This window comes from Xanthomonas prunicola (genome assembly GCF_002846205.1).
GTDB classification, from domain to species: domain Bacteria; phylum Pseudomonadota; class Gammaproteobacteria; order Xanthomonadales; family Xanthomonadaceae; genus Xanthomonas; species Xanthomonas prunicola.
This window is the reverse complement of sequence record NZ_PHKV01000001.1, coordinates 1,254,885-1,308,514: the sequence shown is the minus strand read 5'-3', so window position 1 is coordinate 1,308,514 and position 53,630 is coordinate 1,254,885. Positions and strand designations below refer to the sequence as shown.

General features: G+C 63.4%; 61 protein-coding genes (2 of these 61 cut by a window edge). 21 read left to right on the top strand and 40 right to left on the bottom strand.

The window, feature by feature from the left end:
* The 3 genes in view from XpruCFBP8353_RS05885 to XpruCFBP8353_RS05875 are tightly spaced (at most 10 nt apart) and all read right to left on the bottom strand, a layout consistent with a single transcriptional unit that may run on beyond the window.
* A protein-coding gene (locus XpruCFBP8353_RS05885; protein WP_101362310.1) for a hypothetical protein crosses the window boundary here: on the bottom strand, window positions 1-167 show its 5' portion. 112 nt of this gene lie to the left of the window's left edge; the window shows 167 of its 279 coding nt (coding positions 1-167); the start codon lies at window positions 165-167; its stop codon lies off the left edge, out of view.
* A gap of 10 nt (window positions 168-177) precedes the next feature.
* Complete coding sequence (locus tag XpruCFBP8353_RS24455; protein WP_015472857.1) at window positions 178-498, bottom strand: ogr/Delta-like zinc finger family protein; 321 nt, start codon at window positions 496-498, stop codon at window positions 178-180.
* Between the two features lie 2 nt (window positions 499-500).
* The gene (locus XpruCFBP8353_RS05875) at window positions 501-761 is read right to left on the bottom strand and encodes a helix-turn-helix domain-containing protein (protein WP_165786134.1); all 261 of its coding nucleotides are present in this window, start codon (window positions 759-761) and stop codon (window positions 501-503) included.
* A 73-nt stretch (window positions 762-834) separates the two neighbouring features.
* On the opposite strand from XpruCFBP8353_RS05875, the gene XpruCFBP8353_RS05870 reads away from it, so the two are divergent.
* The gene (locus XpruCFBP8353_RS05870) at window positions 835-1,266 is read left to right on the top strand and encodes a helix-turn-helix domain-containing protein (protein WP_101362309.1); all 432 of its coding nucleotides are present in this window, start codon (window positions 835-837) and stop codon (window positions 1,264-1,266) included.
* A 735-nt stretch (window positions 1,267-2,001) separates the two neighbouring features.
* Here XpruCFBP8353_RS05870 and XpruCFBP8353_RS23355 read toward each other — a convergent pair.
* From XpruCFBP8353_RS23355 to XpruCFBP8353_RS05745, 26 genes are all read right to left on the bottom strand, one after another.
* The gene (locus tag XpruCFBP8353_RS23355; protein WP_133125624.1) at window positions 2,002-2,940 is read right to left on the bottom strand and encodes a hypothetical protein; all 939 of its coding nucleotides are present in this window, start codon (window positions 2,938-2,940) and stop codon (window positions 2,002-2,004) included.
* Window positions 2,941-3,456: 516 nt separating this feature from the next.
* Window positions 3,457-4,443 carry a phage late control D family protein gene (locus tag XpruCFBP8353_RS05865; protein WP_101362308.1) on the bottom strand — a complete coding sequence of 329 codons (987 nt, stop codon included), beginning with the start codon at window positions 4,441-4,443 and terminating at the stop codon, window positions 3,457-3,459.
* Window positions 4,440-4,841 carry a phage tail protein gene (locus XpruCFBP8353_RS05860; protein WP_101362307.1) on the bottom strand — a complete coding sequence of 134 codons (402 nt, stop codon included), beginning with the start codon at window positions 4,839-4,841 and terminating at the stop codon, window positions 4,440-4,442. The genes XpruCFBP8353_RS05865 and XpruCFBP8353_RS05860 overlap by 4 nt, the downstream gene beginning before the upstream one ends.
* A gap of 12 nt (window positions 4,842-4,853) precedes the next feature.
* Complete coding sequence (locus tag XpruCFBP8353_RS05855) at window positions 4,854-7,724, bottom strand: phage tail tape measure protein (RefSeq protein ID WP_101362306.1); 2,871 nt, start codon at window positions 7,722-7,724, stop codon at window positions 4,854-4,856.
* Between the two features lie 29 nt (window positions 7,725-7,753).
* Entirely contained in the window at window positions 7,754-7,867 is a 114-nt protein-coding gene (locus XpruCFBP8353_RS05850) for a GpE family phage tail protein (RefSeq protein WP_017120157.1), read from the bottom strand.
* A gap of 8 nt (window positions 7,868-7,875) precedes the next feature.
* Window positions 7,876-8,178 carry a phage tail assembly protein gene (locus XpruCFBP8353_RS05845; protein WP_101362305.1) on the bottom strand — a complete coding sequence of 101 codons (303 nt, stop codon included), beginning with the start codon at window positions 8,176-8,178 and terminating at the stop codon, window positions 7,876-7,878.
* Between the two features lie 45 nt (window positions 8,179-8,223).
* Entirely contained in the window at window positions 8,224-8,733 is a 510-nt protein-coding gene (locus XpruCFBP8353_RS05840) for a phage major tail tube protein (protein WP_101362304.1), read from the bottom strand.
* A 29-nt stretch (window positions 8,734-8,762) separates the two neighbouring features.
* Entirely contained in the window at window positions 8,763-9,929 is a 1,167-nt protein-coding gene (locus tag XpruCFBP8353_RS05835) for a phage tail sheath protein (protein WP_101362303.1), read from the bottom strand.
* Window positions 9,930-9,940: 11 nt separating this feature from the next.
* Entirely contained in the window at window positions 9,941-10,300 is a 360-nt protein-coding gene (locus XpruCFBP8353_RS05830) for a GPW/gp25 family protein (RefSeq protein WP_101362302.1), read from the bottom strand.
* Entirely contained in the window at window positions 10,297-10,860 is a 564-nt protein-coding gene (locus XpruCFBP8353_RS05825; RefSeq protein ID WP_101362301.1) for a phage baseplate assembly protein V, read from the bottom strand. The genes XpruCFBP8353_RS05830 and XpruCFBP8353_RS05825 overlap by 4 nt, the downstream gene beginning before the upstream one ends.
* A gap of 60 nt (window positions 10,861-10,920) precedes the next feature.
* Window positions 10,921-11,499 (bottom strand): phage tail protein, encoded by a 579-nt coding sequence (locus tag XpruCFBP8353_RS05820; protein WP_101362300.1) that lies wholly within the window; start codon window positions 11,497-11,499, stop codon window positions 10,921-10,923.
* A gap of 9 nt (window positions 11,500-11,508) precedes the next feature.
* The gene (locus XpruCFBP8353_RS05815; RefSeq protein ID WP_101362299.1) at window positions 11,509-13,014 is read right to left on the bottom strand and encodes a phage tail protein; all 1,506 of its coding nucleotides are present in this window, start codon (window positions 13,012-13,014) and stop codon (window positions 11,509-11,511) included.
* 9 nt (window positions 13,015-13,023) lie between these two features.
* Window positions 13,024-13,569, bottom strand: coding sequence for a phage tail protein I (locus XpruCFBP8353_RS05810; protein ID WP_101362298.1), 546 nt, complete (start codon window positions 13,567-13,569; stop codon window positions 13,024-13,026).
* The gene (locus XpruCFBP8353_RS05805; protein ID WP_101362297.1) at window positions 13,562-14,452 is read right to left on the bottom strand and encodes a baseplate assembly protein; all 891 of its coding nucleotides are present in this window, start codon (window positions 14,450-14,452) and stop codon (window positions 13,562-13,564) included. Before XpruCFBP8353_RS05805 ends, XpruCFBP8353_RS05810 begins: the two co-directional genes overlap by 8 nt.
* Before the next feature lie 228 nt (window positions 14,453-14,680).
* A complete protein-coding gene (locus XpruCFBP8353_RS05800) occupies window positions 14,681-15,100 on the bottom strand; it encodes a hypothetical protein (RefSeq protein ID WP_101362296.1) in 420 nt (139 codons plus the stop codon).
* Between the two features lie 177 nt (window positions 15,101-15,277).
* Window positions 15,278-15,724 (bottom strand): phage virion morphogenesis protein, encoded by a 447-nt coding sequence (locus tag XpruCFBP8353_RS05795; RefSeq protein ID WP_101362295.1) that lies wholly within the window; start codon window positions 15,722-15,724, stop codon window positions 15,278-15,280.
* Complete coding sequence (locus XpruCFBP8353_RS05790; RefSeq protein WP_101362294.1) at window positions 15,712-16,131, bottom strand: phage tail protein; 420 nt, start codon at window positions 16,129-16,131, stop codon at window positions 15,712-15,714. Before XpruCFBP8353_RS05790 ends, XpruCFBP8353_RS05795 begins: the two co-directional genes overlap by 13 nt.
* On the bottom strand, window positions 16,128-16,616 hold the full coding sequence (locus XpruCFBP8353_RS05785) for a hypothetical protein (RefSeq protein WP_101362293.1): 489 nt from the start codon (window positions 16,614-16,616) through the stop codon (window positions 16,128-16,130). Before XpruCFBP8353_RS05785 ends, XpruCFBP8353_RS05790 begins: the two co-directional genes overlap by 4 nt.
* Window positions 16,616-17,254, bottom strand: coding sequence for a glycoside hydrolase family 19 protein (locus XpruCFBP8353_RS05780; RefSeq protein WP_162300951.1), 639 nt, complete (start codon window positions 17,252-17,254; stop codon window positions 16,616-16,618). The genes XpruCFBP8353_RS05785 and XpruCFBP8353_RS05780 overlap by 1 nt, the downstream gene beginning before the upstream one ends.
* Window positions 17,254-17,529 carry a phage holin family protein gene (locus tag XpruCFBP8353_RS05775; protein WP_047127452.1) on the bottom strand — a complete coding sequence of 92 codons (276 nt, stop codon included), beginning with the start codon at window positions 17,527-17,529 and terminating at the stop codon, window positions 17,254-17,256. The genes XpruCFBP8353_RS05780 and XpruCFBP8353_RS05775 overlap by 1 nt, the downstream gene beginning before the upstream one ends.
* The gene (locus XpruCFBP8353_RS05770; protein ID WP_005917737.1) at window positions 17,522-17,878 is read right to left on the bottom strand and encodes a phage holin family protein; all 357 of its coding nucleotides are present in this window, start codon (window positions 17,876-17,878) and stop codon (window positions 17,522-17,524) included. Before XpruCFBP8353_RS05770 ends, XpruCFBP8353_RS05775 begins: the two co-directional genes overlap by 8 nt.
* Before the next feature lie 4 nt (window positions 17,879-17,882).
* Complete coding sequence (locus tag XpruCFBP8353_RS05765; protein WP_005917735.1) at window positions 17,883-18,092, bottom strand: tail protein X; 210 nt, start codon at window positions 18,090-18,092, stop codon at window positions 17,883-17,885.
* Window positions 18,092-18,559: a head completion/stabilization protein gene (locus XpruCFBP8353_RS05760; protein WP_101362291.1), complete on the bottom strand. Its 468-nt coding sequence runs from the start codon at window positions 18,557-18,559 to the stop codon at window positions 18,092-18,094. The genes XpruCFBP8353_RS05765 and XpruCFBP8353_RS05760 overlap by 1 nt, the downstream gene beginning before the upstream one ends.
* 98 nt (window positions 18,560-18,657) lie before the next feature.
* On the bottom strand, window positions 18,658-19,377 hold the full coding sequence (gpM, locus tag XpruCFBP8353_RS05755) for a phage terminase small subunit (RefSeq protein ID WP_101362290.1): 720 nt from the start codon (window positions 19,375-19,377) through the stop codon (window positions 18,658-18,660).
* A gap of 3 nt (window positions 19,378-19,380) precedes the next feature.
* Window positions 19,381-20,397: a phage major capsid protein, P2 family gene (locus tag XpruCFBP8353_RS05750; RefSeq protein ID WP_101362289.1), complete on the bottom strand. Its 1,017-nt coding sequence runs from the start codon at window positions 20,395-20,397 to the stop codon at window positions 19,381-19,383.
* Between the two features lie 59 nt (window positions 20,398-20,456).
* Complete coding sequence (locus tag XpruCFBP8353_RS05745) at window positions 20,457-21,299, bottom strand: GPO family capsid scaffolding protein (RefSeq protein ID WP_101362288.1); 843 nt, start codon at window positions 21,297-21,299, stop codon at window positions 20,457-20,459.
* A gap of 142 nt (window positions 21,300-21,441) precedes the next feature.
* Here XpruCFBP8353_RS05745 and XpruCFBP8353_RS05740 point away from each other — a divergent pair, with 142 nt between their 5' ends.
* From XpruCFBP8353_RS05740 to XpruCFBP8353_RS05725, 4 genes are read left to right on the top strand one after another with little or no spacing between them, the layout of a single operon-like run.
* Window positions 21,442-23,205, top strand: a complete 1,764-nt coding sequence (locus tag XpruCFBP8353_RS05740; RefSeq protein ID WP_207759597.1) for a terminase ATPase subunit family protein — start codon at window positions 21,442-21,444, stop codon at window positions 23,203-23,205.
* Entirely contained in the window at window positions 23,205-24,218 is a 1,014-nt protein-coding gene (locus XpruCFBP8353_RS05735; protein WP_101362286.1) for a phage portal protein, read from the top strand. Before XpruCFBP8353_RS05740 ends, XpruCFBP8353_RS05735 begins: the two co-directional genes overlap by 1 nt.
* 25 nt (window positions 24,219-24,243) lie before the next feature.
* A complete protein-coding gene (locus XpruCFBP8353_RS05730; RefSeq protein ID WP_080766523.1) occupies window positions 24,244-24,489 on the top strand; it encodes a Com family DNA-binding transcriptional regulator in 246 nt (81 codons plus the stop codon).
* Entirely contained in the window at window positions 24,407-25,117 is a 711-nt protein-coding gene (locus tag XpruCFBP8353_RS05725) for a DNA-methyltransferase (RefSeq protein ID WP_101362285.1), read from the top strand. Before XpruCFBP8353_RS05730 ends, XpruCFBP8353_RS05725 begins: the two co-directional genes overlap by 83 nt.
* A gap of 34 nt (window positions 25,118-25,151) precedes the next feature.
* Here XpruCFBP8353_RS05725 and XpruCFBP8353_RS05720 read toward each other — a convergent pair whose 3' ends face one another.
* The 4 genes from XpruCFBP8353_RS05720 to XpruCFBP8353_RS23695 form a co-directional block, all read right to left on the bottom strand.
* Entirely contained in the window at window positions 25,152-25,880 is a 729-nt protein-coding gene (locus XpruCFBP8353_RS05720; RefSeq protein WP_101362284.1) for a hypothetical protein, read from the bottom strand.
* Complete coding sequence (locus tag XpruCFBP8353_RS05715; RefSeq protein ID WP_101362505.1) at window positions 25,828-29,529, bottom strand: hypothetical protein; 3,702 nt, start codon at window positions 29,527-29,529, stop codon at window positions 25,828-25,830. The genes XpruCFBP8353_RS05720 and XpruCFBP8353_RS05715 overlap by 53 nt, the downstream gene beginning before the upstream one ends.
* Before the next feature lie 319 nt (window positions 29,530-29,848).
* Complete coding sequence (locus XpruCFBP8353_RS05705; protein WP_101362282.1) at window positions 29,849-30,505, bottom strand: imm11 family protein; 657 nt, start codon at window positions 30,503-30,505, stop codon at window positions 29,849-29,851.
* Between the two features lie 831 nt (window positions 30,506-31,336).
* Entirely contained in the window at window positions 31,337-31,477 is a 141-nt protein-coding gene (locus XpruCFBP8353_RS23695; RefSeq protein WP_157935117.1) for a hypothetical protein, read from the bottom strand.
* Window positions 31,478-32,313: 836 nt separating this feature from the next.
* Here XpruCFBP8353_RS23695 and XpruCFBP8353_RS05690 point away from each other — a divergent pair.
* The 6 genes from XpruCFBP8353_RS05690 (at window position 32,314) to map (ending at window position 36,247) form a co-directional block, all read left to right on the top strand.
* Window positions 32,314-32,700, top strand: a complete 387-nt coding sequence (locus tag XpruCFBP8353_RS05690; protein WP_101362504.1) for an isochorismatase family protein — start codon at window positions 32,314-32,316, stop codon at window positions 32,698-32,700.
* 214 nt (window positions 32,701-32,914) lie between these two features.
* On the top strand, window positions 32,915-33,343 hold the full coding sequence (locus XpruCFBP8353_RS05685; protein WP_243391060.1) for a DUF2946 family protein: 429 nt from the start codon (window positions 32,915-32,917) through the stop codon (window positions 33,341-33,343).
* A 322-nt stretch (window positions 33,344-33,665) separates the two neighbouring features.
* Window positions 33,666-34,268, top strand: a complete 603-nt coding sequence (locus tag XpruCFBP8353_RS05680; protein ID WP_243391047.1) for an SCO family protein — start codon at window positions 33,666-33,668, stop codon at window positions 34,266-34,268.
* 99 nt (window positions 34,269-34,367) lie between these two features.
* The gene (locus tag XpruCFBP8353_RS05675; RefSeq protein ID WP_101362502.1) at window positions 34,368-34,913 is read left to right on the top strand and encodes a copper chaperone PCu(A)C; all 546 of its coding nucleotides are present in this window, start codon (window positions 34,368-34,370) and stop codon (window positions 34,911-34,913) included.
* A gap of 348 nt (window positions 34,914-35,261) precedes the next feature.
* Complete coding sequence (locus XpruCFBP8353_RS05670) at window positions 35,262-35,474, top strand: ParD-like family protein (RefSeq protein WP_101362280.1); 213 nt, start codon at window positions 35,262-35,264, stop codon at window positions 35,472-35,474.
* Complete coding sequence (map, locus tag XpruCFBP8353_RS05665) at window positions 35,471-36,247, top strand: type I methionyl aminopeptidase (RefSeq protein ID WP_101362279.1); 777 nt, start codon at window positions 35,471-35,473, stop codon at window positions 36,245-36,247. The genes XpruCFBP8353_RS05670 and map overlap by 4 nt, the downstream gene beginning before the upstream one ends.
* 30 nt (window positions 36,248-36,277) lie before the next feature.
* Here map and XpruCFBP8353_RS05660 read toward each other — a convergent pair whose 3' ends face one another.
* Window positions 36,278-36,823 (bottom strand): hypothetical protein, encoded by a 546-nt coding sequence (locus XpruCFBP8353_RS05660; RefSeq protein WP_101362278.1) that lies wholly within the window; start codon window positions 36,821-36,823, stop codon window positions 36,278-36,280.
* Between the two features lie 270 nt (window positions 36,824-37,093).
* On the opposite strand from XpruCFBP8353_RS05660, the gene XpruCFBP8353_RS05655 reads away from it, so the two are divergent.
* The gene (locus XpruCFBP8353_RS05655) at window positions 37,094-38,851 is read left to right on the top strand and encodes a chloride channel protein (protein ID WP_101362501.1); all 1,758 of its coding nucleotides are present in this window, start codon (window positions 37,094-37,096) and stop codon (window positions 38,849-38,851) included.
* A 265-nt stretch (window positions 38,852-39,116) separates the two neighbouring features.
* The gene (locus XpruCFBP8353_RS05650) at window positions 39,117-40,595 is read left to right on the top strand and encodes a SulP family inorganic anion transporter (RefSeq protein ID WP_207759575.1); all 1,479 of its coding nucleotides are present in this window, start codon (window positions 39,117-39,119) and stop codon (window positions 40,593-40,595) included.
* Here XpruCFBP8353_RS05650 and XpruCFBP8353_RS05645 read toward each other — a convergent pair.
* Window positions 40,548-40,793, bottom strand: a complete 246-nt coding sequence (locus XpruCFBP8353_RS05645; protein ID WP_101362276.1) for a hypothetical protein — start codon at window positions 40,791-40,793, stop codon at window positions 40,548-40,550. The genes XpruCFBP8353_RS05650 and XpruCFBP8353_RS05645 overlap by 48 nt on opposite strands.
* A 197-nt stretch (window positions 40,794-40,990) precedes the next feature.
* Here XpruCFBP8353_RS05645 and XpruCFBP8353_RS05640 point away from each other — a divergent pair, with 197 nt between their 5' ends.
* The 3 genes from XpruCFBP8353_RS05640 (at window position 40,991) to XpruCFBP8353_RS05630 (ending at window position 42,085) form a co-directional block, all read left to right on the top strand.
* Window positions 40,991-41,173 (top strand): hypothetical protein, encoded by a 183-nt coding sequence (locus XpruCFBP8353_RS05640; RefSeq protein WP_101362275.1) that lies wholly within the window; start codon window positions 40,991-40,993, stop codon window positions 41,171-41,173.
* Window positions 41,174-41,445: 272 nt separating this feature from the next.
* Window positions 41,446-41,676: a DUF1653 domain-containing protein gene (locus XpruCFBP8353_RS05635; RefSeq protein ID WP_101362274.1), complete on the top strand. Its 231-nt coding sequence runs from the start codon at window positions 41,446-41,448 to the stop codon at window positions 41,674-41,676.
* A 55-nt stretch (window positions 41,677-41,731) separates the two neighbouring features.
* Entirely contained in the window at window positions 41,732-42,085 is a 354-nt protein-coding gene (locus tag XpruCFBP8353_RS05630) for a hypothetical protein (protein WP_101362273.1), read from the top strand.
* A 57-nt stretch (window positions 42,086-42,142) separates the two neighbouring features.
* Here XpruCFBP8353_RS05630 and XpruCFBP8353_RS05625 read toward each other — a convergent pair whose 3' ends face one another.
* On the bottom strand, window positions 42,143-42,880 hold the full coding sequence (locus tag XpruCFBP8353_RS05625) for a DNA/RNA non-specific endonuclease (RefSeq protein WP_101362272.1): 738 nt from the start codon (window positions 42,878-42,880) through the stop codon (window positions 42,143-42,145).
* Window positions 42,881-43,350: 470 nt separating this feature from the next.
* Window positions 43,351-43,752 (bottom strand): Rid family hydrolase, encoded by a 402-nt coding sequence (locus XpruCFBP8353_RS05615; protein WP_101362270.1) that lies wholly within the window; start codon window positions 43,750-43,752, stop codon window positions 43,351-43,353.
* 113 nt (window positions 43,753-43,865) lie between these two features.
* Between XpruCFBP8353_RS05615 and XpruCFBP8353_RS05610 the strand changes: the two genes are divergently transcribed.
* A complete protein-coding gene (locus XpruCFBP8353_RS05610) occupies window positions 43,866-44,804 on the top strand; it encodes a LysR family transcriptional regulator (protein WP_101362269.1) in 939 nt (312 codons plus the stop codon).
* 20 nt (window positions 44,805-44,824) lie between these two features.
* Here the strand turns inward: XpruCFBP8353_RS05610 and XpruCFBP8353_RS05605 are convergent, their stop codons facing one another.
* Complete coding sequence (locus tag XpruCFBP8353_RS05605) at window positions 44,825-46,666, bottom strand: M14 family metallopeptidase (protein WP_101362268.1); 1,842 nt, start codon at window positions 46,664-46,666, stop codon at window positions 44,825-44,827.
* A gap of 263 nt (window positions 46,667-46,929) precedes the next feature.
* Between XpruCFBP8353_RS05605 and XpruCFBP8353_RS05600 the strand changes: the two genes are divergently transcribed.
* From XpruCFBP8353_RS05600 to XpruCFBP8353_RS05585, 4 genes are all read left to right on the top strand, one after another.
* The gene (locus XpruCFBP8353_RS05600; RefSeq protein WP_101362267.1) at window positions 46,930-47,652 is read left to right on the top strand and encodes an ABC transporter ATP-binding protein; all 723 of its coding nucleotides are present in this window, start codon (window positions 46,930-46,932) and stop codon (window positions 47,650-47,652) included.
* Between the two features lie 10 nt (window positions 47,653-47,662).
* On the top strand, window positions 47,663-49,099 hold the full coding sequence (locus XpruCFBP8353_RS05595) for an ABC transporter permease (protein WP_101362500.1): 1,437 nt from the start codon (window positions 47,663-47,665) through the stop codon (window positions 49,097-49,099).
* On the top strand, window positions 49,099-50,367 hold the full coding sequence (locus XpruCFBP8353_RS05590) for a DUF3526 domain-containing protein (RefSeq protein ID WP_101362266.1): 1,269 nt from the start codon (window positions 49,099-49,101) through the stop codon (window positions 50,365-50,367). The genes XpruCFBP8353_RS05595 and XpruCFBP8353_RS05590 overlap by 1 nt, the downstream gene beginning before the upstream one ends.
* 80 nt (window positions 50,368-50,447) lie before the next feature.
* The gene (locus XpruCFBP8353_RS05585) at window positions 50,448-52,589 is read left to right on the top strand and encodes a TonB-dependent siderophore receptor (RefSeq protein WP_101362265.1); all 2,142 of its coding nucleotides are present in this window, start codon (window positions 50,448-50,450) and stop codon (window positions 52,587-52,589) included.
* A gap of 360 nt (window positions 52,590-52,949) precedes the next feature.
* Here XpruCFBP8353_RS05585 and XpruCFBP8353_RS05580 read toward each other — a convergent pair whose 3' ends face one another.
* Together XpruCFBP8353_RS05580 and XpruCFBP8353_RS05575 are read right to left on the bottom strand one after the other, a co-directional pair.
* On the bottom strand, window positions 52,950-53,615 hold the full coding sequence (locus XpruCFBP8353_RS05580; protein WP_101362264.1) for a DUF2894 domain-containing protein: 666 nt from the start codon (window positions 53,613-53,615) through the stop codon (window positions 52,950-52,952).
* Window positions 53,612-53,630, bottom strand: the final stretch of a protein-coding gene (locus tag XpruCFBP8353_RS05575; RefSeq protein ID WP_101362263.1) for an OmpA family protein. Its footprint extends 656 nt past the window's final position; only the last 19 of its 675 coding nucleotides appear in the window; its start codon lies beyond the right edge, outside the window; its stop codon occupies window positions 53,612-53,614. The genes XpruCFBP8353_RS05580 and XpruCFBP8353_RS05575 overlap by 4 nt, the downstream gene beginning before the upstream one ends.

Here is a 53,630-nt window from a genome sequence, read left to right as displayed (position 1 = left end):
ATGAGCGCGGCAACCACAACCGCGCCGAAGCGCTGATCTGTCTCAGGTGCGGCAGTGCGGCCGATGTAGCCGTGCTCGGTCTTCACCAGGCCGTCGTGGATGCGCGCAACGTCCAGGCAAAGCTTCGCCGTGGGCGGCAATGCCGCCCAATCAAGGGTCTTTTGCATTAGGGGTGCCTCAGAGGTGAGGGAAGAACGGCTCGCCGCCGACGGGGAGCAGATCCAGCTGACGGTCGCCGAGCGACTCGCGGTAGGCCTGCAGCGCTTGGGCGCGCTGATACGCCGGTGTGGGTGGAAGCTCGCTGTGTGAGGTCGGCACGCCGCTGGGGCTGGCAATACCGGTCAACTCCGAATGGCCTGTATACGTCGCGCCACACATGGGGTTCTCGCAGACATAGGAGTCATGGCGCAGGAATTTATGTGCGAGAACGCTGGTGCGTTTGATGAGCCTTGCACTGCATGCCTCGCAACGAAAAACGATCTTTTTCCGACCGAACATGCTCACCCCCTAGAGCGCTTGGAAGTTTGGACTTTTGCGGCATAATCTGGTGGTGCTTTGAGGCCAAGAGCGATCGCAGCGGTGTGCGCGTCGCCGTATTTGCCTTGCGAGCGCCCACGGAGTAGGTCGTCGATAACCGTGCGATTCACCCCAAGTTGCCGGGCGAATCCAGAGACCGTGATGCCGTTGGACACCAACCATTCCCGCGCCTCTGCCGGGCTTCGGGGATGGAACTGCTGCTGAGCTTGCACGTTGCGGGGCATCGGTTGCGATTGTCTGCGGTTTTGGAAATTGTTGGTGTTAACACCAATTTTGTCAATATGAGGAAAAACCTGAGTGACTGTAGGGAAACGCCTGAAGGAAGAACGCAAACGCCTGCGCTTGACGCAGCAGGAGATGGCGGACGCATGTGGCATCTCGAAGTGGGCGCAGCTGTACTTCGAGAAGGATCAGAACATGCCGGGTGGAGCCTACTTACTGGCCGCGCATGCTCGCGGGGTTGACGTCATGTACGTGTTGTTGGAACAGAGGGCGGAGTTGGATCCGTCTGAGGCTGCGCTGTTAGCTGCGTTTCGTGCGGCACCGCAAGAGCTTCGCACCGCAATGTTGTCCAACCTTGTATCGCTACGATCGGCTGGCGTGAAAGCTGCGCCTGTTGTGACGCTCAACGACAGCAGCCAGGTGGCGCAAATGCTGACCAATACGGGCGATATCGATCAAAGCAACATGCAGATCAACATGGGCGGCCGTAAAAAAAAGAAGTCGTAATCAAGCTGCAGATAGGACAGCTGGTCCTCGCAAAAGAGAGCGTTATCGGCACTAGACCTAAAACCTGTATGGCGTAGGTTTTACATGTGCTGTTTTTGCGATGCAATTCGCATAAGCTGCGCACTTCGACGGCAAAGTTGTGGCAGCGGATGTTTGCCGGATGCATCGGCTGGCCCCTAAAGTAACTTGCGCTAGCGAGCACTTGGCTCCGCGGGAGGTGGCTTACTGGCGCCGACAGCTGATAGAGGAATGCAGCAAGCCTGCTCTTCGCCGACTTAGCCTCAGGCTTAAATCCATTGGTCGCCAGGCAATCGGCGTTTTGAATGCCTTTTAAGTAAGTCAAATTATTCAGAAAAAGTGGGGCCATTACGGCCCCACTAGTCACACATTAATCATGGTGGCGGCCGCGATGTGCGCGGCTGTGGGGCGCTACATCTTTAAGGTCTTACATCAAAAAGTGCAGCAGCAGCGCAGTGAGTCCGCTGCCTAATGCTAGCAGGCTCATAAACAATAAAAACTTGGCGTAGCTATAATTTACGAAGGGCTTTAGTTTATTCAAAGACTTTAGATAAAAAAGTACGCATGCAGCATACGTGATGACCATGCAGGCATATACCGCGAATTTCTGCCAATCGATCTGGCCGGTTGATTGCCATCCAATCCACGCTAGAACTGTGGCAAACACCAAAAACAGGAGTGATCGAAATAAGGGTGTATTGCCATTAGGAATTGTGCTCATCGTATAAGGGTCTCAATTGTGCATCGAACACCGGAGGGAGTAGATGCACATGCGATTATAAATCCATTGTTGACTGGAACGCCTGGCGGTGTGGTCCAACCCACGTTTAGGCCAGTTAAGTGATCAACCATTTCTCCACCTGCCGCCATCCCCTTTGCGGTGTTTGGGTAAACATAGTTGATCTTTCCCGTAGCGCCCCCTCCCGCGTCATTAGTGGTCTCAGGTATCAAGTTGCCCGCGGCATCAGTGGCAAATCCCTTCACGTACCTGTATTGCCTGGTCTGGTAATCCCAGCTGACCATAAAAGAGGATCCATCAGGAAACTGAATGGTATTGGATAATGTAAAGGGGGTTTTTATGAGGGTTATCGACGCAAAGTTGGTGAAGGTGGCCAGGGCAACGCGTGTTCTATCCTGTAGCCAGTAAAAAGGCCCCAAGTTATTTTGATTGAAGACCAAGTCGATAACCGATTTCTGATAAACTGGTGTGTTTACCATGTCAAATGCGGTGGCTTGGTGAGTCGTGGCAGCAGTCATCACGAATTTCGCTTGCGCTGCGTTCGCAGGAATGGTGTAGTCGGTTTGGAAAGTGTTAGTTATTCGAGTGGTTCCGGTTGAATCGTAAAGATCCAGCCCGTAGCTAAAAAGTTGCATTTCGTCAGATGTCAACGGTATTAGCTGAATTGACCCTCTGTCCGAGGCGGCTCTGTCTGCCTTGAAACTGGCGGGCGGGATAGTTTGTCCCTGTGTGAGGTAGTGCGTCAGCCGGCGGGTGGTGAAGTCCCAAAAATAGTGATGTCCATTGCCCAAGTCACGCGCCCTGAATCTCATAGCTTGGTCGGCGCATGCGTTACAAACAGTGACAGTGTCATCTGCGCTGGCTTTAAAGGAGAGGGCGATGAGTAATAAAGCTGCACATCCAAGTGATCTATTCATTAAGTTTCCTTATTTCCCTAATGGTTTTTTGGTTGGTTTTCGGTGTACCCAGGCTCGCGCTCATAGACTAGCTTCCGCCGACATTAGGCTAGTTGCGCTTCATCCGCAGCGTCAACATTTTCTTATTGAAGGATGAGTGCATGCATTTTTACTTGCGTAAAGAAATGCTGCATCCTAATCGAGGCGCCCGTGGTCCGGGGTGGAAAGGTTATTAATCATTACCTTTATATTTTTTGAGATAAATTCTCTTTTTGAGACTTGCATCTGACTCGCGAGCGTAGCCGCGTTGAAGTGGTGCGGACTATCTTTAACGCTTCTGGTTAGCGTCCTATATCTGTGCTTCATATCAACGGATGCCAGCCACCTTCGCCTCTAACTCGCATCACAAAAAAAGCGTACATGCGGGCCGAGTCGAGTTATACATCGCCGACTGCACGCGGCACTGCAATGGTTGTGCTCGGGTTGATCGATGCTGGGCAGGGCGGCTTAAACGACTGTACAAAGCGGCAACAGTACTTATGTCGTGGTCTCCAGTTCGAGTGCGGTGGTGAAGCCGCTGGAGCCGTTGATCGTATGGGTGACTTTTGCAATCAGCCAAGATTGCCCGTCAATCTCGGGTTTGAAGCCACTCATCGTGAGGCGTTGTTCTGGAAACAGGTCAGCCCGTCCGATGGCTAAGGTGTAGCCGAGCTTCGCCAGGCCGCGCTTGATCCGCTCCAGCTCCGCATGCGCATGCTGGCGTGCCGTTGCCGCATCGGCATACGACTCGCGCAGGCGCTTGGCATTGTCGTCTGTGCCGACCAGCACCGACTGCCGCCGCGCTTTGCCTTTGTCCACCCAGTACGCGCGCACGCCGGTATAGGCATCGCGGTCGGCCACGGAGTAACGGTGTTGGTCGCCATCGCGCCGCGTCAGGGTGACGGTCGGCAGTGGTTTGCCGGTTGCTGTGGTGCCCGCACCGATCGGCGCAAACACCAACGCACCTGCCTTCACCGTTGCAATCGCATCGAAGCGCTGCCCCAGGCGGGTGAGCAGATTCATGTTGCTCTCGTTGGCCTGGTCGAGATGGGGCAGCTTGGTGCGTGCCAGCGCCTCGGCCACGCGCGGCGTCAGTCCATGCTCGCCGGCGAGCGCGTTGAGCACGTCACCCAGCGTGGTGTTGTGCCAGCTGCGTTCGCGCCGCGTGCGCATGTCTGTAGTCAGATCCGCACTTCGCGCGCGCACGGTGATGATGTCCGGCGCACCGCTGTATTCCACCTCGTCCACGATGAAGGTGCCTTTGTCGACCAGGCCGGTGGCTTTCCAGCCCAGTGCAACGGCCAGGCGCACCCCACGTTTGGGTAGCGCTATCTTGCCGTCATGGTCGTGGATACTCAGGTCTAGTTGGTCGGCATCGCCGCCCCGGCACTCGGTGAGGGTGAGATCGCGCAGGCGCGGCGCGATGCGCTCGGTGAGGTCGGTGCCATCGAGCAGCACGCGCCACTGGGGAATCGGGTAGCTCATGCGGCGGTCGCCTCGGGCGCCACGTCGTCGGTGCGGCGCAGGCTCAGTTGGAACTCGACGCGGCGCGGTGTGCCATCGGGAAAGAACAGCGAGGCCGTCTCGTTGATCGCCAGCAGCAGATACGGCCCATAGACCACGCCGGCGCCGTCGACCAACGGCAACGGCTCACCATCAGCTGCGAGTTCGCGCAGCGTGTCCAGCGAGGCGCGTGTGCCGGTGAGCTCGGGAGCGATCAGGCCAGAGAGGTCGATGGTGTCATCGCCTGGGCCCAGGAACTGGCTGGCTGCTCGCGCACCGACGCGCTCGCTGGTGGGGTGGCGCCAACTCATCTGCCGCTGCATCTGCAGATACGCGGCGCTATCGAGGGCAAACACAAACGTGCCGTAGGACATCATCATCGGGGTGGATCCTCAGTCGTCGCGCAGGCTGGAACGGCGGGTGGCCGCCGTGCGCCGTTCGCGCTCATCGATCTGGCGGGCGACTTCGCGCGCCAGTGCAGTCGCATCCATGCCCGGTGCGGCATGGACGTGGATGACGTAGCTGTTACCGCCTGCAGGCGCGCTGGCGGCGCGCGCAGGGGCCGACAGCGGCGCACGGCTGTCGATTGCCGCCACAGGCGCTGTGGCCGTCGCCAGGGCCAGGCCTGCGCCCACGGCACGCATCCGGTTGCCAAGCGCCATGACGGCCTGCACAGGCGCGCCCTGGCCGCGCTGCAAGCCCACGGTGAGGCCTTGCATGGTGAAGTCGCCCAGCTGGGCGAAGACGCGCGAGGGGCTGTGGATACCCAGCAGGCCCTTAAAGCGATCGACCACGCCAGTGCCGACGCTGGCGATCGCATCGCCGGCCGCGCCGAGCTTGGAACGGATGCCCTGGACAAGGCCGCTGATCATGTCGGCGCCGGCCTGCAGCATCCGTGCCGGCCAGTTGGCCAGCTGCAAGTTGATACCGGCCCACAGCTGCAGCAGCCCTTGGCGGATGCGATCGCCATTGCCGGTGAACACGCCCACGATCAGCGACCAGGTGCCCTGGACGGTTTGCCACACGCTGCCGAGGATCTGCTTGATCACCGGCAGCACGAACACAAACGCCTGCACCAGCCAGCCGATCGCCTTGAGCGCCAGCTGCAACTGGGTGACCAGCACCGCGCCCAGAATCTGCCCGAAGCCGCGACCGGCCTGCGTTGCACCATGCAACTGCGCGGTGGTGGCCTCGAACGGTGTCAGCAGCTGCTTGACCCACGCCCAGGCCTGGCCCATCGCAGCGGCCACGGTGTCCCACACCGGCCCCAGCGGCGCGAGCGCGGCCTGCAGCTCGGCCAGCACCGGTGCGGCCACATCGACGATGCCTTGCCACACGCCGATGGCGAAGGCCTTGATCGGCCCCCAGTACTTCCACACCAGCAGCGCCACCGCCGCGACGGCTGCACCGATTGCCAGCACCGGCAGGCTGACGCCGCCGAGCAGCGGCAGCAGCAGGCGGGCGCCATTGGCGAGCATCGGCAGCACGCGGCCGCCGAACGCCAGCCCCTGCCGCAGCAGCGCACCGAAGCCGCCACCGCCCGACAGCAGGGCCACGGCGCCGTGGATCTGCGAAAACGCCATCGCGGCCACGCCGCCGGCCACCAGCAGCCCGCCCAGGACGGTGAGCAACGCCGCGCCACCGATTGCGACCTTGGCGATCGCACCCACCAGCGCAGGATTGGCGCGGATCCAGGTCGTGACCTGGCCGACCACCGCAGCCGTGCGCTCGGTCAGTTGCTTGAACTGCGGCAGCAGGGTTTGGCCGATCGATTGCGAGACCACCACGGCGGTGTTCTTGAGCAGCTGCAGCGAGTTGGCCGAGGTGGCCACCCGCGATGCGTACTCGGCCGACATCGAGCCGCCGTAGCGCTGCGCATCGGCGACCTTGGCGAAGTTGCCCTGCAGCAGCTCCAGATTGGTCAGCAGTGGCGCGATTGCACCGATCGACTCGCGGCCGAACAGCTGCGTCATGGTCGCTGCCTGCTCGGCCTTGGGCAGTGCGCGCAGCTTCTGCAGCACCGACATGATCGCCCCGCCTGCATCCTTCTGCATGACCTCGGCCATGGCGCTGGCCTTGATGCCCAGCTTGTCGAAGGCCTCGCGCTGGCTCTTGGTGGCCGACTCGCCCGAGGCCAGGGTAAGCAGCATGTTCTTGATGCCGGTGGCCGAGACTTCCGACTCGATGCCCATGCCGGCGACAGTGGCACCCAGCGCTGCCAGTGGTCCGCTCTGCAGGCCAGCGACCTCGCCCAGGGCACCAATGCGGTTCACCACTGCGCTGATCTTGTTGACGCTGGCCGGGCCGGTGTTGCCGAGGTAGTTGATCTTGTCGGCCAACACGACGACCTCGTCCTGGCCCATCCGGAAAGCGGTGCGCCAGGTCGCCATGGTCTGGCCGGCTTCCTCGGCACTACTGTCGAAGGCCACGCCCATCTTCGCCGCGTCCTCGGCGAAGCGGACCAGCTCCTGGCGTGGGATGGCGGCCTGGCCGGCGGCCGCCACGATCTTGGCAATCTCGGCCGGCAGCATCGGCAACCGCATCGAGAGATTTTCGACATCGCGGCCCATCTGCAGGAACTGCTGCGGCGTCTTGAAGTCCACGACCTTGCGCACGTCGGCCATGGCCGACTCGAACTCCATCGCATCGCTGATCGGCAGTGCCGAGGCACGCAATGCACGCTGGCCGGCGAAGGCCATGCCGGCGCCGTAGGCGCTCGCCTGCAGGCCGGCGCTCTGGATGCGAGCGCTGCGACGCTGTGCGGCATCGATCGCCGCCAGCCGTTGCTGCTGGGCGCGCATGGCGGTGTTTGTGCTCTCGATCTCACCGCGCAAGCGGCGCTCATGCGTGACCAGCTCGCGGGTGCTGATACCGGCCGTCTCCAGACGACCACGCAGCCGCTGCAAGCCCGCTTCCTGTGCGCCGTGTGCGGTCTTGAGTTCGCGAGCGGTGCGCACCGCTCGCTCGAACTCGGCATTCATGGCAGCGGTGGGCATGCCGGTGGCCTTGATCTGCTGAGCGAGCGTGCGTACCGATTGCCGCTGCGCATCAAGCGCAGCCTTGGCACGCTGTGCCAGCGCGACTTGCTCGCGATAGGCGCCGATGTCGCGGTGCTGGCTGTTGAGCTGACGCAGCGCGTCGCGCTGGTTGCGCAGTGCGGTGGCAACGCCACGGCTGCCACTGAGTACGCGTTTGAACGGGCCGGTAGCGCGATCGACCGCCGCAAGGATGACCTGCAGGCGCAGATTGTCGGAGGCCGCCATTTAGGCGGCCTCGTTCGTGGGGTGGCGCATTACTCGGCTCCGCTTCGTAGGCGGGCACGCTCGCGCCACGCCGTGAGTTCGTGCAGCGACCAGCCGTCCATTTCGGACGGCGGCCAGTGGAAGACGGCCGCGATATCGGCCATCGCATCCTCTACGCAGTCGGGGACACCACTTCCCTCTGTGCCTTCGGCAAGAAAAAAAGCGCCACCTCCTGGCCGACCGCCAACAGGTCGGCTGGATCCATCGCGTTGACGTCGGCGGTGGTCAGCGTGGGCGAGGAAATGCGCGGCAGCAGCGTTGCCAGCGCAGTGACATCCATCTGCAGCAGCTCGGCGAGCTTGAGGCCGCGCAACTCACCGGCGCCGGGCTTGCGCACCTTGAGGTCGGTGATGGTCTGCTCGCCGCGCGTGATGGGCTGGTCGAGGGGAACGGCTGGGGAAAAGGTCGGGGTCATCGGAAGGTCTCAAGGTGAAGGCCTGGCGGCGCCAGGCCGGAAGGGTCAGGCGCCGATGGCGCGGCGATGCGGGGCGAGCAGATCCACGCCGTTGACGATCTCGATCATGTTCATCAGATCGATTTCGATCACGGGTGTGCCGTTGATGCTCAGCTTGTAGTAGCTGGCCGAGGTCTTGACGGAGAATTCGGTGTCGTCGCCGGACTTACCGGTGCCGGGATCAATCTCTTTGTGACGGCCGCGCACCACGAATTCGACGGCATCCACCGCGCCGTTGTCGTCGCGCTGGTAGGCGCCGGCAAAGCGCAGCTGCACGGCGTTGTGCGTGGTGGCACCGTACTGATTCAGCACGCCGCGCATCAGACCGCCGCACTTCCATTCGAGCTCGATCTTCTCCTGACCGAAGTCGATATCGACCGGGCCATTCATGCCGCCGCCGCGATATTCCTCCATCTTGCGGGACAGCGTGGGTAGCTTCACTTCGACCACCTGGCCGAGATAGCTCTCACCGTTGTTGAACAGATTGAGCGCCTTGAGTTTCTTGGGCAACGCCATTGGGTTCTCCGGGAATCAGATCGGGTGCGTTACGCGTTGACGCGTTCGGCGAAGTCGGCCAGGTAGCTGGTGGTGATCTTCTGGTACAGCTGCAGGTTCTCCAGCGGCGGCACCGGGGTGTAGTCGTAGTCGATACGCAGCGCGCCATCGGCGAGCGTGGTGGCGCTGTTGACGGTGCCGTCGTACCAAGCGTTGGCATCGATCAAGTAGCCCGACGACTTCAGGTCGCGGAACTTGGCGTTGATCGTTTCAATCAGGTCTTTGACCAGCGAGGGATGCATCGGCTTGTCGACGTAGAACGCCACGCCCTCGGCGATGGTGTCGGCCAGGACCTGCGCGGTGCGCGTGGCGGTCTCGAACGCGAACATCGCGTCTTCGGCGCACGTGCGCGATCCCCAGAAGCGTTGCCCGTTGAACGTCACCAGCGTGGTGATGTCGCCCTCGTTGAGCACGCCGGCATCGGTGGCCGGGTCTTGCAGATCCCAGTGCACATCCTTGGAGATGCCGGTGACGCCGGCCACGGGCACGTTGGACAGGCTCTTGTGCCAGCCCTGCTCGGTGTCGATCTTGGCGCGCAGGCCGAGCGCACGCGCAGTGGCATACGCGGCCGTCGTGGTGCTGGTGGCGGTGTCGAAGGCCAGGAAGTCCGGCCAGATCAGCATCACCTCGCGATCGCTGAACTGGCCTCGGTAGGTGACAGCCTCGGCGACGGTGTCGGCAACGGGGCGCACATAGGCCATCGCGCGCAGCTTCTTGGCGATTGTCGCCAACGCCTTGGCGACCGGCAGTGTGTCCAGACCAGGCGCGCCCAGGATGCGCGGGCGCACGCCCAGCTGTGCCTGCGCGGCGAGCAGCGCATACAAGCCGGTGTAGCCGCTGGACTTGGCCTCGCCGATGACGTTGCTGGACGTCTTGGCTGCATCTTCGCCGTCGGCCACACGCACGACGATGGTCACCGGGTTGGTCTGGTCGGCAATGCCCTGCAGCGTGGCGCGCAAGGTGCCCTGGGTGCCGGCGCTGGCAACCGCGCCGAGCACATCGGTGACCAGTACGGCCTTGTTGAGCGGGAAGATTTTCTCGTCCGCATCGGCCGCCGTGGCGACCAAGCCGACGACAGCGGTGGAGACAGTGCGGATGGTGCGCGTGCCCGCGCTGACTTCGATGACGCGAACGCCGTGGTGGTAGGCAGTGGACATAGATTCCTCGATCAGGACGAGCGGAAGCGGAGCGGGATGGTCATGCGCGAGCGCGCATTGGCGGGGGCGACGTCAGTGCGTTCGCCTTCGATCGTCAGCACGAAGCGGCCAGGCGCATCACCGACGACCACCTCGACGCGGGTCAGTCGCAGGCGCGGTTCCCAGCGCATCAACGCGGTGGCTGTGGCGCCGTAGAGCAGCGTGCGGGTGGCGCCGTTGAACGGCTGGTCGATCAGCTCGGGCAGCAGCGAGCCGAAGTCGCGGCGCTGCTCGCGCGTGCCGATGGGCGTGGTGAGGATGCAGGCGATCGACTGGGCCAAGTGCTGCTCGCCCTCGATCACGCGCCCGGTAGTGGCATCGACGCCGATCACTGCGGGCCGCCGCTGAGCGCGCTACCGGCGGTCACGCCGGTGGTCTTGTGGTGCTTGAGGCTGATCCCGCCGCCGATCACGTCGGTATCGACGGTGGCCGTGCCGGTGATGCCGGCATCACCATTGATCTGGGTGGTGCCGTTGACGGTCAGCGGGCCGTTGAGCGTGATGCCGCCGTCGGCGGTGATGGTTGCAGTGCCGCCGCTGGGCAATGTCGCCTGCAGCGCGTGCGCCTCGGTGTCGTAGTGAATCTGCGCGCCATCGGCAAAGCGCAGCACATGGAGCGTGTCGGATGCGGCAGGCGCGGCGAATTGGTCGGAGTACAGGCCGCGCAGCACCAGACCATCGGCCAGGTCGCCAGCCGGCGACAGCACCACAACTTGTTCGCCGATTGCCGGCGCCGACCAGATGATGGTGGTGCCGGCCAGGGTGACCACCCAGGGCAGATAGTCGGTCAGCATCTCGCCGACTTGCACGCGGCATCGCGCGGTGGCGAGATTCACCTCGGCCACGGTGCCGAGACGAATGGCGTTACTCAGTGCGGAGGATGCGTTGCCCATGCAGCCATGGTCAGTGGCTGCACGATGTTGCGCACTGCAATCGGTGCGTAACGCAGTGGGCTACACGGTCGCGTCTTCAGACGGCTTGGGCTGTACGGCCCATGCCTGTGCGGCTTCGTCCCACACCACCGTGCCGTCGACCGAAACCGGCGCCGCCACGGTGGTCAGGTGTCCCGGCAACGCAACGCCAGCGGCCAGGCGCGGTGCGATCGCGCCGCTGGCTTTTTCCCACACCAGCGCAGCGCTGTAGTCCGGATCTGCGCGCCAGCTCGCGCGTGCAGCGTCCCATACGTTGCGGCGGTAGTCGCTGGGGAGAAACGCGATCGGCTGCGAGGTGGTGTAACCCTGCGGGAGTGCATCGCCCAAGGCAAGCGTGTTGGCGACCGGCGTGGCGGTGTCGGTGCTGTAGAGCATCACGCCGCGATAGTCCGGCACCAGCTCCCATGTGCCAGACGTTGGCGACAGGCGGTGCCGCTGATACAGCCCTGCAGGCGGCGCGGGCGCGGTGGCAACAGTGTCGGGCGGCAGCGGGTAGCGTCCTTCCAGCTCGGAGAGGTAGACGGTCACCGGGCCGGTGTACTCACCGGTGGTGCGATCAAAGGCGTAGGCAGTGCTGGTGCGTGGCAGCGGGTTGGTCATGGTCAATCCTCAGTAGGCGATGCAGTAGGTCATGCGCAAGCCGGCCGGCAGGTTGTCTGCACCGCCGGCAGCGTTGACGGTGATGGCGTGGTCATGGGCGCCAGCGCCACGGTGATCCACCACGTGCACGTGATTGCCGCCCTCGGCGATGCCGATCCCGTGGGTGTGGTTGCCGGAGCCGTTCATGCCGATGTTGTGGGCGTGGTTGCCTGCGCCATCGGTGCCAAAGCTATGGGCATGGTTACCCCCGGCACCCGTCCAACCGTCCGAGGGAGCTGCATCGTTGTCGCGTTCGCGGAACACGCCATAGCCGTTGATCGCACTGGATGGAACCACACCAGGGTGCTGGTGATCGCCGGAGGCGCTGGTGCTGCCACTGTGTCCATGCCAGCCCTGCGTGTCGGTCCACGCCCCGTGCGCATGGTCGCCGCCTGGATTGACGCTTGCACCGTGTGCGTGGACGCCGGCGGCGCCCAGTGCGGTGTAGTGCGCGTGGTCGCCCACGGCGGCTGCGCTGGCTCCATGCGTATGGGAAATGACCTGGCCGGCGCCATACGAACCCACCGAGGTTGCGACGCTTGTATGGGTGATGACGGTGCCGTCCTTGATCTTGGGCACGTTGAAGGTGGTGTTGCCGTCGCCTGCGCCGTAGACCGTGCCAATGGCAGCGAACAGTGCTGCGTATTTGGTGCGCGAGATCGCCGCGCCATCGCAGACCAGCAGGCCAGTTGGTGGATACAGCGAGGCCATGACCACGATCTGGCCCGGCAGCAAGAACGAGCTGGGCACGTTGAGCATGTTGCGGAAGTCGCGATACCACTCGCCCTGGCGCCCATCCAGGGTGTCCGCATCCAGGCCATTGCCGTGACCGGCGTCATTCAGTGCAGCCGAGCGAATACCCAGCACATTGCGGGCCGCCGCCGCAGTGGTACGCGACAACAGTTCCTTGATGAATTCGGTTGGTCCCATCTCGCCAAGGCGCTGGTCCAGTGACGCAAGCAGGTTGGCTGGCGACACCGCCCGTTCTCTGTCCACGCCTGCGATGGCCTGGGCGTCAGTTGCCAGGCGCACCACACCGGGCACGTCTACCGTCGCGGCCGGATCGGTGAAGTTGGTGTCGCCGAAAGTGATCTGCGCGGTGTCCACGTCGGCCAGCACTACGTCGATCGCCAGCAGCACAGAGGCGGCGCCGGACTTCTCCACGAGCAGCGCGGGCTGGCCGTAGGCGGCAAACAGCGTGCCGTCGGCCAGGTACAGGCCGAAGCCGTAGCAGCTGTAGACGGCATTGGATTCGTCGCGCACCGACACGTGCATCGTGTCCTTGGCCGTGACCGACCCGCCGATGGTGGTCAGGCGCTTGATCTCGGACGGCAATGCGGTGAGCTCGGCGTTGGCGACGAACGCCACGCTGGTCAATCCGACGGCGGCGATGGTGACCGCCTGGGTGCCGTTCTGCTTGGCATTGACCAACGCTTGGCGGCCGGCGGTGGTGATCTTGAGTTTGAGTCCGGGCATGTGTGCTCTCTAGCTCGCCTTGCCCTGCAGGCGCAGGAACAAGGTGGTTCTGCCGCGCGCCACGACGTTGAGTCGGGCCTCGGCTTGGAATCCTTGGGTGAAGCTGAAATGCGAGCGCACGGGCTTGGTGCGCTCGACCTCGGCGATGACTTCCTCGACGAACCGGGCGCTAGCGCTCTGCCCATCGGCGCCAGTGAGCGTCAGCGCCAGCTCGAAGGTGTGCGGCTGACCGCGCGGCTCGGTCTGCCACCACTCGCGGATGGCCACCGCGCCGCCAAACGACTCGACGACCATGCGCACGCTGTTGGCCGTTCCCTTGCGCCGCTGGATTGCCATCGCGCTACGCAGGCGCGAGCGCTTGACCGCATCGCTCCAGTCGGCCTTCCAGTCGTCTACCGACAGCGTCCAGGCCAGCCACGGCAGATGACCGGCCGGGCACGTGTCCGGATTCCACAGATTCGGGTACGGCAACGGGATCGCTTCCAGGCGAGCGGTGACGGCGGCCAGGGCGCGTTCCATCGGCGTGGCGTTGGGCGGCAGCGGTGAACTACTCATCGATACCGGCGTGCACGATGTCGATCGCGGTGCAGTAGGCGGCCTGCGTGCGACTGATCCGGATGTCGGCTGCAGGCGAGTCCAGCTCGACGCGCTGCACGCCATCGGCGAACAGCTTGGCCTTGATCGCAGATTCCGGGACGTCGCGGCCAATGCGGTGCGCCTCGGCAAGATAGGCCTGCAGGCTGCGCAGCGCCTCGCGCATGACCACCGCCGAGTCGGGCCCAGCGTAGGTGTAGACGCGCCCACGAATGGCGTACAGGACGATCTCGGCGCTCTGGACCGCTACCTCGTCGGTCAACGGGCGCACGTCGGCATCGGTGAGGACGGCGGCCACTTCGTCGAGCAGTTCCTGCGGCGCGGTGCCATCTCCGGTGCGCGATTGCACGGTGACCAGCACTTGCCCAGGCGCGGGGCTGGTGGCGCTGGCATCCATGACATCGGCCGCCGCGCTGAGCGCGTGATAGATGTACGCGCCCTCGGGGCCGGCAACACTGAAGCCCTCAGGCGCAAGTTGGATGCGACGGCGGAAGTCCACGTCCGACTCATAGGTCGGTGCAATGCCGGTCTCCGGCTGCCCCGGATCGAGCACCAGGCGCGCGACGCCAAACAATGCACCCAGGTGATCGAGGTTGCTGCCGGTGGCGAAGGCCAGCATGGTCTGCTGCGCCTTGTCGTTAGCGCGCTGGCGGATCAGCAGCTCGCGGGCCGCGAACAGCTGCAGGAGCTTGTAGACCGGATCCGCCTCGGTGAGAGCGGAGAACTCCGGCAGCAGCCTACGGAATTGAGCAAGCGCTTCGGCAAAGATCGACTCGAAGTTCAGTGCTTCAATCAGATCTGGAGCTTGGAGTTTCGAAAGGTCTACTGCGGTGAAAGAAGCCATATGAGATCCAAGTACGAATCAACATTCTTCGTACCTGGGCCTAATTTATCCAGGATTTTTCTATGTAGTTTGACCAACTACGGAGCTATGTAATTTTCCAAATAAACGGAATTTCTCGTCTTACTTGGACTTCAAATTCAAGCTGCATGATTCACGTCGCGCGGCCAAGCGATTTTCGCAAGAATAAGCTGTGCCAAATTGCTTTGGGTTATTTTAATGTCCCCGAAGCTATTGGTCAGTGTCTTTAACGAGAATGTACAAGTGAGTATCTTGGTCAACGAGGCACAGAACCGTGTAGGAAATGACAATGCCGCCACCTGGCTCAACGCTAATGCGGTCAAGTTCTTCGATGGTGAATGTTTCATATGAGCTTGGGTCCGCAAGTGGGACTACCATCGCTTCAACAGCTGAACTTATTTCTTCCCCCGACATTCCATGGCTTCTCTCTATCTCTTGATACTTTCCTTTCTTATAATTTTCAATAAATAAAATCTTTCCATCCCCCAATAGATTGACATCCTGATCTTCGCTCTCTTCTGAACGCCAAAGGCTGCAATCCATTGAGTTCTCATGAGTCAAGATGAATTGCTGGGATTCAAGGTATTGGTTCACGATACGCACATAATCAGGGTCTGCTTGTTCAAACATAAGAGGCCTTTAGGTTTAACCTTCAAAAAGGATCTGTCGGCTGCACCGTTCTTTTTGATTGTGGCGCTTAATTAAATTTTTTAAAAACGATGCAAGGTCACTTTATCATCGTGGTTGATCGCCCTCAATGCTTCTTTATGGTCGAGGTCGTTGCCAAGCCTCCTCGGTGGTATCGGTTTAGGTTAGGTGGTTCAAGAGTTGATCGCGGATGAGCTGCCGATCTTCTTCGGACAGGCCCAGCAGCACGCGCTTGTCATATCGGGCCATCGGACCAATAGGTCGCACCCGCTCGGTCAACCCCTCTTGATGCACGCGGGCAATGCGCGACACACGCCCCATAAATCCCACGCTCACCTGGTTAGGGCTGGCGCTGACCTTGAAGTACTTGGCCTGCCGCAGCTTGGCAAACATCTTCTTGCGTTTGACTCTGCCCGCCTTGTCCCGCAGTTGTTCCTTGCGCGGCGCATACGGTGTGCCGTCCGGCGCCTGTTGCTTGCCGATGCGCTGGCTCTGCGAGCGCCGCAACGCGGTGCCGATCTTGCGGGCCAAATTGCGTCGCTCGCCCTCCTGCAGGCGCGCCAGCAGCGGCGCCGCCCAGTTTTCCAGCGCGGTCAAGTCATCCATGTGGAATCAATCTGCGGCTCAGGCGCATGCGTCATGTCATAGCCGCCGCCGTCCTTCGCCGTCACGACCACCCGTTCGGTAAGCGGCAACTTGATCGACAGATCCACCGCATCGTTGGCGAGGATGTCGGCCTCGAAGGCGATATCGCCGCGTCGCGCAGGGTTGGAGAGTAGCTCGGACTGATTGACCTGCACCCATTCCAGCAGCGGCAGCATCACGCTGTCGGGATGGCCGGCGTAGTCGGTCAGAATCAGGTTGAGGGTGTACTGATACTCGAACGACAGCCCCGGCTGGAACGTGCTGACCAGGCTGCCGGCGTCGATAAACACCAGCAGCCGGTCGGCATCGCGCGCCAGATCCGGCAATGCCGCGACCAGATGCGCGCGCAGGCTGGCGGGCTTGATCATGGCGCCGCTGCCGGTAGATGCAGATCGATCCAGTCCTGCAGCGCGCTCAGCTGCGCGGCGGTGGCGTGGCAGCTGGTGTAGTTGTCGGCGACGGTGCCGGCGATGCCAGAGAGCGTAATGCCGGCGGCCGGCGCATCAGGATTTCCGGTGGGCGGCCCGGCAGGGTTGCCCGAGGCGGCGGCGTCGTGCAGCCGCACAAAGCCAGCAGGGATAGCGCAAGCAGCATCGGCTTTCTGGGTGACATAGATCGGGATCTCGCGGGTGATGGTGGCGCCGGCTTCGCGCACGATCTGCACGCGGTCGACGTACTGCGTCACGACGGTGGTGGAGCCTTTAGCGCTGTCGCGTTCCGCTTCGGCCTGGCGCTTGGCCTGCAGCGCTGCATCGCGGTCTTGCTGCGCTGCGCTGACGCGTTGCTCCTGCCACACGCAGCCGCCGACGAGCACTGCAATCAGCGCCAGCAAGATGATCAGGCGCGTAACCATCAGGGTACGCACAGGATCTGCAGGGCGCGCTGCGTGCGCGTGACGCGATCGCTGTGGCCTTCCGGCAAGCGCTTGGCGCGTACGTTGCCCAGGTTGATCTTGCGGCCCAGACCGAGCACATCGCCCGCATCGGACAGCACGTTGAGGCCGTTGTCCTGCCAGTACGCCGCCGCGCCCAGGGCGCTCGGCTCGATCTGCAGCAACAGATCCGGCTGCTCTTCCACCGGCAGACCGATCAGCACACCGATACGGCGGTAGTTGCCCCGGAAGGTGTGCTGCATTGGGCCCCGGCCCCGGTGGCGATAGCCGTCGCCGCTGGCTTCGTTGCCGTTGCCCAGGCGGTCGGCGTAGACGAAGTTGGCCAGGCCCACCGCATTGCGCAGGAACTTGGGCGCCTGCGCTGGGGTGATGCGTGCACCAAACACCTCCAGCAAGCGGGCGCTGGTGGTGTAGTGCAAACCTTCTTCCATCCGCGACAGGCTCAGGCTTTCGTGGCCGACCTGGCCGAGCCAGTGCGCGGCGCGACGCTTGGTGGTGATGCCAAAGCGGTTGGCGGCGGTGAGCAGTGGGCCATGCCAGCGCTGGGCGCGCTGTGGTGAGCACTGCATGATCGAGGCGAGCTGGGTATCGGTGAACATCAATCGACCTTCAGGATGCGCGCCACATTGCCCTGGGCGCGGTAGGTGAGCACCGCCAGCACGATCAACGTGCCCAGGTGCCAGAGACTGACTTGCGAGCTGGCGCCGGCCAGCAGGATGTGCAGCGCCTGACCGCCGGTGCTGGCGATCAGCAACCACGCGCACCAGCCCGCGCCGCGTCGATGGCGCGCATCGACCGGGCGGTGGTAGGTAAGCAGGCGGACGCAGATGGCGAGCGAGGCCATCAACGTCAGGACGGTGACCAGGCTATGCACTGGGCGGACCTCCACGACGTAGGAAGGAAAAGTCGAACGACTTGCTCTTTTCGATCAGGCCCAGCGTGACGGTGATCGCGCACGCGGCACTCGCAAAAGCGGCCACGCCGCTGGACTTGATCGGCAACCAGCGCAGCAGCTCCGGCGCCAGCTGGTAGCCGGCGATCACGCTCACCGGGAAATAGATCAATCGCGCCAGCAGCGGTTGCTTGGCAGCGGACACGACGAACAGCGCGCCGCCGGCGAAGGCGCCGATCAGCGCGTCACCGTCGATGCCAGGCAGCACGGAGGCAAGGCCCACACCGGTGGCGATCAAGAAGCCGCTCGATACGGAGGTGGGTTCGGTCATCAGATCAGTCCCATAGCTGCACAAGCGGCGTCATCGCCGCCGTGGTGGTGGTTACCTCGGGCAACTCCACTGGCGTGCCATGCGGCAGCACGGCGCCCAGTTCGGCCAGGCCGGGATTGAGGAGGTAGGTGCGCTCGACCAGGCCGGCCGTGCTGCCCAGGTGGCGCCAGCACAGCAGGTCGACGGTGTCGCCTTGCATGGCGTGCACGCGCATCAGATGAGCTCCACCGTGCTGCGCGGCAGGTTCTGCAGGTCGCGCACGGCCCAGCGCTGATCGCGGCGTAGCTCGGTGATGCTGGGTGACAAGTCGTCGGCGCGCTGGTTTGCACTGTCGGTCGCGTCGAAGCTGCGGTAACGCTCTGCCACCTCGACAGCGGTGGCACACGCAACGGCGCGCAGGTACAGCTGCACGCGGCGCGAGACGCCATCGACGGTGGTGCTGGGCACGTCAGCCAGCGCCGCGTAGCCGGCGGCCTGCTGCGTCTGCGCCCAGGCATCCAGCTCATCGTTGACCGCCAGCATGGCGGCAACAATGGCGTGGCGCAGACGGGCATCGGTGACGGTGCCATCCAGGCGCATGCTCGCGCGCACAGTCGCCGGTGCGATCGCCGGCCAGAACGGTGCATTGGCGATCGCATCAGGCGTGGCGCTGGTCGTACCGGTGGCAGTGAATCCGCTCATGGATGGCTCGGAAGAGATCGCCGGTGGTCGGGGCGTCACCGCAGCGATGGAGTGCTGTGGATCAGCCCCGAGCCGGCGAGGGTTGCGGGGACGCTCGGTTAGGCGCTGGTGCCCGCAGGCTCAGCGCTGAACTTCTTCAAGAGACGCTCGGCGCGCTCCAGATCCTTCTTGCCGCCGCAGCTGCCGTGCAAGGCGATGGCGCGCTGCAGGTCGGCCACAGCGGCAGCGGCGATCGGCTGCGCTTGGTCGGCCGGCGTCTCATCGGTGATGCCGGCCAGCGATGCGCGGGCCAGTGCAAGGTGCAGCTTGGCGCGCACCTCGTCGGGCATGTCCTGCTCGGCCGTCAGCGCGGCGGTGTCGGCCAGCACGGCCGCATCGAAGGGCTGGCCGGTCTTCTGCGCCGACAACGCCGCCTCGGCCACTTCCTCGGCCAGCACGCAGCCCACCGTGCGGGAGAAGCGGTCGGGCATCTGCAGGCCATGCTTGAGCACATAGGCGCCCAGCTCCAGCGCGCCGGCATAGTCGCCGGCATCAATGCGCCAGACCATGCACGTCATGACGATCTCGTCCTGCGCGCCCTGGCCGCCGGCCAGTACCCCGGCCAGGTACGGCACGTAGGTCGGCAACAGCTGCACCTTGAGCGCCGCCTTGCCCTGGGTGGACTGGATCTGCTTCAGCCGCAGGCGATCGCTCTGAAGCTGCGCCATGTGCTGCTCGTAGGCCGTCGCACCAGCCATCAGCTGGTGCGGTGCACGCTGGGCGGCTTGCAGCTCGGCGAGCACGCGGCTGTGGTGACGCTTGGCGGGACTGTCGGCCATGGCTTAGGCCTCGATCTCGATGTGCTCGACCACGCAGCCCAAGCCGTAGTCCTCGACCACGTAGGCATCGTTGGAGGACTCGTAGTTCTCGATGCGATCGCGCGCGGGCACTTCTTGGATGTAACGGCGACGGCCGCCGGTCTGGTAGTAGATCGACAGGTTCGCCAGCGAGGTCACCATCAGCGCGCCGTCGGGCAGGTATGGCACCTCGGCCACCTGCAGGCCGCCGACACGGCGCTGGCTCAAGATCAGGTCGGTGGCGATCTTCTCGCTGGCCGGCTGCTCCTTGTTGACCATCGGGAAATACTTGTCGTGCATCAGATCGCGGCCGAGCACCACCACCAAGCTCGGATCCTTGCGGTGCCACGGGTCCAGCAGGTTGCTTACGACGTCGTACACCAGCGCATCAAGGTTGCCGTAGTCGGCGTCGGCAGAGCCGCCGACGACTACCTTGCCGGCGGCCTTGCCGCTTGCCAGCACGCGCTGTGCGGCGTTGGTGCGGTACTGCTGCAGCCAGCCGATGTTGACGTCTTCCAGCAGCGGGAATGCGGCGCGGTCGGTGTCGGCGGCGGCGTGCGTGCCGTTGAAGCCGATCTGCAGACGGTCTAGCGCCTGACGCTTGACGATGGCATCGCGCAGGCGCGCCTGGAAGTCCGGGAACTTGGCCCAGGTATCGAGCAACGCATACGGAATGGCGGTGTCGAAGTCGGTCTTCTTGGCGAGGTACTCGTTCTTGTCGAGCGCGGCCACATTGCGCGGGGTGCGGGTCTTGCCGGCGCCGGTATCGGTGCGGCTGGCAATGCTGCCGGTGACGCCGATGCCCACCTTCTGGCCGGACAGTTCGTCCACCGGGATGATATTGATCTTGGACAGGAACTCGCTCGACTCCTGCATGCGCGTTTCCAGCTTCTGCTGCACGGTCGGATCGACAGCGAAGGAATGGAATGCGGAGGTGATGCCGTTGAGCTTGGCGATCTGCTCGGCGAACTGGTTGAACTGCAGGCGGGTGGCGTTTTGCATGATGGCTCCAAAGGTGGGGCGCTGGCGGCGTGTGTGTGGTGTGCGAAGGGGCGGAGGGATCAGCAGTCGGTCAGCACGGCCGCACCGCTGCCGGTGACTACCGGGCGTGCGGGCTGCGCGGGGTCGGGCTGCTGCGACAGCGACTCGCGTAGCTGCGCCAGGTCGTTCGCCAGCTGCTCGTGCTTGGTCTTCTGCTCGGCGTGTTCGGCCTGCAGGCGGTTGAAGCGTTCGTCCTGGCCGCGCACGTGCTCGGCGATCTCTTCGACGCCCTGGCCGAGGTCGGCGAACTGCTCGGCGGTGATGCTGGTGGCGTCCTCGCTCTTGAGCGCGGTGCGGATCCGGTTGAGCAGATTGGCGACCGGGCCTTCGCTGACTTCGCTGAATTCCAGCGCCGTTTCCTCGGCGACGGTGAACAGGTTGCCCGGTGACTGCTTGCGATCGGCCAGCGGATTGGCGTCCGGGTTCTGGCTGGCGAAGCTGAGCATGGAAGTACCCAGGCTGGCCGGCGAATCAGTCACGGCCAGGCCGACCAGATACGCCTTGCCGGTGTTGGCGAATTTCTCCTGCACCTCGATGCTGGTGTAGAGCTTCTGCTTGGACTTGTTGATGGTGATCAGATCAGCGGTCGGCTCGATCTGGGCAAACAGCGCCAGACGCTTGGTGCCGTCAATTTCGACCTCTTCGGCCTTGACAGCGGTGACATCGCCATACGCACGGAACGGCGAGTCCGGCAGCAGGCTGCGCATGTGCTCGATCCAGATGCGGGCGTTGTAGGTCTCGCGGTTGTAGGTGGCGGCCATGTCGTCGATCCAGCTGCGCTGAATCGTGCGGCCATCGGTGGTGGCCCCTTCGACGGCCACGCGGAACCAGTTGGAACGAAACTTCTTGGCCTTGGCCGACATGGGTGTCCTCTGCGCTGGATGCGTTTGCGATGACCCATGGTCAAACGCGACGCATAGCGCAGCAACGCAATCACCGTGTAAATCAGGCGATTACGCGTCGTTGAACTGTCGGGATTAAGAGGTGGGCCGCACCCTGGTCGGCATGCAAAGCGTTGCCACCCAGCTCCCGATGGACACCCGCAGACAGGCCAAGTTCCTGTACTGGATGGGATGGCGCGTGACCGAAATTGCGCAGGCCATCGGCGAGAACGAGAAGACTGTACACAGCTGGAAGTCGCGTGACGAGTGGGATCGCGCAGACAACGTTGAGCGCATCGGTGGTGCACTCGAAGCGCGCCTGGTCGTGCTGATCATGAAGCCGGAAAAGTCCGGCGGCGACTTCAAAGAAATTGATCTGCTGCACCGGCAGCTGGAGCGCCAGGCGCGCATCCAGCGCTACCAGGGCGGCGGCAACGAAGCTGACCTGAATCCGGCTGTCGCCAATCGCAATGCTGCGCCCAAGAAGAAGCCCAAGCGCAACGACTTCACCGAGGAACAGATCGAACAGCTGACCACGGCGTTCGTCGACGGCTGCTTCGACTATCAGCGCGATTGGTATCGGGCCGGCAACGAGCGCACCCGCATCATCCTCAAGTCGCGACAGATCGGCGCCACGTTTTACTTCGCCCGCGAAGCGCTGATCGATGCGCTCACCACCGGGCGCAATCAAATTTTCTTGAGCGCCTCCAAGGCGCAGGCGCACCTGTTCCGCGGCTACATGCAGCAGTTCGTGCGCGAGACCATCGACGAGACGCTCTCCGGCGGCGACAGCATCGTGTTTCCCAACGGCGCCGAGTTGTTCTTTCTGGGCACCAATGCACGCACCGCCCAGGGCTACCACGGCAATTTCTACTTCGACGAGTTCTTCTGGACCTACGGGTTCAACGAATTGAACAAGGTCGCCAGCGGCATGGCGATGCACAAGAAGTGGCGCAAGACCTACTTCAGCACCCCGTCGAGCATGGCCCATGAGGCCTACACGTTCTGGACCGGCGAACGCCGCAACAAGGGCAAGCCGGCTGCGCAGCGGATCCAGATCGATGTGTCGCATGACGCGCTGGCCGGCGGGCGCCGCTGCCAGGACCGCGCGTGGCGGCAGATCGTCAACATCCTCGACGCCCAGCGCCGTGGCTGCGACCTGTTCGACATCGACGAGCTGCGCGAGGAATACAGCCCGGACGCCTTCGCCAACTTGTTGATGTGCGACTTCGTCGACGACGGCGCAAGCATCTTCCCGCTGGCGATGCTGCAGCCGTGCATGGTCGATAGCTGGGTGGAGTGGGGCGACGACTACAAACCCTTTGCCTTGCGTCCCTACGGCGATCGCGCGGTGTGGATTGGCTATGACCCGGCTGATACCGGCGACACCGCCGGCCTGGTGGTGGTGGCTCCACCGTCCATCCCAGGCGGCAAGTTCCGCATCCTCGAACGGCATCAGTTCCGTGGCATGGACTTCGCGGCACAGGCCAAGTTTATTCATGGCGTCACGCAACGGTACTGGGTGACCTATATCGGCATCGACACCACCGGCATGGGCAGTGGCGTGGCGCAGCTGGTGAAGCAGTTCTTTCCGAATCTGGTCACCTTCAGCTACTCGCCGGAAGTCAAAACGCGCTTGGTACTCAAGGCGTTCGATGTGATCCACAACGGCCGTCTGGAGTTCGACGCCGGCTGGATCGACATGGCGCAGTCGTTGATGGCCATCCGCAAGACCATGACGGCCAGCGGCCGGCAATCCACCTTCACCGCCGGCCGCTCGGAAGAGACCGGCCACGCGGACCTGGCGTGGGCACTGTTCCACGCGCTGCAGAACGAACCGCTGGAAGGGCGCACCGCGCGCAACTCCGGCTTCATGGAGATCTCTTGATGTTGACCGACCAGCTGCCCGCCACCGCGCCTGCAGCGCCCGCACGCGCCGAGGCCTTCACCTTTGGTGATCCGACACCGGTGCTCGATGGGCGCGGCGTGCTGGACTATCTGGAGTGCTGGCAGAACGGGCGCTGGTATGAGCCGCCGGTGGCGCTGGATGGCCTGTCCAAGACCACGCGCAGCAATCCGTTTCTGCAGTCCGGCCTGATCTTCAAGCGCAACATGCTGGCCCGCACCTTCAAGCCGCATCGGTTGTTGACGCGTGAGGCCTTCGAGCAGCTGTCGCTGGACTGGATCACCCTGGGCAATGGCTATCTCGAACGCCGCCGCAATCGCCTAGGCAATGCGCTGTCGTTGGCGGCGCCGTTGTCGAAGTACATGCGGCGCGGCATCACTGAGGGCGAGTACTTCCAAGTGCGTATGTGGCACGACGAGCACGTGTTCGAGCCGGGTAGCGTGTTCCAGTTGCGCGAGGCGGATGTCGATCAGGAGCTCTACGGCCTGCCCGAGTGGATGCCGGCGATGCAGTCCGCGCTGCTCAACGAGTCCGCCACGCTGTTCCGCCGCAAGTACTACAACAACGGCTCGCATGCCGGCTTCATCCTGTACCTGACCGACCCGCAGCAAAGCCAGGAAGATGTCGACACGCTGCGCAACGCCATGAAGGGCGCCAAGGGGCCGGGCAACTTCCGCAACCTGTTCCTGTACTCGCCAGGCGGCAACAAGGATGGCTTGAAGCTGATCCCGGTTAGCGAAGTAGCGGCCAAGGACGAGTTCAGCGGCATCAAGGGCATCACCCGCGACGACATGCTGGCCGCGCTGCGCATCCCGCCGCAGCTTATGGGCATCGTGCCGCAAAACGCAGGCGGTTTCGGATCGATCCGCGAGGCAGCTGCTGTCTGGGCCGCCAACGAGCTGGAGCCGCTGCAGGCGCGCATGTTGAAGATCAACGACTGGGTGGGCGATGAGGTGATCGCCTTCGCCCCCTACGCGCCGCCAGCGGTCGCGTAATCCTTTCCCACCGCAAGACCACGCAATGCTCAAGAACCTCCGTTGTGGCGAATGCGCCCGCTTGCTATGCAAAGCCGGCGCCTTCGACGAAATCCAGATCAAGTGCCCACGCTGCGGCACGCTCAATCACCTGAAGGCCGAGAGCCTCACCTCCGATCGCCGTGAGCGAATCCAAGAAGGCTCTCACCATGAAAAACCAGCTGCTGCAGGGCGACGCCCTGACCATCCTGCCCACGCTCGAAGCGAATTCGTTCGACGCGCTGATCACTGATCCGCCGTATGCGAGTGGCGGCCTGCACGCCGCCGCGCGAGCGAAGCCGCCCTCGGCAAAGTACGTCCAGGGCGGTGGCGCGCAACTGCACGCCGACTTTGTCGGCGACGAACGCGACCAACGCTCGCACCTGAAGTGGATGCATCTGTGGCTGTCCGAGTGCGCGCGCGTGCTCAAGGACGGCGCGCCGGTGCTGCTGTTCACCGACTGGCGGCAGCTGCCGCTGACCACCGACGCGCTGCAGATCGCCGGCTTCACCTGGCGCGGCATCACCGTCTGGGACAAGACCGAAGGCGTGCGGCCGCAACTGGGCCGGTTCCGCAACCAGGCCGAATACATCGTCTGGGGCAGCAAGGGCAACATGCCGTTGGACCGCCGCGCGCCGGTGCTGCCTGGAGTCATCCGTGAGTCGGTGCGCAAGGCTGACAAGCACCACCTGACCGGTAAGCCGACCGGATTGATGCGGCAGCTGGTGCGGATTTGCGAATCGGGTGGTCGCGTGCTCGATCCTTTTGCTGGCAGCGGAACCACGTTGGTGGCTGCGCAGCTGGAAGGATTCGAGGCAGTCGGGATTGAGATGACGGATCAGTACGCCGCCGTTACCCGCGACCGCTTGACCGCTCTGTAATCAGGCGACCGGGCCGCCCCTAGCGGCTCGGTTTTCATTGCGCGGGGGATGGACGCAAGGCAACCACGCGATACTGGCCGCCATCGCCATAGCGCGGCCCTTTCTTGTCAATCTCGGCGCATAGCCTGTCCTTGCCACAGGCAACGAGATTGGCGCGAGCAACACGATCCAAAAAGGTGATTTCCGCCCTGAGTTGGGCGGCTTCAGCGACGGCCGCTTTTGTGCTGTAGAGCGCGTAGCCTGCGACAACCATACTGATGACACCCGCCAACAGCAGGGCAATCGATGCGATCCACATGCGCCGCGTTGTCGTTGTTTCCAGGGCGCGCTGTGCGTGGGCGTAACGCTGGGTCGCCTGCTGGACCGTCTGCTCCGCAGTTGCCATCTTCTTGTTGAATCGCTCGGCCGCCGGTTCCAACGTTTGCGTCAGCGCCTGATTGCTCAATTGCGTCAGCCGGGGAAGTGCGCTTTCCACCACGCGATTGACGCGCTGATCGGCACTGTGGACGGCGCTCTGCAGAAGCTGCAGCTGTTCCCGGACCAGAGCGTCCAATGCGTGCTCGCGCCGCTGCAGCGTCCCGATCATCGCCGCCAAGGCCTGGACCGACTCTTTTAGCGTGCGTTCCGACCCGTTGGCATCGGGTAGTGCGGAGGTGTTCTGCATGTCCATAGTGTTATCTCGATGATTCAACTTGCTGCACGTGTTCCGGCTATCCACCACCACCACCGCCGCCTCCACCACCACCACCACCGCCGCCCCCATCGCCGCCGCCGCCCCCGTCACCCTGCGGACCTTGCATCGCCGGTCCGTTGGCGAACTGCGGCAGTGTCATCACCATCACCGGGCCACGGCTGGTCTGCACCTCTGTCGAGACGTCCATGTTCAGTGCCTGGCGCATACTCGCCTGCTCCTGGGCTTCCTGCATCGCCTGGGCATCCAGGAATTCATGCCCTTGTTTGGCAAGGGCCTGGCTGTAGGGACTGTTGGCGACACGTTTCAAGGCCTGTTCGATCGCCAGTTCGTTCTTGCAGTCGATGGCGTACAGCAACTCGTCCACATCCGGATCGCCGGTGATGTTTTTACGTTGGGGCTGCGGCCGCTCTTCCTGCTCGCCAGCAGCAAGAGACTGTGGCGCGGCGTCTGCCGACGGGGCGCGTGGTGGTCTCAGTCCAGAGGGGCCATCCGGATCGTACCCATTACGCAGTTCCAACTCGGTAAACGGCCGCTCACCACGGTCCACGCGCGCCTGCCGCGCTTCTGCGACGCGGTTTTCTGTTTCGAGCTCCTGTTCGAGTTGGATGCGCAGCTCACGCATCGAGCGCTCTATTTCCTCCCAGGAGTTCGGATCGACGGGCGCAGCGGCAGGGCGGTCGTGCTCATCTGCCAAGGACGCGGAAAGCGGCGCGCGCGCATCGGCCGCGCCCTCGGGGGCGTCGGCGGAGCGGCCAGCGGTCGGCATGTCCAGCGATGTCCCTGTCGTTTGCGCCAGGTGTGCGGACACTGGCAACGCTTCAGGGGGATCTGGTGCTTTCGGTGCTTGAGCCGTTGGAGTGAGCGCCTGTTGCTCGTCGCGCTGTTCTGCGGCGACCGGCGTGGCGAGTGATGGCGCGGTCGCCGCCTGGGCCAAGTACGCGTCCGCCGGCTGCTCGGGCTGGTCGGGCTGCTGGGCAGGCGCATCTTGCTGCGCATCCGAGGCTTGCGCAGTCATCGGCTGTTGGCCGCTGTGCAGGTCCGCAACCTGCTGCTGATCTGCCGGCGCTGTCTGCGCGATCGCCGCACTCTGTGCTGTCTGCTGCTGGACTTCCTGCGTGCGCTCTTCTTGCGTTTGCTGGCTTTGCGACCGCTGCTGCGCTACGTCGGATGCCTGTGCTTGCGCAGGCTCTGCCAGCTGATCCTGGCGCCGTTCGGCGACGCCATCCTGGGTAGACTGCTGCTCGGGCTGGCGCGGCGATGTGTCTTGCGCCTGGAGCGACGACGGCTCGCGCGAGACGGCTTCCTGTGCCGGCTCCTGCTCGCGTTGTGGAGCCGCTTGGGCGTGCAGCGGCTGTTGCTCGGCGGCATGTTGCACCGTCTGCGCCTGCAGGCGTTCCTGCTGGCTCTGCTGGGCGTCCTGGGCCTGGCGTGTTTCCTGCTCGCGCTGCTGCGTCTCCTGGGCCTGCTGCTGCGCTTGTTCGCGCTGTTGGGTGTCGTGCGCCTGCTGCTGGACGTGTTCGCGTTGCTGCGCGTCCTGTACCTGGCGTTCTTGCTGCTCCAGCTGTTGCAACTCTTGCCGGCGAAGCTCCTGCACTGCGTGCGCCTGTAGCGCCTGAGCATCCTGTGCCCGGTCTTCGTGCGAGGTCTGCTCCTGCAGCGTGTGCGTGCGTGCCTGCGTCAGTTGTTGGTCTTGCGCTTGCCGGTCCTCCTGCTGCCGTTCCTGACGCTCCTGAGCGGCACTGGCCGCCTGGCCCCGCGCCTGCACGTCGAGCGCATGCTGGTTGGAGGGGGCGGAAGACGACGTGTCCGCATCTGCGGATCCGTCCGATGAGCGAGGCGCAGAGGCCAGCTGCGGTATCGGCAAGGCTGGGTTCTGCCGCGCCTGTACCTCCTGCAGTGCCTGGCGGATGTCCTCGGTGCTGGTGACTGCTGCAATACGCTCTACACCATCGGGACCGCGTTGCAGATGCGCAATCGGACTATCGGCGCCAAAGCTTCCACCGGGGCCGCGTTGCAACTGCATCGCGCCATCGCCCGCAAGTCGCTCTGCCTCGCGGGTGCGTTGCGTCGCCAGTTCGATCGCTTCACGCCATTGCGGCTGCAACTCGGTGCCGACGATGCGATAGCGGTAGAGCGTCTGCTCGCCTTGTACGTCCTGCGGCGATTGCTGGATGGCGGCAATCGCCTGCGCCTGCTCGGCCAGTGCCGGTTGCAGCATCGCGCGCGTGGTCTCCAGTTCCAGCACGCGGTTGCCATCGGGTGGGGCGCCGTTGCTTGTCCACTGGCCTTCGATATCGCGGTAGTAGCGCTGGCCGTTCGAGGCGGTCAAGGCATCTGGATCCGGCAGCGCCTGCTGCACCGCTGGCGACATCGGCAGGCCATCGGCCGCCCAGCCGCTGCGGTGGTGCGCCAGTTCGTAGCGCGCGGCAATGGCGCCGGGACTGTTGGCGATGTTGCGGGCGATGGTGTCCTGCGCCTGCGCGTCCAGTTCGGCTTTGCGGTGCGGCAAGGCGGTTTCCTGCACGTAGCTGCCGCGATCATTGGCGCCAGCGATCTCGGCCTTGACCAGCCGATGCCACTGACCGTCCGCTGCATCGCGTCGCCAGTCGGCGCTGCTCAGGCTGGGGCGGTCAGTGGCATTGGCCGGCTGGCGATACGGATCCTGCGGAGCGGGCGCATCCTTGAGGGCGAGCGCTGCAGCGGCGTTGGTGGCCTGGTAATTGAGTTCGCGTGCCTTCTCGTAGCTGGCGACGATGGGCGTGGAGGTGGGGTTGTCTACCCCGTCGTTGGTGGTGTCGGCCTTGCCCTCGCGCGCCCAGGCGGTGCCGTTGAACGACCACTGCGTGCCCTCGCGATCGGTCTGGGTGTAGATGGCGCGGTTGTCGAGCAACGCTGCGGCCTTCTCGCCAGCGGTACTCAAGAAATACGCATCGGCCGCGATCAGCACCATCGGCCCGGCGCCCGAGCTCCCCAGCGCGTAGGCAGCGGCGGTACCGCCGGCCCAGCCACCGACGTTGCGGCCGGCAAAGTGCGCAAGCTCTGATTGCGCGGCGAGCGGATTGTCTTGGCCGAGTAAGTGTGTGGCGCGTTGGCCGGTCATCACCGTGTCGGCGGCGGTGGCGAGCAGGCCGGTGGTGCGCAGTGCCTGGCCTGCAGATAGATCGCCGGCCAGCAGCTCGGCGGTGACGAAGCCGCGTTGCGAGACTGGTGTGTACGGCGCATGCGGTGTAGCGGCTGCGCCTTGGCGAATGCTGCGCGCAGCACCGCTGATGGTTGTCGGTGTGTCATCCAGGACCTGCTGGACCATTGCCGCATTGGACCCGGACAGCGTTATTCGCCCGGCATCTTCTGCGTGCGCAATCGCCATGCGAAATTCCTCGCGGCCGGCGATCTCGCGGATAACGGCATCGCGTTCCTTCGGGACAGCGACCAGATTTTTGCCCGTCGTGCGTGCGTCATCGATCACCTTTGCGATCCGCTGCTCGGAGTGGGTGATCGCGGCCCATTCGGCTTCGACATTGCTCATGGCGCGCAGCGTTTTCAACTGGTCGGCATGGGCAGTGCGGTATTGCTCGTACTCGGAAATAGTGCGGTAGTTTTGTGCGTTCGTTTGGGCCTTGGTCAAGTGCTCCGGTGTGGTTGCGAACATATCGCGATTGATCAGGGCGATTTTGAGGGTGTCTTGCAGGTCGTGGACCTGGGCGGCGACGCGCTTCAGTGCAGCAGCGTCATTACGCATGGCCAATTCGCCATCCGGGGATTTAAGGAGCTTATTAAGATAATCCCCAGTTACATCCGTATAAGACCTCCGCGTGCGTCCTCGATGCGGAGATGTTTCGATTTCTTCGGCCAGCTTCCCCTCTACCGGTAGATACAGGCGATTGATCGATACATCCTTGTCGATCAAACCATGATCGGCCAATTTCTTGAGCAACCTATGGTCACGAAAGATGGTGTTTTCAATGACATGATGACTTTCGAGAATGACGTTACTGCCCGGCATCTGTCTATGCTCCAAAATCCATGTAGAGAAATCTTTATCCGTAATTTGCAGCGTCGATTAGCCGAACGCCACGCTTCTTAGGCGATTTTCCGAATCCTTGGCTAATCAAGGTGTCGCGCAAGAAACGATCGCAAAAGGCATCTGCTGTATAAGGTGTTCTGAATATGTGCGCGGTCCCGACCACATCTTTGTTGAATGCAAACTGGGCGCCTCCCGTAATATCGTAATATTTTCCGTTACGGTATCCGGTCAACACTTTTATAGTAGATGCCGCCTCGTCGATAGCTTCGATAACTCGAACCACGTCGCAAAGATAGTACGGTTCCCCGGGCGTACCGTCTTCCAATCGGAAGTCGCAGAGCGCGAAGGCAAAGCCTTCCGGGTCCGCAGCCTCAAACACCTGCTTCAGCGGTTCGGAGACCAGCCAGTAGCCTTTGAAGCCATCGTGCATGTCATTGGGCATATCGCCGATGCGGCTGTCGTAGCGCAGGCGCGGGGTCTCCTTCAATGCAGCCAGGCCTGCATCTTCCCCCGGCAGGCTGTCAGCAATGGAGAACGGCACTGCATCTTCGTTCTCGAATTCCACGCCATGCCCGCGACCGCCCCCCCCCATATCGGACCTGAGGATGTAGAACGCACCTTTCTGAGGTGCGTTGTGGAGTGTTGCGCGGGCTTCTTTTGCTTCGTTCATAGGTGCTTTCTCTCAACAATCCAGCATGCGTCGAACAGGTGCTCACAAGTGAGTCGCTTCGCTGCCTCTCCATCAGATGCCCATCTCTGCGCTTGACCGCCCGTAATGGAGGCGGGGACGGCGGCGGATGTTGGGCATGTCGTAGCTCCTGTTGGAACCGGATGCAGCTTCCTATGTTGCCCGTCTTCAGCGGCCGACGCAGTAGGAAAACCCCGACGTCCACGGACAGCGCTGGCCCTGGCGCGCGCAATCGTCGCCCCGCCACGCCTGCGGTCTTTATGCATGGTTTTCGCTGCACCCCCGCAGGATGGGCCTAGACCGCGCTGCTGTTACCAATCCGTGCGATTCAAGGAGGCCTCTCTTCCCTGCAGATCCCTGCACGCCTGGGGGCTTTGGGGGGGGGGGGGGCGACCGGCTGCGATCCGTTGCTAGGCCTCCCGGTGAATTTCGGCAGATGACCATCGGAACCAGGTAATCGGTAATCCGGAGCCTGAAACAAGGCCTAAACAATTGATGCAAAAGGGAATTTCCGGATTACCTTTTGGGGTGATTTAAGGTAATCAGGCTCCCATGGAAAAGTTATGTGATTGAAATTTAAGGATATTTTTTGAGAGGGTGATTACCTCCCCTAAAGGTAACCCCATTACCTCTCAATTACCCTTTAATTACCTTTGAAAAATTTAAGTAAGTTATTGATAAGTATAGATATATTCGCAATTTTGCAGCCTAATTACCTAAATTACCTCTCCCCGGTGGTCATCTGAAAAATTGAGATTGGGGCGCGCTAGAGTGGGTTGCCACCAACTCGCTAACGCCGGATCCCCCGCAATGTCATTGACCTGCGATGCCCTGCAGACTCACTTCGATCCCGTCCACGCGGCCGGCGGGACGCATTGGTGGCTCGTAGACCAGGCCGTAGCCATGCTCGAGCGCGGCCGCCAGTTGGCCAGCAAGCACGAGAGCCAGCGGCACACCTTCTATATGGACGCCGTATGAGCGTGATCGATGCAGGCGATGAGCCTGTTCTGCCGTCTGGCTTCCGGTGGGAGAAGGCTTCCCAGCATGAAGAGGGACCGCCCACCGCTCTCACGCTCGACGGCGTAGAAATAGCTCGAATGATGGATAAGGTCGCGGGAGGCTGGTTTGTACTGCTGGAACGTCAGCGACCGAGCCCGCCAGGCGAGCCGTTTGCGCCGCTGGTTACGCGAGACTGCAGCAGCTTTGAGCAGGGGCGTCGTGGCACAGCCATGTGGGCGACTCGCCACGAGGTCAGGATTCGAAGCGAAGTGGCCGCACGAATCGCCGCGAACCCGCGCCATCTAGGCGCAGGTCGGTGATCGCAGCGATCGGGAAAATTGGCAGTAGGCCCAAGCCCGCACAAGGCCTCCGGCGCTGGTGGCCGGGAAAAATAAGCAGCGTAAGTTGCTGATTCGCAAGCTTAATAGCGCTAACTCATAATCCTTTGGTTCCAGGTTCGAATCCTGGTGGGCCCACCAATAGAAGGCAGGCACTTGGACGCGCGTCCAAGTGCTTTTTTTGTGGCCTCGGGAAACTATCGAGGACGGTCTTCTTCTTCACTGATCGTGTAGTTGGCGTCTTCTGGATAAGCGATTGCGGATGCGTTGGTCATTGTGCGGCTCTGTCGCCGTGCGCTTGCTTGCGCAGCCAAGTGAGGACATCAACTTCCGGGTCCTCTCGCATGCAGACATGCCGCCGGCCCAGCACCACGCTCTGCGCATCGCTGCCTGGCAAGACGTCGTCAAAGCCCGTGGCTTCGCCGGCGATCACAGGACCGGCGGCAGAACAGGATGCGCGTGGGAATACAGCATGGCCAGCACTCGCAAGGCGCGCAGATCCATGCTGCGGTCGCGCCACAGCAGGGCGCAGTGGTCATCGCCAAGCAGCACGTCAACGCCTTTCGCGAGACGCCGCTTGCGCAGCAGCTGCAGCAGCACGGTGTTGCGGGCGTGGCGGTTGTCGGCGCGATGAGCCACATGTGCGTGGATGCCCGCGTGCGCGCTGCCGCCGACCTGCGCGATACGGTGACGGTGCTGCATGATGCCTGTGCCACGATGGAACTGGATGTCGAAGGCACCAAGGTGCCGGCGGCTCTCGTGCAGACGACGATGACGACGGCGTTTCAGTTCGGCCATGCGGCGGTGCGATCTACACAGGCGCATCTGCAGGGTCAGTGAGACAGCGGTGCGCATGTGGCGCTCGGTGCCGGTGGCGCAGGCCGATTGCCGCGCAGTGAGCAGTTGGGCCGGATGCGGTGCGAGGTGCGCGGTGCATGCAGCGCGCTGCACCGCGCGAACCCGGGTGTCAGGCTGCGACGAAGGGTCGCAGGTGGCGTGGCGTTTTTTCATTACACTTTGTCGTGTGCGTTTACGTTCCTCGCCCTTGTTCAGCATGATGCAGCGCCTGGCTTGCCTGGCGCTGCTGCTGTTGCTGGTCGCGCCGTTGGTAAGCCGCACGCTCGAGAACGCCGCTAGCGTTCTGGACGGGCCGCTTTGTCATAGCCAGCCCTGGCAAGCTGGCGAGGCGCTCGATGCCGTGGGTGACAAGGCACACGCCGCGCAGCGCTCGGCAGACGTGCTGACCGCTACAGCCGAGCGATGGCTGGGCGACAAGCAGGATCTGGGCCATGCCGATGGTGGTCATGCGTTCGCCTGCGATTACTGCCTGCTCGCCGCCCGGCTGCTGCCCTGGCTGCTGCTGGCCTGCCTGTTATGGAAGCTGAGTCGGGACCGGCTTGCGGTCGCGCGTCTTGCCGCTGCGCTTCCCATCGCGGCACGCTGGTGGGCACACGCGCCACGCGGTCCACCGCGATTGGCCTGAAACATCGTGTGTGGAGCCGCATCCGTCAGCGGGTGTGACGTGAGATGTTCTGGAGCGTGTAGATGACGTACTTAGCCTTGCCGCCCCGCGCGGCGGCGACGCCTTGCCTTGCCCTTGTCACGCTGGTGCCGACACTGGCGCTGATGACTCCCGTGCAGATGCGCAGGCTTGCTGCGGGCGAACCGCAACACCGGTGTCGAGCCGTTTCGAGCGATGACGCATCGCACTTGGATAGCTGTGATCAGGCAGTTGGCTTACAACTGCAGGATCGGCGGTGAACGGCATGCGCAAGGCCGCTCCGCGCGGAAGGATGGGAATCAGCATGCAAACGCTGCGATCTGTGTGGAAGCGACGACTGTCGCAGGCGATGCTGGGGTGTCTGGTCTGCATCCTGGCCGGGTGTGGGCAATGGGGCAGCGGGTTCGCTCCCGATGGCGCAGACCTCAGCCCGATGGCGCGCGGAACGGATTTTTACCTCTACGACACCGAAGGCGCGCCGCGGCCGCTGCGCAGTTTCCGTGGCAAGGCCCTGGTGCTGTTCTTCGGTTTCACCCATTGCCCGGATGTGTGCCCGACGACACTGGTGCGTGCGGCGCAGGTCAAACGCAAGCTGGGGGCGGATGCAGCCAAGGTGCAGTTCGCGTTCGCGACGCTGGACCCGCAACGCGATACACCCAACGTGCTCCGGACCTACGTGAAGGCATTCGACCCGGACTTTATCGGCTTGACCGGTAGCGAAGGAGATATCCGGGTGGCGGCGGGCAATTTAAAAGTGAGCTATGCAAAGGTGCCGATGGGGCCGACCTACACCATCGATCACTCCACGCGCAGTTTTCTCTTCGACCGCGATGGACAGCTGCGCGTGGGCCTGGCACACGCGCAGATGGTGGACTCGGTTGTGCACGATATCCGGCAAGTGCTCTAACTGACGCAAGAGCGCGCTGCCGGCTTCCCGATGATCAACGTCGATGACCGCTATGCACGGCGCCGTGGCGCCCGCACGGCTCGACCCAAGGAGAACGAAATGAAATTGCATCTGCTGCTGGTGAGTGCGCTGTCTGCCTTGTCGATGGTGGCTTGCGAGCGCGCGCCTGCGCCCGAGGCCAACCCGGCGCCGGCTGCCCCGGCATCTGCTGCGACCGCGGCGCCGGCTGCTGCCCCTGTGGTGGTGGCGAGCGGGGCGTGGTCGCGCGCAACGCCGCCGGGCGCGCCGGTGGCGGGCGGCTACCTCACCTTGCGGAATCAGGCGGCAACGCCGGATCGTCTGGTGGCGGTGGAATCGCCGGCCAGTGCACAGGTCGAAATCCATGAGATGACGATGGATGCTGGCGTCATGAAGATGCGCCATCTTGAGCAGGGGCTGGTCTTGCCGCCGGGCAAGGACGTGGTGCTGGGGACCGGCGGGACGCATTTGATGTTCATCGCCCCTGCTGCGCCATTCGAACAAGGCAAGCCGGTGGTGGCCACGCTGGTGTTCGAGCATGCGCCGCGCGTCGAGGTGCATTTCGACGTTCGTCCGATGGGCGCATCGGCGCCCGATGCCGAATCGCATGACCAGCATATGCACTAGATCGCGCCAGTGGGACATCAATGCGCCAGCACCACCACGTGCGATGCCGCCATCGGCGGTTCTCCACCAGGATCAGCTAATGCCAAGTTCTGCGTAGGCGTTTTGCGTAGCGCCACGGCGCCGTTCGTGGATGCGGGCGATGTCGTGGCGATGTTGCAAGGATTGATGCACTGACGGCTGCAAGCCGGAAATAGCGGCACAGCGCACATCGACCAATCTGCCCGCGCGCAGCGTGTGGCCGGAGCGCCGCCACCAAGCTGCACCGCCTGCGCGTGCTACCGGCTTGCTTGTCGTCCAATATACGATTCGTATACGATGTGTATATTCGGCAACAAGCCAGGAGCCACGATGGGCATCGTCAATATCGACGACGACCTGCACGACCAACTGCGCCGTGCGTGCACGGTGAGTAGCCGCTCGATCAATGCGCAGGCCAATTTCTGGATCAAGGTCGGCATGCTGTGCGAGATGCATCCGGACACTTCGTTTCAGCAGATCGTGGCCGAACAATTACGCGCGGCGGGCGTGCGGCCGCAGGCCTTGAAACCAAGCCGAGCGTGATCAAGTCGCCCGACGAGATCGCGCTGATGGCGGTGTCTGGTCAGCTGCTGGCGCAGGTATTCGATGTGCTGGATCGCTTGCCGCTTGAAGGCCGCAGCACGCTGGAGCTCAACGATCTTGTCGAGCGCATGATTGTCGATACGCTCGCCGCACGGCCCGCGAGCAAGGGGCAATACGGCTTCGAATTCGTGCTCAATGCCTCGATCGACGACGTGGTGTGCCACGGTGTGCCGTCGGCGGACGATGTGCTGCGCAGCGGACAGATCGTCAATCTGGATATCACGCTGGAAAAGAATGGCTTTATCGCCGATTCCAGCACGACGTATCTGGTGGGCGAGGTGACCTACCCGGCGCGTCGGCTGGTGCAGACCGCGTACCAGGCGATGTGGAAAGGCATTGCAGCGGTGCGCCCGGGCGCGCGGTTAGGCGATATCGGCCATGCCATTGCGCGGCATGCGCGTGCGCACGGCTACAGCGTGGTCAAGGACTATTGCGGGCACGGCATCGGCCGTGAGATGCATGAAGATCCGCAAATTCTGCATGACGGGCACGCAGGCACAGGGTTGGAACTGCAGGAAGGCATGGTGTTTACCATCGAGCCAATGATCAACCAGGGCCGTGCGGCGATTCGTTCGCAGCCGGATCAGTGGCCGGTGCACACGCGCGATGGCAAGTTGTCGGCCCAGTTCGAGCACACGGTGGCGGTGACGCGGACCGGCGTGCGCGTGCTGACCTTGCGGCCAAACGAAACACCGCTGTGTGCGGTGGATTGACGCACAGCAGCATATGGCGGCCGGCAGCTGTCAGTCCGCCGATGCGCGCCTGGACGCATCAGCCAGGCGCGGGATCAGCGGGGTGGTGTTGGTCTGCAGGAGCAAGCGCACCGCTGTTTCGACACTGATGAAACGGCTGCGTTGGAGCAGATAGGACAGCCCGAGACATCCCGCGAACATGAGCGTCGCGCCCGGCCTGATGACGGCTGCCGGAACCAAAAACCCAACGACCATCGCCAGCACGGTCCAGTTGCAGAAACCGGTCATGATGATCTCGCGTTGCCGACGGTCGATCACGATGCGCCCGCGCATGATCATCGGATAGGCACCGCCGACGAACAGGAATGTTTCGCGGAATGCATAGACGTTCTCGGACAGGCGATGGAACCGCAGGTCCGGCCAGCGCGATTGCTCGACCGCATTTTCCACCTGCGCCAGCGAAAAACAGGCCAGCGCGTCGTGGGTCACCGCAATGCGCCGCGTAGACACCGGCAGCCCCCAGCTGAAGTAGGGGCGGTTCCAGGTGATCAGCAAGATGCCTTCGATGACAATCAAGCCCAGCAGCAGGTAGAGCATCGTGCATCCCTGTTCGAGTGGCCCAACAATCGCATGCGCAGGGTCTGATGACTGTGCGCCGCGTGCCGGCAACGATTCTGGCGTGTGAATGCCCGGCCCTGCAATCACGCATGCGGCGCGGCTATCTTTTATCACCGCGCCAGATTGCCTCAGGTCAGCGGCGCTCATGCACACTAGGCGCCACAGAGATGCCGGCTCTGCCGGTGTGCTGATCCCGCAATCACTGGTCCCATGCAGCTACCTTCCCAAACCCTGCCGGCAGTGCACGCCCTGGCTGCGCAACTGCGCCGGCCACTGGACGGTTTGCGCAGGCAGCTGCGCGCCAACGATCTCTGGTTCATCGCCCTGGCTGCGCTGGTGGGGCTGATCGCGGCTGGGTTGATGGTGCTGCAGGCCGGCATCGCGCACAGCCTGCAGAGCTGGCTGTACGCGCTTGCACCGGAGCAGCGGCTCAGCACGGCCACCTCGATGACGGCCACGCAGTTGCTGGTGTTGCCGCTGGGTGGATTGCTGGTCGGTCTGGTGACGCTGATGGCGCGACGGCGCAAGCGGCCGCTGGTGGATGCGGTGGAAGCCAATGCGTTGCATGGCGGGCGCATGTCGATGCGCGACAACCTGATCGTCGCGGTGCAGACCTTGTTGTCCAACGGTTTCGGCGCCTCGGTGGGGCTGGAGGCAACCTACACGCAGATGGGGTCGGGTGCCGGCTCGCAGCTGGGGCGCGTATTGCGGGTGCGGCGTGCGGACATGCGCACGCTGGTGGGCGCCGGCGCGGCCGGTGCGATTGCCGGCGCCTTCGGTGCGCCGCTGGCCGGTGCGTTCTATGCGTTCGAGATCGTCATCGGCGCCTACACGCCATCGGCACTGGCACCGGTGGCGGCTGCCGCACTGGCCGGCGCCTTCATGGCCAACGCCCTGGGTGCGGCGCCGTACTCGTTACCCGCTGCGGTGGCCTACCAATTGCAGCCGCGCGACTATGCGGTCTACATCGCGCTGGGTTTGCTGTGCGCGCTGATCGGCATTGCGGTGATGCGTCTGGTCGCCGGGATCGAACGCGGTGTGGGGCGCATCAATCTGCCGGTGTGGGGGCGCCCGGTCATCGGTGGGCTATTGCTGATTCCGTTGGCGATGTATTCGCCGCAAGTGCTGTCGTCGGGGCATGGCGCGTTGCATCTGGATCTGACCAGCAGCAGTACCTTGCAGGTGCTCGCCATCTTGTTGGTGCTCAAGTGCATCGCGTCGGGAATTTCGCTGGGTTTCGGCTTCCGCGGTGGCCTGTTCTTCGCGTCGTTGTTCATGGGCTCGCTGGTGGGCAGCCTGTTCGCGGTGGGCCTGAACCTGTTGCTGGGCGGTGCGGTGGTCGACACCACCAGTGCATCGCTGGTGGGCATGGCGGCACTGGCGGCGGCCATTGTCGGCGCGCCGATGACCATGGCCATGTTGATCCTGGAAGGCACGCACGATTTCGTGCTGGCCAGCGCGGTGATGGTGGCGGTGCTGGTGGCCAATACCGTGGTGCGGCAGGTGTTCGGTTATTCGTTCTCCACCTGGCGGCTGCATCTGCGCGGCGAAAACATCCGCAGTGCGCGCGATGTGGGCTGGGTGCGCAATCTGTCGGCTGGCAAGATGATGCGCAAGGATGCCAACCACACTGCGCACGACATCAGCGTGGGCGAATTCCGGCGACGGTTCCCATTGGGCTCCACCCAACGCGTGGTGCTGGAAGATGCAGCCGGGCACTATGCCGGCGTGGTGCCGTTGGCCGTGCTGTACGCCGACAATGTGCAACTGGACGCGCCGGTCGGCGACTACGCAAAGCACCGCGATGCGGCGCTGCTGGCCAACACCGACATCGTGGCGATCATGAAGGTCTTCGATGCGACCCAGGCCGATGAGTTGGCGGTGATCGACAGCGACCGCAAGGTACTGGGCGTGCTGTCGGAGGGATTCGTACGCAAGCGCTACGCCGAAGAACTGGAAAAGCGCGAGCGCGAACTGATGGGCGAGCGTGTGGTCAGCGACGACTAACCCGTTCGTTGCCAGCAACAGCTGCGTTCACGCGTGCGCATCGTTGCCCCCTTTTTTGATGTTCGATGCGATGTGCAAGCGTGCGCCCCAGGGTTGTTCGGTTCGGCCTGAGCGCGTTAGTATCGCCACTCGTCAAAAACGATCTCCTTCAACACATGACACCACCCTGACCCAAGGCATCACGCGCGCGCAGTTTCTGCGAAGGTCCAGGTGTTTGACGTGCATGTATTGCGCCGTGAGTTTGCCGGCGCACGGAGGTAGTTCAATGTCCAGAAGTTTCCCGTTGCGCCAGCAATGGCTCGGCACCGTGCGTGGCGATGTGCTCGCCGGCATCGTCGTCGCGCTTGCGCTGATTCCCGAAGCCATCGCTTTTTCGATCATTGCCGGCGTCGATCCCAAGGTTGGGCTCTACGCGGCGTTCTGTATTGCAGTGGTGACCTCGATCGCCGGTGGCCGGCCAGGCATGATTTCTGCCGCCACCGGTGCAATGGCGTTGTTGATGGTGGACTTGGTCAAGGACCATGGGGTGCATTATCTGCTGGCGGCGACCGTCCTGGCGGGCCTGCTGCAGCTGATTGCGGCGGCATTGCGTCTGGGCGCATTGATGCGCTTTGTCTCGCGCTCAGTGATCACCGGCTTCGTCAATGCATTGGCGATTCTGATCTTCCTGGCACAGCTGCCGGAGCTGGTCGGCATGCCATGGCCGGTCTATGCGGTGTGTGCAGCGGCATTGGCCATCATCTATCTGCTGCCGCGCTTCACCACGGCGATTCCTTCGCCGCTGGTCGCGATTGTGGTGCTGACAGCGGTGTGCGCGTACGTGCACCTCGATATCCGAAACGTGGGCGATATGGGCCATTTGCCCGACAGCCTGCCGGTGTTTTTGCTGCCGGACGTGCCACTGACGTGGGACAGCGTGCGCATCCTGCTGCCGGTGTCGACGACGCTGGCGGTGGTTGGTTTGCTGGAGTCGTTGATGACTGCGCAGATTGTCGAAGACCTGACCGATACCCCGTCGCAGCATAACCGCGAATGCGCCGGTCAAGGATTGGCGAACATGGTGTCTGGTTGCTTCGGTGGCATGGCTGGTTGCGCGATGATCGGGCAGTCGGTGATCAATGTGCGCTCGGGCGGACGCGGGCGCCTGTCATGCCTGGTGGCCGGCGTCGTCCTGCTGTTGATGGTGGTGTATGGCGCGGCCTGGGTACGTCAGATTCCGATGGCGGCATTGGTGGCGGTGATGATCATGGTCAGCATCGGTACCTTCAACTGGGGGTCGCTACGCGATCTTCGCACGCACCCCGGGAGTTCGTCGGTGGTGATGCTTGGCACTGTTGTGGTCACGGTCTGGACGCACGATCTGGCTCGTGGTGTGTTGGCCGGAGTCCTGCTGTCGGCACTGTTCTTCGCGCGCAAGGTCGGGCGCATGCTACAGGTGCAGGCCAGCGATGGCGACGAAGGGGTGCGCGTGTATGCGGTGCGCGGCCAGGTGTTCTTCGCATCGGCCGGGCAGTTCGTCGCCAGCTTCGATTTCCTCGGTACGCCGCCGAAGGTGCTGATCGATCTGACCCACGCGCACTTCTGGGACATCAGTGCGGTGGCAGCGCTGGATCGGGTGGTGCTCAAGCTGCGCGCGCACGGCGCCGAGGTCGAGGTGGCTGGCGTGAATCAGGCCAGCGACACGCTGATCGAAAGCCTAGGAACCCATCGGCGCGATGGCGCACGGCTGCAGCTCGGTCACTGAGCTCTGCTGCGCGAGCCCAGCCAGCGCGGCCGTCGGCGAGGCCGCCTGGCATACATGGTCGTCCAGCAACGCACACAGGCGGCGATGGCAGTCGCGGAAGGCCAGCGCGGAGGCCGGCATGTCGCAGGCGTCGAAGGCGCGGGCCTCGGCTTTCCAGGAGGCGAGCAGGTCTTCCAGAGCGCAGATCAAGCTCGGCATGGTGTTTCCTTGGTAGGCGCTCTGCTGTTTACCGGGCGAGGCAAGGTGCGGATGCAGGCCGACGAGGGTGGATCCGGTCTCAAGTGCGAATGGTTCAGATCCTGCGACGGCCGCTGCATCTGCCGCGTGCGGCACACGTTCGCCTCACATGGCGGGGAGGACGGTGGTGAGGCGGTCTTCTGCCGCGGGAGCTGACCATGCGCGACAACCAAAACGGCAATCGGGGTATTGACGATCCGACTCCACCCAACGGCGTCAAGGCGCCTGGCAGGAATGAGGATCTCGCTGAGGACGAACCTGCGCAGGAGAGCGAAATCGATGACGGCGAACGCATCGAGGATGAGCTGGATGAAGACGACGATGACGAAAAGGATGCTTGAGCGTTGTTCTGCTTCGGCCCCGTGATGTGTGCGAGCCTTGATGAAGCAGGCCAGACATGTCGCGCTAGTTGGCGACATGGTCGTGGTTGGATTGGATCCAGGCCTACACTGTCCACTGCAAGCGCCGAGCGGCACAACGGGCGCGGCTGGTTGATGCATGCGATGGCTGTGCCCGCCAGGCGTCACCGCCGCCAGCATGCGGCATCAACGAAGATCACTTGCCCACAGTGCCTGGCGTTCTAAACTCCAGACCCCCGATCGCGTTGAATGCCATGGACACCTTGCCGCCGTTACCTGTCATTGCACTGGGCCATTACCGTCACTTCAAAGGCGGCCGCTATGAAGTGCTTGGCGTGGTGCGCAGCAGCGAAACGCTGGAGCCGCTGGTGCTCTATCGGCCGCTGGATAGCGACATCGGTTTGTGGGTGCGCCCGTATGCGATGTTCGTCGAGCACGTGGAGGCGGATGGTGTTTCCCGCCCTCGCTTCGAACGTGCGCAGTGAGCACCGTGCGCATCAGTGCGATGCGACAACATCGCGCAGCACCTTGTAGTGTGCGATGACGGTTTCAACTACACCCATCACGACGCCAGACGGCCGCTATCTGATCGTGCGTGGGCGGCTGTGGCGCACCAGCAACCCGCAGATGAGCGAAGAGGCACGCGCCACGTTAGTGAGCGCTCTCATGGATGCACGACGCATGGTCAAGGCCGCCAGGCACGATGACGCTGTGCAGCGCCTGCTGGCCGCGCGCCGCGCGGTCGATGCAGCCAAGGTCGCATTGGGCGAACGCGGACCGGTGTGGTGGAGCGATGGGGCCAAGGACTTCAATCGGCATCTGGTCAAGAACACGCCGTACGCCGAATGGTTTGCCGCGCTGGAACCAACCACTTCGCAGGCAAGTGTCGAATAAACGAAGGCCCGGAGAGCCCGGGCCGTCCATGTGTGCGTCCTCGTGTATGGCGCCCGATCAACTCAGGTCGCAATTGCTCGGCTGCGGCCAGGTGGTGGACGGCAGCATCGCTTTCACGGCGGCCGGTGCGCTGATGCCGATGGTGCTGGCGCCGTAGAGGTCTTCGAGTTCGTCGATGCTGACGATGTAGCTGTCCAGCGAGCCCAGGTTGGCGCTGTTGGGAATCAGCCAGCTGATGGCGCGCGTGCCGCCGCCCGGGTTGGCGGTGATGATGGTCTTCCAGAAGAAATCCGGCGTGCGAATGCCGTGGCTGCTCAGGAAATAGTCGTTGCTGGTGTCGCTGTAGATCACGCCGCCATAGACCTGCACGCTGGCGATATCGCGGTAGCATTCGGCCACGTTTTCCGCGCGCACCCAGATACCCTGATTGAAGCTGGATACCTGCGGCACGATGTTGCTCATGAGGTTGGCGCGGCGGATATAGGTCGCGTTGTAGTCCATGTGGTTGGACGTCACCAGATGGCCGCGGTCGTAGCCGGAACGCACGCTGGCATACGACGCCGTGGAGGTCTGCCCGGCGCAGCCGCTGGGCAATTCGGTATCCAGGTTGAAGCTGGACGGGCGTGCAGCCGAGCCCGTGTCGGCCTGTAGCACGTATTCGTAACGCAGTGCGGTGCGGTTGGTGCAGTCGTACGTCAGCGTATAGCCGCCCTTGTTGAGGGTGACGACCTGCGCCTGTGCCGCGGCGCTGAAAGCGGTGAGAAGCAGAACGACGAAGAAGGTCCTGAAGCGCATGGGAGTGAATCTCCTTGAAATCATTTGGACGCACGAGACCACCGCCGGCTGTGCACGGGCACAGCGACGTTGCAGCGAACGCGCGCTAAGGGGAGAACAGAGGGCTCGCTAGGTGACGAGCGCTACAGCTATCGCATACGAATGTTGCTTGTTGGTGACGCAGACCGGAGGAGCCTGCAGCCGCCCAGCGTTTTGTTCCGTCGTGTGGCAGCGCGCTCAGCGTTCGGCCTGGAGGCGATGCCCTTGATGATGCTGATGCTCTTGGCGATCTTTCGATGGTTTCGAGACCCGGTACGCTGCTGTGGGCACTTCGCGCGGCGTGGACACAGCGAACGCCACGCGCTGGCAAGCCAGGCGTGGCCGATCGACTGCGAGGCATAAGCCTGTGCGCACTGGTTCCTTCGCTAAGGCGCAGATCTGCTGCAGGGCGGGGCGGAGCGCGATTGAGGCCGCGCGTGCAATCGAAGGCGTTATGCAGCCGTCGCCGGCAGCTTGACCACCACCTTGATCTCGAACTGGAAACCGGCCAGCCAGGTCACGCCGACCGCGGTGACGGCGGGGTAAGGGGCCGGGCCCCAGTAGTTGACCCACTTGCCCCACATTGCCTCGAACACCACGTCGGGGTTGACCATCAACAAGGTGACGTCGACGACATCCTGCGAGGTGCACCCGGCTGCAGCGAGAACAGCATCCAGATTGACGAAGGCGCGGGCGATCTCTGCATCCAGCTCGGGCTCGGGCGAGCCGTCTTCGCGGCTGCCGACCTGGCCGGCGACGAACAGCAGGCCATCGGCGCGTACCGCTGGCGAGTAATGGTGGCGCTCGTACAGGGCGTGGCGCCCTTGCGGGAAAACAACGTCGCGTGTGGCCATGGACCTCTCCATCGAAGTGCATCAGAACGGAGGTCCACGTTAGGCGCGTGCGCGGCGACGATAAATCGGCAGCATCGACCAACACTGTTTGTAGAATCCAAACAATCTAGGGAATGGGAGCAATGGTGGATCGATTTGATGCAATGCAGGCGTTTGCACGCGTGGTCGAGACCGGCAGCTTCACCAAGGCTGCCGAACACCTGCACATGAGCCGCGCCAGCGTGACCCAGTTGGTGCAGCAACTGGAGGCACGCCTACGGGTGACATTGCTCAACCGCACCACGCGCCGGGTACAGGTCACTGCCGATGGCGCGGCGTATTACGAGCGCGTGCTGCGTTTGCTTGCGGACATGGACGATGCCGAAACCAGTCTGTCTGCTGCAGCGACGTTGCCACGCGGGCGCTTGCGCGTGGATGTGCCCAGTCCGTTGGCGCGGCTGATCCTGATGCCGGCAATGCCGGCTTTTCATGCACGTTATCCGGATATCCAGCTGGACATGGGCGTGAGCGACCGACGCGTGGATCTGATCGGCGAAAACGTGGATTGCGTGATACGCGGCGGCACCATCACCGATCAATCGCTGATCGCGCGCCATGTGGGCGACTTGCTGGCAGGCGTGTATGCAGCACCCGCTTACCTGCAGCGGCTAGGTATTCCGACGCACCCGGCGGAGCTGGAAACTACCCAGCATCGCTGCGTCGGCTTTATGCGCTGGGGCAGCGGCAATACCGTGCCGTATGTGATGCAACGCGGCGACGAAGCGGTACGCGTACACGGGCGCCATGTGGTGGCCGCCGACGATGGCAATGCGTATCTCGCCGCCGGCCTGGCCGGCATGGGGGTGCTGTGGCTGCCGGTGTATATGGCCAACGCGCATGTTGCCAGTGGTGAGCTGGTGCCGATCTTTCAGGACTGGCAGCTGGAAGCCATGCCGTTGTCGATTGCCTTTCCATCCAACCGCCACGTCAGCGCCAAGCTGCGGGTGTTTATCGATTGGGTCATCGCGCTGATGGCCGAGCATGCGCCCTTGATACCGCGCACGCCACGCTAGCGCCGCGCATGTGCGTGGCGCTATTGCACCGTTTCGCGCCGCACCGGATACCGCCAACCAGTGATTGCCGCGTAGGGCGAGCGTGCATAGATCCACTGCAGGCGCGCATCGCCATCGGCGCGGAATGCAGCATCGTTGGCGAGTTTTTGCTCAAATGCGCTACGTAATGCGGCATCGCTGCGCAACACGCGTTCGCTGAACTCGACCAGCTCGGTGGCATACAGCCCGCTGTCGGGGCTAACGGCATGGCGGAAACGTCCGCTGGCCAGTAGCGAATCGCTGCTGCGCGGTTCCAATAAGGCCGCGGCCAACATGCGCATCGGTTGATCGGCAGGCACGCGGATGCTGCCGGCAGGAAAGACTTCCTCCGCATCGTGGGTCTGCGGGATCTGTTTGCTGTCTGCCTTGATGATGCGAATCTGCTGGACCGTACGCTGGGTCGGCTGCTGCAGGCGTTCGTAGTGGATGCCATGCGCATCGAGCAAGGCGAGCACGTCGTCGTTGCCGGGCGGAATCCACCACGCCACCGGGTACTGCACCGCCTGCGTTTGCCGGTAGCCGATCACCGGCATCGTCCAGGTCTCATCGCGGCCTTCCCAGCGCAATTCCGGCCGGCCGGAGACTGGCGACAGGGTGCGGGTATAGCTCACGCCTTTGAACGGGATGTGATTGATCGGCTGCGGTAGGCGTTCCCACGCCACCATCAATTCCTGCGGACGTGCGGCGCGATCCACACGCTTGGCTGCAGCGATTTTCTTTGCATCGCGACCAACCAAGCGCAGCGCTTCCTCGAGCAGAACGTAATCGCCGAGCACGCGCTGCCGGTACGACTTCAAGCGATGATTTTCCACCAGCACGGTGGGAATGCCGGCAAAGTCGCCGTAGCCGGTGGAATAACGTGGGCCTTCCGGCGAATGGCGCAAGCCCGAGCGCGGTGCATTTTCGTCGATCAGGCTGGGGTAGATCGCAGGCTCATGGCCCTGGCGGCGCAGTGCGGCGTTGATGGCCGGGGTGAAGCGCTGCTGCAGCCAGCCAGCAGTGGCGCGGGAGCGCGCATAGGTGCCCCAGCCGGCGAAGGTAAAGGTGATGTCGTACTGATGATCGAGCCCGCCGCTGACATGCAGGTCGACATAGAGCGCCGGGTCGAGCGTGTGCAGCAGCTTGACGATCGCGCGCGTTTCCGGCGTTTCCAGGTTGAGGTAGTCGCGATTGAGGTTGATGCCGCGCGTGTTGGTGTTCCAGCCCATGTGTTGCGGGCCACGCAATGCGGCGCCGATCAGCGGGTCGCGGTGTTCGTGGCCGTCGCTGTTGAGGATGGGCACGAACACGAAATCTACCTCGTCCAGCAGATCGTCTTTGCCGCGGTGTGCAATATCGCGCAGCAACATCAGGCCGGCATCTTTGCCATCGATCTCGCCGCCGTGGATGCCGGCCTGCGCCAGCACGACGGGTTTGCCGGGTGTGCCCTTGTGCGCGCGCACCAATAATAGGTCGCGCCCTTCACTGGTCTTGCCGAACACCTCCAGCGTCAGCAGCGGCGAAGCGTCAACCAGACGTTGCAGCCACGCACGCGTTTCGTCGTAGCTGGGCGTGCTGACGAAATCGCTGCGCTCCACCGGTGTGATCCACGGATCGTCTGGCGACACGATCAAGGCCTCGCTCGCACCCTGCCACGCGCGTACCGGCGGCAAAGGCGCGCGGGTATCGATGGGCTGGGCGTTGAGGTGTGTGGCGGCCAATACCGTGACGGCAAGCAGGCTGGCGACGCGTCGAGTAGCGCGCGATGTGCTGCATGCATTGGTGCTGGCGCGGGCGTGCGGGTCGGATGCGTGGAGAGCGTCGTGCGGGAGAAGGCTGCGCATATTGGAAGGCATGTGGGGCGTGAGTGTCTCGCGTGGGGATCGCTGTTGGTTGCCGGTGTCGGCGTGCGGCATTGATGCGCATGACGCTCGGCTGGGCGTGTCTGTTGCTAGGCGCTGGCTGCGCGCCTGCAGGAGGCACAACCAGCGCCATCCCAGTGGCGTCCAGGCCGGCGGCCACGGGCACTTTGCCAATCCTGGCCTTTGCGCAATGTGATAACGTATCATTCGTATCTCATTTCTCAGTCGTGCCCGCCAGTTCTCTGATGACCCCCGCGATTTCAATCTCCGACTTGCACGTCGCCTACCGTGACCGCGCTGTGCTGCAGGGGCTAAACCTCGACGTCGCACCCGGCACCGTCTATGCCTTGCTGGGCGGCAATGGCGCTGGCAAGTCGTCCACGCTGTCCACGTTGTTGGGCTTCGTCAAACCCACTTCCGGCAGCTTGCGGGTGGACGGCGTGGACCCGGTCGCCGACCCCGGCACGGCGCGTGCACGGCTGGCTTATTTGCCGGAAAACGTGGCGCTCTACGAGCATCTGAGCGCGCTGGAAAATGCCGACTATCTGCTCACCTTGGCCGGCCAGCGCCGCAGCCAGGCGGCCATCGGCGAGGCATTCGCGGCCGCTGGTCTGCAGCGCGATGCCTGGGCGCAGCGGCTGGCAGGGTTCTCCAAAGGCATGCGGCAAAAAGTGGCGATTGCAGTGGCCACGCTGCGCGAAGTGCCGGTGCTGCTGCTGGATGAGCCCACCTCCGGGCTGGACCCGCGTGCCATCGCCGACTTCAATCGCCTGCTGAGCAGCGTGCGTGAACGCGGCGGTGCGGTGTTGATGGTCACGCACGATCTGCTCGGCGCGGTGGATGTGGCCGACCGTATCGGCTTTCTCGAAAACGGCCGGATTCTCGACGACATCGGTGCTGGCGATAGCGGCTTCGATGTGCGTACCCTGCATGCGCGTTTCGCACGCCCGCAGGACCATGCTGCATGAGGCTGTCCGCATGAGTCCCGTGTTGTTGGTCGCGCGCGAGGAACTGCGCTTCATGGCGCGCAACCGCTCCGCTGCCATCGGCGTAGTGTTGTTGATGTTGCTCACCCTGGTGGCGGCGTTGACCGCTGCGCACCATCAACGCGAAGTTGCCGATTTCCGTGCGCGTCAGCAACACGCCGCACAGCAGGCATTCGAAGCGCAGCCGGACCGGCATCCGCACCGCGTGGTGCATTACGGCCATTTCATCTATCGCCCGTTACCGGCGCTGGCCGCATTCGATTCGGGCGTGGATGCGTTCACCGGCAACAGTATGTTTCTGGAAGGACACCGCCAGAACACCGCCAACTTCGGCGATGTGCGTCAGAGCTCGTTGCTGGTGCGCTTCGGGCAGTTGACGCCTGCCTTTGTGTTGCAGGTACTGGCGCCATTGATGCTGGTGTTTCTCGGCTATGGCGCAGTCGCGCGCGAGCAGGAAACCGGTACCTTGCGCGCGCTGTTGCTGCAGGGTGCCACGCGCCGGCAATTGCTTGGCGGCAAATATCTTGCGCTGGCGGCTGTGGCTGGCGCCTGCCTGCTGCCGGCCTTGGTCGGCCTGGCACCTATCGCGATGTTGCCGGGCCAGGCAGTGCTGGTCGCGCTGCTGGTGCTGGCCTATAGCGTGTACCTGCTGGTGTGGTGTGCGTTGGTGCTTGCGATATCGCTGTTGTGCCGACGCGGCCGCGATGCGCTGCTGGTGTCGCTGGCGGTGTGGGTGTGGCTGGCCTTGCTGGTGCCGCGCGTCGCACCGGACGTGGCCAGTGCCGCCTACCGCCTGCCGACCCGGTTGGCAACCGATGTGGCGATTCAGCGCGACCTGCGCACGCTCGGCGACAGTCACAACCCGGACGACCCGCACTTTGCGCAATTCAAGCAGCAGACGTTGGCCCATTACGGCGTGCAGCGCGTGGAAGACCTGCCGGTGAACTACAAGGGCTTGCTGGCGCTGGAAGGCGAGCGGCTGACCGCAAGCCTGTTCGAGCGCTACGCGGGCCGCGACGCATCCATTCAGCAGCAACAGAATCTGCTGGTACGCGCATTTGCGTTGCTAAGCCCGACGGTGGCGCTGCGCGAGGTGTCGATGACGCTGGCAGAAACCGATCTGCGCGCGCATCTGCGGTTCCTGGCGCAGGCTGAGCAGTACCGTTACACGCTGGTGCAACAACTCAATCAGTTGCAGGCCGATGCAGTGAGCATGGCCGACGACACCGCGCAGGATGCCGGCGCCGACCGCCGTAAGCGCATTTCGTCCGAGCATTGGCACGAGATTCCAGTGTTCGTCTTTCAGCCCGCGTCCACCACCGAAGTGATCGACACGGCAAGCGCGGCGCTTGGCCTGATCGGCGCCTGGTTGCTCGCTGCGCTCTGCATGTTGGTTGCAGCCGGGCGACGTGTGGGAGTCGCGCGCTGATGGTGCTGTGGAAATACGAGCTGCTGTTGCTGCTGCGCGCACGTGCGGCGCTTGCCGGCCTGTTGTTGCTTGCCGTGCTGACTATCTGCAGCCTGTTGTCCGGGCAGCGCGTGATTGCGGCGCAGCGCGACAATATCGCGAAGATTGCGGCGCTACAGCGCGAAGACAGCGCAGCGGTGGAAGACTATGTCGCGCGTTCCAACGATGCCGGCAGCGCGGCCTATTACAGTTTCTACCCCACTTGGGACACGCCATCGCCGTTAGCGTTTGCAGCGGTGGGCATGCGCGATGTTTCACCCTACATTTTGCGCGTGCGCGCGTTGGGGTTGGAAGCGCAGATCCATGATGGCGACAGCTACAACCCCGAGCTCGCCCTGGCCGGCCGTTTCGACTATGCGTTCGTGCTGGTGTTCCTGCTGCCCCTGTTCGTGATCGCATTGCTGTTCGATCTGCGTTCGGGCGAGCGAGACGCAGGCCGGGCCCGCATGCTCGCCGCACTGCCGGGTGCAGGCGCCGCGCTGCTGGTGCGGCGTGTGGTGGTTCGTGCCGCAGCGGTGCTGTTGTGCTTGAGCGTGCCGTTCGTTATTTTTGCCACGCTCAATGCGGTGCCGTTGCTGCAGCTTCTGGCAGTGCTGGCGCTGGGCGCAGGCTATCTGCTGTTCTGGGTAGTGCTGTCGGTGCTGGTCGGGCGCATCCAGTGGCGGCCTGCGGCGCATGCAACCGCATTGGCCACCTGCTGGGTGGTGCTGGCGTTGGTGGCTCCTGCGCTGGCGCATGTGGCGATCAATCAGGCGGTGCCAGTCAATCAGGGCAACGAGATTGCGCGACTGCAGCGCGAGACGGTCAACCATGCCTGGGATATCCCGCGCCAGGACACCATGCAGGCGTTCTATGCGCGCAATCGGCAATGGGCCGATTCGGCGCCGTTGACCGCGGCATTCCACTACAAGTGGTACTTCGCATTCCATGAAAATGGCGACCAGCAGGTGGCGCCGCAGGTGGCAGCGTATCGCCATGGTCTGCAGCGTCGCCAAGCGCTGGCGCAGCGCGTGGCCAGCGTGCTGCCGCCGGTTGCGCTGCAGGCCGCGCTGACGCGCCTGGCCGACACCGATCTGCAGGCGCAGCTGGCGTATCAGGACCGCGTTCGCGCGTATCACCGGCTGCTGCGCACGTTCTACTATGGCTATCTGTTCCGCGACCGCCCGTTTACGCGCGACGACTTCGAGCGTGCGCCACGTTTCGATGCAACGGCCGATCCTGCTTCATAGCGACAGCCGCGCTTTACCTCTCGCTTGTTTTCACTTGCGATCCAGGCGTGCTGCGCCCAGGTCTTTCAGGAGTTTGCCCGATGCCCGTGTTCTCGCGCCGCCGCATGCGGCACACGCTGCCCTTGCTCAGCCTACTGGCCTGCGCCTGCAGCATTGCCTGCGGGCAGGCCGCCGAGTTGCAGGCGCGCGATCTGGACGCGGTGCAGGTGCGCAGTCAGTACGCGCCATACCGCGCACTGAGCATTACCGGTGCTACCAAGACCGATGCGCCGCTGCGTGATTTGCCGATCAGTGCGCGTGTGCTTGATCGGACCTTGCTGGACGATGCCGGTGTTACCGATCTGGCTGGTGCACTGGAGCTGGCCAGCGGCATCACCAAGGCCAACAACCTGGGTGGGCTGTGGGACAGCTATTCGATGCGCGGCTTTACCGGCGACCCGAACTTCAGTTCGGACTATATGGTCAACGGCTTCAATGCCAGCCGCGGTTACAACGGCCTGCGGGATGCGGCCAACACGCAGAGCATCGAAGTCATCAAGGGGCCGGCGTCGGCCTTGTACGGCCGTGGCGAGCCGGGTGGGGCGGTCAACATCATCACCAAAAAGCCGTTTTTTCAAGCGCAGAACAGCGTGGATGTGTCGGCGGGCCGCTTCGACAATCATCGTGCCGCGGTCGACAGCACCGGCCCACTGAGCGAGAGTCTCGCGTACCGCTTGAACGTGATGCACAAGGATCAGCACAGCTTTCGCGACACCGTCGACAGCGATAACACCTTGCTGGCGCCGTCGCTGTTGTGGATGCCGACACCCGAGACCACGGTGTCGTATGAGCTGGAAGCCGTGCGGATCCATGCGCCGTTCGATCGTGGCGTGACTGCCATCGACGGCGATGCCAACCGGCTGCCGGCGTCGCGTTTTCTGGGCGAGCCGCGCGATGGCGATATCGACCTGCATTCCACCGGGCACCAGCTGTTCGTGGTGCATGGTTTGAATCAGACATGGTCGTTGCAGGGTGGGGCGACCTACCGCGATAGCGGCATGCACGGATTTTCCACCGAACCCTGGACGCTGCAAGCCGACCAGCGCACCTTGCGCCGCGAACGCCGGTATCGTGATTACCAGGGCCGCGATATCGCCGCGCGTGCGGAACTGCTTGGCAGCCTGCAGGCGGGTAGGGTCACGCATAACGTGTTGTTCGGCATCGACGGCAACCGTTTCGACGACAGCCGCTTTCAGCAACGCGCCCGTTCTGCGACGACGCCATACAGCATCGACGTGCTGGCGCCGCGTTACGGCGTGGCACAGCCGGGGCGGCTGGCCACCATCACCGATACCGATGAGCGCCAGCAGGTGTGGGGCGTATACGCGCAGGATCAGATCGATCTGGGCGCGCGCTGGAAAGCCTTGCTCGGCCTGCGCTACGACCACTACCAGCAAGACCTGGACAATCGCTTGCGCGGCACGACCCAGCGCGCATCCGACGGCGTGGTGAGCCCGCGTGCAGGTCTGACTTTCCATGTCGACGATGCGCTTTCGCTGTATGCGAGTGCGGCAGCGGGCTTTCGCCCCAACAGCGGTGTCGGCGCCAACGGGCAAAGCTTTGCACCGGAAAAGAGCCGCTCGCTGGAGACAGGCTTGAAATACGTGCAGCCCGGCGATGGCCTGGAAGCCACGCTGGCCGCGTTCCGCATCGACAAGAAAAACGTGTTGAGCCTGGACCCGGCCGACACCAGTTTTTCGCTACCGGTAGGCGAAATGCGCAGCCAAGGCATGGAGCTGGATCTGCTCGGGCGACTAACCCCGCATCTGGCCGCATCGGTGGGCCTGGCTTGCACCGATTCACACGTCACGCGCAGCAGCGCGGCTGCCGCCGGCACCGGACTGGCCGAGGGCCGGCGATTTCCGAATGTGCCGCGTTTCAGCAGTAACGCATTCTTGAACTACGAGCAGCCGCTGACGGGCAAGCGTAGCGCGGCGATAGGGCTGGGCGTGTCGCACACCGGCGAACGGCTAGGCTCGGTGGATAGCAATACCGATTTTGTGTTGCCGGCATACACCGTGTGGCGCGTGGTCGGCCATTACGATGTGAGCGACCGGCTACGCCTGTATGCCAAGGTCGAGAACCTCACCGACCGCCGTTACGCTGCATTTTCGTACAGCGAGCAGTGGGTGTATCCCGGAGCGCCGCGGAGTTGGACGGTGGGTGCGCATTTGCGGTTCTGATTCGGATTCCAGCGCAAGCAGAATCCGGCAATCGACACCTGAGCCAGTGCGGGGGATGCAGGCGGTAGTGACGGCATCGATGCTCGGATCGATGGCGTGCGGCACTCCAGGTTATCGCTGCGCGCCGTTCGCTGGTTCCATGAATTCGTCCGTGCGTCCGTGCGTAATCGCAGTTGCAGTTGCGATAGCAATTGCAATTGCACCTTGATTCAAACGCAGCAGACGTTGCCGCAGCACAGGCGCGTAAGCGAGGTCATACTCAACACGCTGGTGTCCAGCCAAGCCCTGTGCCGAGATGCATCTTTGAAATCAGGCTGCTTTGCGCGTACGCCCGATATGCAGTGTGCTCGACCTGCCGTTCTAACCGCGTCGCTTCGACGGGCTCTTGCTGCGTTTCTTGCCCGAGGTCGCCGGCACAGCCTCTTCGTTGGCCAACGCGCCGCCGGTATGCAGCTGCTCCAGCCACGACAACGCGTCGACATAGCCCAGGAAATGCTGCAAATAGCCGGGCGAACACTCACGCATCAGCGTGATGCAGCGGTGCACCAGTACGCTGGAATTGAGTGGGCCGGCATCCTTTGGGGCATCCTGCAGCGACTGTCGCACCTGGCTGGCGGTGCGCACGGTGGTCCAGGTGCGGCGGAAATCGTCCAGTGCCGGCAGCTCCGGAAACAGCATGGCATCTGCGCTGGCGGTCTTGCGGCTGTCCACTTCCATCAATGCCGCATGCCCGGCCATCTGCGCGGTGAGTGCACCCAATGCGCTGGCCTGCGACGACGCTGGCGTTGACGCCGCCGCCGCACCCTTGCCGGCATGGCGAGGCGTTGTCTGCTGCAGCGCTGCCGCATAACCATCGACTAACGCGCCGAGCTTGTACTCCAGCACCTCACGCACTGCATCGGCCTGCGCATCGGCACGCGCTGCCAAGGATTCCATCAGATGGAATCGCACCGGATCCAGCTGATCGGCGCCCTGGCTGCGCCAGCGCTCCAGTTGGGTGCGTGCGGGGAGTGCTGATTTGCTCATCGCGGTGCAGCGGTT

Bases quoted from the DNA above. Each gene is read 5' to 3' on its own strand.
- XpruCFBP8353_RS05785 (WP_101362293.1), bottom strand. From the start codon at position 16,616: ATGGTTACGCGCCTGATCATCTTGCTGGCGCTGATTGCAGTGCTCGTC.
- XpruCFBP8353_RS05675 (WP_101362502.1), top strand. From the start codon at position 34,368: ATGAAATTGCATCTGCTGCTGGTGAGTGCGCTGTCTGCCTTGTCGATG.
- XpruCFBP8353_RS05765 (WP_005917735.1), bottom strand. From the start codon at position 18,092: ATGCGCGTGCACGCCATGCAAGGCGACACCGTCGACCTGCTGTGCTGG.
- XpruCFBP8353_RS05800 (WP_101362296.1), bottom strand. From the start codon at position 15,100: ATGTTTGAACAAGCAGACCCTGATTATGTGCGTATCGTGAACCAATAC.
- XpruCFBP8353_RS05660 (WP_101362278.1), bottom strand. From the start codon at position 36,823: ATGCTCTACCTGCTGCTGGGCTTGATTGTCATCGAAGGCATCTTGCTG.
- XpruCFBP8353_RS05590 (WP_101362266.1), top strand. From the start codon at position 49,099: ATGGTGCTGTGGAAATACGAGCTGCTGTTGCTGCTGCGCGCACGTGCG.
- XpruCFBP8353_RS05780 (WP_162300951.1), bottom strand. From the start codon at position 17,254: ATGTTCACCGATACCCAGCTCGCCTCGATCATGCAGTGCTCACCACAG.
- XpruCFBP8353_RS05605 (WP_101362268.1), bottom strand. From the start codon at position 46,666: ATGCGCAGCCTTCTCCCGCACGACGCTCTCCACGCATCCGACCCGCAC.
- XpruCFBP8353_RS05595 (WP_101362500.1), top strand. From the start codon at position 47,663: ATGAGTCCCGTGTTGTTGGTCGCGCGCGAGGAACTGCGCTTCATGGCG.
- XpruCFBP8353_RS05845 (WP_101362305.1), bottom strand. From the start codon at position 8,178: ATGACCCCGACCTTTTCCCCAGCCGTTCCCCTCGACCAGCCCATCACG.
- XpruCFBP8353_RS05855 (WP_101362306.1), bottom strand. From the start codon at position 7,724: ATGGCGGCCTCCGACAATCTGCGCCTGCAGGTCATCCTTGCGGCGGTC.
- XpruCFBP8353_RS05805 (WP_101362297.1), bottom strand. From the start codon at position 14,452: ATGGCTTCTTTCACCGCAGTAGACCTTTCGAAACTCCAAGCTCCAGAT.
- XpruCFBP8353_RS05860 (WP_101362307.1), bottom strand. From the start codon at position 4,841: ATGATGATGTCCTACGGCACGTTTGTGTTTGCCCTCGATAGCGCCGCG.
- XpruCFBP8353_RS05795 (WP_101362295.1), bottom strand. From the start codon at position 15,724: ATGGATGACTTGACCGCGCTGGAAAACTGGGCGGCGCCGCTGCTGGCG.
- XpruCFBP8353_RS05585 (WP_101362265.1), top strand. From the start codon at position 50,448: ATGCCCGTGTTCTCGCGCCGCCGCATGCGGCACACGCTGCCCTTGCTC.
- XpruCFBP8353_RS05740 (WP_207759597.1), top strand. From the start codon at position 21,442: ATGCAAAGCGTTGCCACCCAGCTCCCGATGGACACCCGCAGACAGGCC.
- XpruCFBP8353_RS05770 (WP_005917737.1), bottom strand. From the start codon at position 17,878: ATGACCGAACCCACCTCCGTATCGAGCGGCTTCTTGATCGCCACCGGT.
- XpruCFBP8353_RS05760 (WP_101362291.1), bottom strand. From the start codon at position 18,559: ATGAGCGGATTCACTGCCACCGGTACGACCAGCGCCACGCCTGATGCG.
- XpruCFBP8353_RS05825 (WP_101362301.1), bottom strand. From the start codon at position 10,860: ATGGGCAACGCATCCTCCGCACTGAGTAACGCCATTCGTCTCGGCACC.
- XpruCFBP8353_RS05730 (WP_080766523.1), top strand. From the start codon at position 24,244: ATGCTCAAGAACCTCCGTTGTGGCGAATGCGCCCGCTTGCTATGCAAA.
- XpruCFBP8353_RS05720 (WP_101362284.1), bottom strand. From the start codon at position 25,880: ATGGGGGCGGCGGTGGTGGTGGTGGTGGAGGCGGCGGTGGTGGTGGTG.
- XpruCFBP8353_RS05735 (WP_101362286.1), top strand. From the start codon at position 23,205: ATGTTGACCGACCAGCTGCCCGCCACCGCGCCTGCAGCGCCCGCACGC.
- XpruCFBP8353_RS05670 (WP_101362280.1), top strand. From the start codon at position 35,262: ATGGGCATCGTCAATATCGACGACGACCTGCACGACCAACTGCGCCGT.
- XpruCFBP8353_RS05865 (WP_101362308.1), bottom strand. From the start codon at position 4,443: ATGAGCTACCCGATTCCCCAGTGGCGCGTGCTGCTCGATGGCACCGAC.
- XpruCFBP8353_RS05850 (WP_017120157.1), bottom strand. From the start codon at position 7,867: ATGGCCGATATCGCGGCCGTCTTCCACTGGCCGCCGTCCGAAATGGAC.
- XpruCFBP8353_RS05815 (WP_101362299.1), bottom strand. From the start codon at position 13,014: ATGCCCGGACTCAAACTCAAGATCACCACCGCCGGCCGCCAAGCGTTG.
- XpruCFBP8353_RS05745 (WP_101362288.1), bottom strand. From the start codon at position 21,299: ATGTCGGCCAAGGCCAAGAAGTTTCGTTCCAACTGGTTCCGCGTGGCC.
- XpruCFBP8353_RS23355 (WP_133125624.1), bottom strand. From the start codon at position 2,940: ATGAATAGATCACTTGGATGTGCAGCTTTATTACTCATCGCCCTCTCC.
- XpruCFBP8353_RS05810 (WP_101362298.1), bottom strand. From the start codon at position 13,569: ATGAGTAGTTCACCGCTGCCGCCCAACGCCACGCCGATGGAACGCGCC.
- XpruCFBP8353_RS05640 (WP_101362275.1), top strand. From the start codon at position 40,991: ATGCGCGACAACCAAAACGGCAATCGGGGTATTGACGATCCGACTCCA.
- XpruCFBP8353_RS05615 (WP_101362270.1), bottom strand. From the start codon at position 43,752: ATGGCCACACGCGACGTTGTTTTCCCGCAAGGGCGCCACGCCCTGTAC.
- XpruCFBP8353_RS05820 (WP_101362300.1), bottom strand. From the start codon at position 11,499: ATGACCAACCCGCTGCCACGCACCAGCACTGCCTACGCCTTTGATCGC.
- XpruCFBP8353_RS05685 (WP_243391060.1), top strand. From the start codon at position 32,915: ATGATGCAGCGCCTGGCTTGCCTGGCGCTGCTGCTGTTGCTGGTCGCG.
- XpruCFBP8353_RS24455 (WP_015472857.1), bottom strand. From the start codon at position 498: ATGTTCGGTCGGAAAAAGATCGTTTTTCGTTGCGAGGCATGCAGTGCA.
- XpruCFBP8353_RS05600 (WP_101362267.1), top strand. From the start codon at position 46,930: ATGACCCCCGCGATTTCAATCTCCGACTTGCACGTCGCCTACCGTGAC.
- gpM (WP_101362290.1), bottom strand. From the start codon at position 19,377: ATGGCCGACAGTCCCGCCAAGCGTCACCACAGCCGCGTGCTCGCCGAG.
- XpruCFBP8353_RS05580 (WP_101362264.1), bottom strand. From the start codon at position 53,615: ATGAGCAAATCAGCACTCCCCGCACGCACCCAACTGGAGCGCTGGCGC.
- XpruCFBP8353_RS05680 (WP_243391047.1), top strand. From the start codon at position 33,666: ATGCAAACGCTGCGATCTGTGTGGAAGCGACGACTGTCGCAGGCGATG.
- XpruCFBP8353_RS05645 (WP_101362276.1), bottom strand. From the start codon at position 40,793: ATGCCGAGCTTGATCTGCGCTCTGGAAGACCTGCTCGCCTCCTGGAAA.
- XpruCFBP8353_RS05835 (WP_101362303.1), bottom strand. From the start codon at position 9,929: ATGTCCACTGCCTACCACCACGGCGTTCGCGTCATCGAAGTCAGCGCG.
- XpruCFBP8353_RS05750 (WP_101362289.1), bottom strand. From the start codon at position 20,397: ATGCAAAACGCCACCCGCCTGCAGTTCAACCAGTTCGCCGAGCAGATC.
- XpruCFBP8353_RS05790 (WP_101362294.1), bottom strand. From the start codon at position 16,131: ATGATCAAGCCCGCCAGCCTGCGCGCGCATCTGGTCGCGGCATTGCCG.
- XpruCFBP8353_RS05875 (WP_165786134.1), bottom strand. From the start codon at position 761: ATGCCCCGCAACGTGCAAGCTCAGCAGCAGTTCCATCCCCGAAGCCCG.
- XpruCFBP8353_RS05705 (WP_101362282.1), bottom strand. From the start codon at position 30,505: ATGAACGAAGCAAAAGAAGCCCGCGCAACACTCCACAACGCACCTCAG.
- XpruCFBP8353_RS05635 (WP_101362274.1), top strand. From the start codon at position 41,446: ATGGACACCTTGCCGCCGTTACCTGTCATTGCACTGGGCCATTACCGT.
- XpruCFBP8353_RS05610 (WP_101362269.1), top strand. From the start codon at position 43,866: ATGGGAGCAATGGTGGATCGATTTGATGCAATGCAGGCGTTTGCACGC.
- XpruCFBP8353_RS05725 (WP_101362285.1), top strand. From the start codon at position 24,407: ATGAAAAACCAGCTGCTGCAGGGCGACGCCCTGACCATCCTGCCCACG.
- XpruCFBP8353_RS05690 (WP_101362504.1), top strand. From the start codon at position 32,314: ATGCGCGTGGGAATACAGCATGGCCAGCACTCGCAAGGCGCGCAGATC.
- XpruCFBP8353_RS05840 (WP_101362304.1), bottom strand. From the start codon at position 8,733: ATGGCGTTGCCCAAGAAACTCAAGGCGCTCAATCTGTTCAACAACGGT.
- XpruCFBP8353_RS05630 (WP_101362273.1), top strand. From the start codon at position 41,732: ATGACGGTTTCAACTACACCCATCACGACGCCAGACGGCCGCTATCTG.
- XpruCFBP8353_RS05650 (WP_207759575.1), top strand. From the start codon at position 39,117: ATGTCCAGAAGTTTCCCGTTGCGCCAGCAATGGCTCGGCACCGTGCGT.
- XpruCFBP8353_RS05625 (WP_101362272.1), bottom strand. From the start codon at position 42,880: ATGCGCTTCAGGACCTTCTTCGTCGTTCTGCTTCTCACCGCTTTCAGC.